General features: G+C 61.2%; 51 protein-coding genes, 1 tRNA gene and 3 pseudogenes (1 of these 55 running past the window's edge). 27 read left to right on the forward strand and 28 right to left on the reverse strand.

Features of this window, described 5'->3' with window-relative positions; all coding sequences use genetic code 11:
* Positions 1-241: 241 nt before the first annotated feature.
* Positions 242-1,033, reverse strand: coding sequence for a lysophospholipid acyltransferase family protein (locus tag ACI77I_RS16625; protein WP_406997987.1), 792 nt, complete (start codon positions 1,031-1,033; stop codon positions 242-244).
* A complete protein-coding gene (olsB, locus tag ACI77I_RS16630; protein ID WP_003172415.1) occupies positions 1,033-1,788 on the reverse strand; it encodes an L-ornithine N(alpha)-acyltransferase in 756 nt (251 codons plus the stop codon). The genes ACI77I_RS16625 and olsB overlap by 1 nt, the downstream gene beginning before the upstream one ends.
* A gap of 185 nt (positions 1,789-1,973) precedes the next feature.
* Here olsB and ACI77I_RS16635 point away from each other — a divergent pair, with 185 nt between their 5' ends.
* From ACI77I_RS16635 to ACI77I_RS16670, 8 genes are all read left to right on the forward strand, one after another.
* Entirely contained in the window at positions 1,974-3,056 is a 1,083-nt protein-coding gene (locus tag ACI77I_RS16635) for a serine hydrolase domain-containing protein (RefSeq protein WP_406997988.1), read from the forward strand.
* On the forward strand, positions 3,053-3,367 hold the full coding sequence (locus tag ACI77I_RS16640) for an amidase (protein ID WP_406997989.1): 315 nt from the start codon (positions 3,053-3,055) through the stop codon (positions 3,365-3,367). Before ACI77I_RS16635 ends, ACI77I_RS16640 begins: the two co-directional genes overlap by 4 nt.
* 1,306 nt (positions 3,368-4,673) lie before the next feature.
* Positions 4,674-5,849, forward strand: a complete 1,176-nt coding sequence (locus ACI77I_RS16645) for a M20 aminoacylase family protein (RefSeq protein WP_242154847.1) — start codon at positions 4,674-4,676, stop codon at positions 5,847-5,849.
* A gap of 59 nt (positions 5,850-5,908) precedes the next feature.
* Positions 5,909-7,219, forward strand: a complete 1,311-nt coding sequence (locus ACI77I_RS16650) for a citrate-proton symporter (RefSeq protein ID WP_406997990.1) — start codon at positions 5,909-5,911, stop codon at positions 7,217-7,219.
* A complete protein-coding gene (locus ACI77I_RS16655; protein ID WP_242154849.1) occupies positions 7,216-8,658 on the forward strand; it encodes an amidase in 1,443 nt (480 codons plus the stop codon). Before ACI77I_RS16650 ends, ACI77I_RS16655 begins: the two co-directional genes overlap by 4 nt.
* 64 nt (positions 8,659-8,722) lie before the next feature.
* Positions 8,723-9,481 (forward strand): IclR family transcriptional regulator, encoded by a 759-nt coding sequence (locus tag ACI77I_RS16660; protein ID WP_094953053.1) that lies wholly within the window; start codon positions 8,723-8,725, stop codon positions 9,479-9,481.
* A gap of 127 nt (positions 9,482-9,608) precedes the next feature.
* Complete coding sequence (locus tag ACI77I_RS16665; RefSeq protein WP_094953054.1) at positions 9,609-10,190, forward strand: YceI family protein; 582 nt, start codon at positions 9,609-9,611, stop codon at positions 10,188-10,190.
* 1 nt (position 10,191) lies between these two features.
* Positions 10,192-11,349 (forward strand): phosphatidylserine/phosphatidylglycerophosphate/cardiolipin synthase family protein, encoded by a 1,158-nt coding sequence (locus ACI77I_RS16670; protein ID WP_094953055.1) that lies wholly within the window; start codon positions 10,192-10,194, stop codon positions 11,347-11,349.
* A gap of 18 nt (positions 11,350-11,367) precedes the next feature.
* On the opposite strand, the gene ACI77I_RS16675 is transcribed toward ACI77I_RS16670, so the two are convergent.
* Positions 11,368-14,421, reverse strand: a complete 3,054-nt coding sequence (locus tag ACI77I_RS16675; RefSeq protein ID WP_406997991.1) for an autotransporter domain-containing protein — start codon at positions 14,419-14,421, stop codon at positions 11,368-11,370.
* A gap of 164 nt (positions 14,422-14,585) precedes the next feature.
* Positions 14,586-16,877: a beta-glucosidase BglX gene (gene bglX / locus ACI77I_RS16680; protein ID WP_406997992.1), complete on the reverse strand. Its 2,292-nt coding sequence runs from the start codon at positions 16,875-16,877 to the stop codon at positions 14,586-14,588.
* Positions 16,878-17,119: 242 nt separating this feature from the next.
* Between bglX and ACI77I_RS16685 the strand changes: the two genes are divergently transcribed.
* The 4 genes from ACI77I_RS16685 to ACI77I_RS16700 all read left to right on the forward strand — a co-directional run bounded on the left by ACI77I_RS16685 (position 17,120) and on the right by ACI77I_RS16700 (position 20,594).
* Positions 17,120-17,731 carry a LemA family protein gene (locus ACI77I_RS16685; protein WP_094953058.1) on the forward strand — a complete coding sequence of 204 codons (612 nt, stop codon included), beginning with the start codon at positions 17,120-17,122 and terminating at the stop codon, positions 17,729-17,731.
* Between the two features lie 18 nt (positions 17,732-17,749).
* Positions 17,750-18,481: a YgcG family protein gene (locus ACI77I_RS16690; protein ID WP_094953059.1), complete on the forward strand. Its 732-nt coding sequence runs from the start codon at positions 17,750-17,752 to the stop codon at positions 18,479-18,481.
* Between the two features lie 31 nt (positions 18,482-18,512).
* Positions 18,513-19,130, forward strand: coding sequence for a TPM domain-containing protein (locus tag ACI77I_RS16695; RefSeq protein WP_094953060.1), 618 nt, complete (start codon positions 18,513-18,515; stop codon positions 19,128-19,130).
* A 246-nt stretch (positions 19,131-19,376) separates the two neighbouring features.
* Positions 19,377-20,594, forward strand: coding sequence for an SAM-dependent methyltransferase (locus ACI77I_RS16700; protein WP_094953061.1), 1,218 nt, complete (start codon positions 19,377-19,379; stop codon positions 20,592-20,594).
* A 135-nt stretch (positions 20,595-20,729) separates the two neighbouring features.
* Here the strand turns inward: ACI77I_RS16700 and ACI77I_RS16705 are convergent, their stop codons facing one another.
* The 4 genes from ACI77I_RS16705 to ACI77I_RS16720 all read right to left on the reverse strand — a co-directional run bounded on the left by ACI77I_RS16705 (position 20,730) and on the right by ACI77I_RS16720 (position 27,171).
* A complete protein-coding gene (locus ACI77I_RS16705; protein WP_094953062.1) occupies positions 20,730-21,629 on the reverse strand; it encodes a DMT family transporter in 900 nt (299 codons plus the stop codon).
* Between the two features lie 1,350 nt (positions 21,630-22,979).
* Positions 22,980-25,538, reverse strand: a complete 2,559-nt coding sequence (locus ACI77I_RS16710; RefSeq protein ID WP_406997993.1) for a TonB-dependent hemoglobin/transferrin/lactoferrin family receptor — start codon at positions 25,536-25,538, stop codon at positions 22,980-22,982.
* Positions 25,539-25,666: 128 nt separating this feature from the next.
* Positions 25,667-26,635 (reverse strand): FecR domain-containing protein, encoded by a 969-nt coding sequence (locus ACI77I_RS16715; RefSeq protein ID WP_094951042.1) that lies wholly within the window; start codon positions 26,633-26,635, stop codon positions 25,667-25,669.
* A complete protein-coding gene (locus ACI77I_RS16720; RefSeq protein WP_094951041.1) occupies positions 26,632-27,171 on the reverse strand; it encodes an RNA polymerase sigma factor in 540 nt (179 codons plus the stop codon). Before ACI77I_RS16720 ends, ACI77I_RS16715 begins: the two co-directional genes overlap by 4 nt.
* A 164-nt stretch (positions 27,172-27,335) precedes the next feature.
* Between ACI77I_RS16720 and ACI77I_RS16725 the strand changes: the two genes are divergently transcribed.
* Entirely contained in the window at positions 27,336-27,668 is a 333-nt protein-coding gene (locus tag ACI77I_RS16725) for a YegP family protein (RefSeq protein ID WP_094951040.1), read from the forward strand.
* 120 nt (positions 27,669-27,788) lie between these two features.
* On the opposite strand, the pseudogene ACI77I_RS16730 reads toward ACI77I_RS16725, so the two are convergent.
* Positions 27,789-27,902 (reverse strand): annotated as a pseudogene (locus tag ACI77I_RS16730) (dihydrodipicolinate synthase family protein); the annotation flags it as partial.
* A 16-nt stretch (positions 27,903-27,918) separates the two neighbouring features.
* On the opposite strand from ACI77I_RS16730, the pseudogene ACI77I_RS16735 reads away from it, so the two are divergent.
* Positions 27,919-28,065: pseudogene (locus tag ACI77I_RS16735) on the forward strand (cupin domain-containing protein); the annotation flags it as partial.
* 80 nt (positions 28,066-28,145) lie between these two features.
* Here the strand turns inward: ACI77I_RS16735 and ACI77I_RS16740 are convergent.
* On the reverse strand, positions 28,146-29,162 hold the full coding sequence (locus ACI77I_RS16740) for a DUF4917 family protein (protein WP_094951039.1): 1,017 nt from the start codon (positions 29,160-29,162) through the stop codon (positions 28,146-28,148).
* 123 nt (positions 29,163-29,285) lie between these two features.
* Between ACI77I_RS16740 and yiaY the strand changes: the two genes are divergently transcribed.
* From yiaY to ACI77I_RS16770, 6 genes are all read left to right on the forward strand, one after another.
* Complete coding sequence (gene yiaY / locus ACI77I_RS16745) at positions 29,286-30,434, forward strand: L-threonine dehydrogenase (RefSeq protein WP_094951038.1); 1,149 nt, start codon at positions 29,286-29,288, stop codon at positions 30,432-30,434.
* A gap of 91 nt (positions 30,435-30,525) precedes the next feature.
* Positions 30,526-31,200: an NAD(P)H-binding protein gene (locus ACI77I_RS16750; RefSeq protein ID WP_094951037.1), complete on the forward strand. Its 675-nt coding sequence runs from the start codon at positions 30,526-30,528 to the stop codon at positions 31,198-31,200.
* Complete coding sequence (locus ACI77I_RS16755; RefSeq protein WP_242154867.1) at positions 31,200-32,111, forward strand: LysR family transcriptional regulator; 912 nt, start codon at positions 31,200-31,202, stop codon at positions 32,109-32,111. Before ACI77I_RS16750 ends, ACI77I_RS16755 begins: the two co-directional genes overlap by 1 nt.
* Positions 32,112-32,328: 217 nt before the next feature.
* On the forward strand, positions 32,329-33,522 hold the full coding sequence (locus tag ACI77I_RS16760) for a CaiB/BaiF CoA-transferase family protein (protein WP_094951035.1): 1,194 nt from the start codon (positions 32,329-32,331) through the stop codon (positions 33,520-33,522).
* Entirely contained in the window at positions 33,519-34,460 is a 942-nt protein-coding gene (locus tag ACI77I_RS16765) for a hydroxymethylglutaryl-CoA lyase (RefSeq protein WP_094951034.1), read from the forward strand. The genes ACI77I_RS16760 and ACI77I_RS16765 overlap by 4 nt, the downstream gene beginning before the upstream one ends.
* Before the next feature lie 59 nt (positions 34,461-34,519).
* Complete coding sequence (locus ACI77I_RS16770) at positions 34,520-35,851, forward strand: MFS transporter (RefSeq protein ID WP_242154871.1); 1,332 nt, start codon at positions 34,520-34,522, stop codon at positions 35,849-35,851.
* Here the strand turns inward: ACI77I_RS16770 and ACI77I_RS16775 are convergent, their stop codons facing one another.
* Positions 35,852-36,340 (reverse strand): DMT family transporter, encoded by a 489-nt coding sequence (locus ACI77I_RS16775; protein ID WP_406997994.1) that lies wholly within the window; start codon positions 36,338-36,340, stop codon positions 35,852-35,854.
* Between the two features lie 77 nt (positions 36,341-36,417).
* On the opposite strand from ACI77I_RS16775, the gene ACI77I_RS16780 reads away from it, so the two are divergent.
* The 4 genes from ACI77I_RS16780 (at position 36,418) to ACI77I_RS16795 (ending at position 39,102) form a co-directional block, all read left to right on the forward strand.
* Entirely contained in the window at positions 36,418-37,335 is a 918-nt protein-coding gene (locus tag ACI77I_RS16780; protein ID WP_242154873.1) for a LysR family transcriptional regulator, read from the forward strand.
* A gap of 13 nt (positions 37,336-37,348) precedes the next feature.
* Positions 37,349-37,759: a fosfomycin resistance glutathione transferase gene (gene fos / locus ACI77I_RS16785; protein ID WP_406997995.1), complete on the forward strand. Its 411-nt coding sequence runs from the start codon at positions 37,349-37,351 to the stop codon at positions 37,757-37,759.
* Between the two features lie 54 nt (positions 37,760-37,813).
* The gene (locus tag ACI77I_RS16790) at positions 37,814-38,455 is read left to right on the forward strand and encodes a LysE family translocator (RefSeq protein WP_094951029.1); all 642 of its coding nucleotides are present in this window, start codon (positions 37,814-37,816) and stop codon (positions 38,453-38,455) included.
* A gap of 119 nt (positions 38,456-38,574) precedes the next feature.
* Positions 38,575-39,102 (forward strand): DUF4142 domain-containing protein, encoded by a 528-nt coding sequence (locus tag ACI77I_RS16795; RefSeq protein WP_094951028.1) that lies wholly within the window; start codon positions 38,575-38,577, stop codon positions 39,100-39,102.
* 53 nt (positions 39,103-39,155) lie between these two features.
* On the opposite strand, the gene ACI77I_RS16800 is transcribed toward ACI77I_RS16795, so the two are convergent.
* Positions 39,156-39,581, reverse strand: a complete 426-nt coding sequence (locus ACI77I_RS16800) for a low affinity iron permease family protein (protein WP_094951027.1) — start codon at positions 39,579-39,581, stop codon at positions 39,156-39,158.
* Positions 39,582-39,758: 177 nt separating this feature from the next.
* Between ACI77I_RS16800 and ACI77I_RS16805 the strand changes: the two genes are divergently transcribed.
* Positions 39,759-40,541 (forward strand): GNAT family N-acetyltransferase, encoded by a 783-nt coding sequence (locus tag ACI77I_RS16805; RefSeq protein WP_242154877.1) that lies wholly within the window; start codon positions 39,759-39,761, stop codon positions 40,539-40,541.
* On the opposite strand, the gene ACI77I_RS16810 is transcribed toward ACI77I_RS16805, so the two are convergent.
* From ACI77I_RS16810 to ACI77I_RS16825, 4 genes are all read right to left on the reverse strand, one after another.
* Positions 40,542-41,042, reverse strand: coding sequence for a methylated-DNA--[protein]-cysteine S-methyltransferase (locus ACI77I_RS16810; protein WP_094951025.1), 501 nt, complete (start codon positions 41,040-41,042; stop codon positions 40,542-40,544).
* Between the two features lie 309 nt (positions 41,043-41,351).
* Positions 41,352-41,762, reverse strand: coding sequence for a type II toxin-antitoxin system HicB family antitoxin (locus tag ACI77I_RS16815; RefSeq protein WP_094951024.1), 411 nt, complete (start codon positions 41,760-41,762; stop codon positions 41,352-41,354).
* 22 nt (positions 41,763-41,784) lie between these two features.
* Positions 41,785-41,967 (reverse strand): type II toxin-antitoxin system HicA family toxin, encoded by a 183-nt coding sequence (locus tag ACI77I_RS16820; RefSeq protein WP_406997996.1) that lies wholly within the window; start codon positions 41,965-41,967, stop codon positions 41,785-41,787.
* Between the two features lie 168 nt (positions 41,968-42,135).
* Entirely contained in the window at positions 42,136-43,029 is an 894-nt protein-coding gene (locus ACI77I_RS16825) for a LysR family transcriptional regulator (RefSeq protein WP_094951022.1), read from the reverse strand.
* Between the two features lie 95 nt (positions 43,030-43,124).
* On the opposite strand from ACI77I_RS16825, the gene ACI77I_RS16830 reads away from it, so the two are divergent.
* A complete protein-coding gene (locus ACI77I_RS16830) occupies positions 43,125-44,288 on the forward strand; it encodes an MFS transporter (protein ID WP_406997997.1) in 1,164 nt (387 codons plus the stop codon).
* On the forward strand, positions 44,285-45,484 hold the full coding sequence (locus tag ACI77I_RS16835) for an MFS transporter (RefSeq protein ID WP_406997999.1): 1,200 nt from the start codon (positions 44,285-44,287) through the stop codon (positions 45,482-45,484). Before ACI77I_RS16830 ends, ACI77I_RS16835 begins: the two co-directional genes overlap by 4 nt.
* Here ACI77I_RS16835 and ACI77I_RS16840 read toward each other — a convergent pair.
* From ACI77I_RS16840 to ACI77I_RS16895, 12 genes and pseudogenes are all read right to left on the reverse strand, one after another.
* On the reverse strand, positions 45,469-45,777 hold the full coding sequence (locus tag ACI77I_RS16840) for an addiction module antidote protein (RefSeq protein WP_094951019.1): 309 nt from the start codon (positions 45,775-45,777) through the stop codon (positions 45,469-45,471). The genes ACI77I_RS16835 and ACI77I_RS16840 overlap by 16 nt on opposite strands.
* Before the next feature lie 2 nt (positions 45,778-45,779).
* A pseudogene (locus ACI77I_RS16845) lies at positions 45,780-46,072 on the reverse strand (type II toxin-antitoxin system RelE/ParE family toxin).
* A gap of 315 nt (positions 46,073-46,387) precedes the next feature.
* Positions 46,388-46,693 carry a DUF6482 family protein gene (locus ACI77I_RS16850; protein WP_094951018.1) on the reverse strand — a complete coding sequence of 102 codons (306 nt, stop codon included), beginning with the start codon at positions 46,691-46,693 and terminating at the stop codon, positions 46,388-46,390.
* Positions 46,694-46,716: 23 nt separating this feature from the next.
* On the reverse strand, positions 46,717-47,241 hold the full coding sequence (locus tag ACI77I_RS16855; RefSeq protein ID WP_094951017.1) for a DUF3833 domain-containing protein: 525 nt from the start codon (positions 47,239-47,241) through the stop codon (positions 46,717-46,719).
* A 198-nt stretch (positions 47,242-47,439) separates the two neighbouring features.
* Positions 47,440-47,513: transfer RNA gene (locus ACI77I_RS16860), tRNA-Gly, on the reverse strand.
* Between the two features lie 164 nt (positions 47,514-47,677).
* Entirely contained in the window at positions 47,678-48,562 is an 885-nt protein-coding gene (locus ACI77I_RS16865; protein WP_406998000.1) for an alpha/beta fold hydrolase, read from the reverse strand.
* 304 nt (positions 48,563-48,866) lie between these two features.
* The gene (locus tag ACI77I_RS16870) at positions 48,867-49,559 is read right to left on the reverse strand and encodes a 16S rRNA pseudouridine(516) synthase (RefSeq protein ID WP_406998001.1); all 693 of its coding nucleotides are present in this window, start codon (positions 49,557-49,559) and stop codon (positions 48,867-48,869) included.
* The gene (locus ACI77I_RS16875) at positions 49,559-49,771 is read right to left on the reverse strand and encodes a cysteine-rich CWC family protein (protein WP_094951014.1); all 213 of its coding nucleotides are present in this window, start codon (positions 49,769-49,771) and stop codon (positions 49,559-49,561) included. The genes ACI77I_RS16870 and ACI77I_RS16875 overlap by 1 nt, the downstream gene beginning before the upstream one ends.
* A 51-nt stretch (positions 49,772-49,822) precedes the next feature.
* A complete protein-coding gene (gene atzF, locus ACI77I_RS16880; protein ID WP_406998002.1) occupies positions 49,823-51,595 on the reverse strand; it encodes an allophanate hydrolase in 1,773 nt (590 codons plus the stop codon).
* Positions 51,596-51,623: 28 nt separating this feature from the next.
* On the reverse strand, positions 51,624-55,247 hold the full coding sequence (gene uca / locus ACI77I_RS16885; RefSeq protein ID WP_406998012.1) for an urea carboxylase: 3,624 nt from the start codon (positions 55,245-55,247) through the stop codon (positions 51,624-51,626).
* A gap of 259 nt (positions 55,248-55,506) precedes the next feature.
* Positions 55,507-56,136 carry an urea amidolyase associated protein UAAP2 gene (locus ACI77I_RS16890; RefSeq protein ID WP_094951012.1) on the reverse strand — a complete coding sequence of 210 codons (630 nt, stop codon included), beginning with the start codon at positions 56,134-56,136 and terminating at the stop codon, positions 55,507-55,509.
* Between the two features lie 9 nt (positions 56,137-56,145).
* Positions 56,146-56,315: the final stretch of an urea amidolyase associated protein UAAP1 gene (locus ACI77I_RS16895; RefSeq protein ID WP_094951011.1), read on the reverse strand. Its footprint extends 556 nt past the window's final position; the window shows 170 of its 726 coding nt (coding positions 557-726); the start codon falls outside the window, past its right edge; its stop codon occupies positions 56,146-56,148.

Consider the following 56,315-nt stretch of genomic DNA (forward strand, 5'->3'; position numbering starts at 1 on the left):
AGTGAGGGCATGCCGAGCCTAGGCGAGGCACCGAGTGGTGGGGCAAGAGCCCTTTTGGTTACTTTTGGGGCTCTTTTCCAAAAGTGACCCGCTGTAAGAGCGGAACCATAAGCAGCCGTTACCGCAGCAACGGATATGTACTCAATCTACCTAAACCATCACAGGCTAAAAGCAACACAAAAAGTTGCGTAGATACCCATGGCCATAGCAGGCAAGCCACCTCCCACATTTTAAAGTGTGTTCATGCTGCAAATGCAGGCCGAGCCGCCACTTGCTCCGTCTCCGGCAACGGCCCAAACAACGCCTTCTGCACCGCCTGCTGCGCCTGGAACGCCAGCGCCGCGCGTTCCTGCCCGGCACAGGCAATTGGCGTGAGCACATGGATTTCCACATCACCCTGGTCATTGGCAAACAGGCGCATCAGGTGCGAGAGCAAATCATCGTCGCCAATAAACGGCGCCAGCGGGTCCACTTGCCCATCGCGCAGATAACGAATCGCCACCGGTTGCAGCGACACATCGGCATCAATCGCACTGGCCAGTAAACGCCCGTGAAAGGTGCGCAGACTGCGCCCGTCGGTGGTGGTGCCTTCGGGGAACATCAGCAGCGGGTGCTGGTGTTCCAGGTGGCGAGTCATCTGCTTGCGGATGAGCTGGCTGTCGCCCGAACCCCGGCGGATAAACAGGCTACCAGCCTTCGCTGCCAACCAACCCGCCACCGGCCAGGTGCGCACTTCGGCCTTGGACAAAAATGACAGCGGCGTGACCATGCCCAGCAACGGGATGTCGGTCCAGGACACGTGATTGCTCACCCACAGCATCGGCGTTTGCGGCAACTCACCGTGCACCGTCACGCGAAAGGGCAGGGCGTGGGTCAGCCGCGCCATGAAAAACCGCGACCAACGCTGGCGCCGTACCATCGAGTTGGCCACGCCCAAACGCTCGAACACACCAAACACACTGGCCATGCTCAAGCCCAGCGCCACCACCAGCAGCACGCGGGCAATGCGCCCGTACACGCGCAGGCGGCTCATCACATGGCCGCCTTGAAGTGGCGGGCGTAACGCGGGCACAGCTCGTCGCGCTTGAGCAGGATAAATACGTCGGCTACTTGGAAATCTTCATCCCAGCACGGCTCGCCGCAGATCTTCGCGCCCAGGCGCATATACGCCTTGAGCAGCGGCGGCATTTCCGCGATCACGTTGGACGGCAGATCCAGCGCCGGCAGCGGCTTTTTCGGCTCGGCGCGCAGGTGTTCGTTGCACAGGTAGCGTTCGCGCAGGCGCTGCATGATCGCGTGGGCTTGGATGCCGCCGTCGTGCATCGGGATGCTCGCGCAGCCCATCAAGTAGCTGTAGCCGCCTTGATTCAACACTTCGGCCAACTCGCCCCACAACACGGCGATGGTGCCGCCGTTGCGGTAGGCCGGGTCGACGCACGTGCGGCCGATCTCCAGGATCGGGCCTTGCAGATGCAGCAGGCCGTGCAGGCTGAATTCTTCTTCGCTGTAGAACCGGCCCAAGGTGCTGGCCGCCTGGTGGTCGAGCAAACGGGTGGTGGCGACCAGTCGACCGCTGTTCAAATCCCGCACGCCAATGTGGCTGCAGTGAACATCATAGTCATCCATGTCCAGACCCAGTTCCGCGCCTTTCAGCTTGGCGTTGAACTCGCCGCTGAACACGTTGAACCGCAGGGCCTGAGCTTCCTGCAGCGCCTGTGCGCCAACCAGGCGTTCGGCTTGCAGACGGCGTTCATTGCCGGTGTCGCTGATGCGGGCGATCTGAGTCATGGCGAATCTCCGAGTGCCGGCCACGTTTCGGCCGGTCGACTTGTTTGTCCAAACTCAGGCTATGTAGGCTCGGTGTCAGCGCCATGAAGTTACGGTGACGCTTAGATGACAGCCCCCGATGTAGCAAATCTGTCATGCGCCTCGGCTAGGCTCGCGGGCTTGAATGCCCCCTTGAGTTTGCGTCCATGGTCCGAGGCTTGTTGTGCGTTGCCCTGCTGTTCTTCACCGTTGCCGCCCATGCCGAAACCTGGCCTGACAAGGACTGGGCCCAGGGCACAGCACTCTCAGGACCCGCTGTCGATGCTCTGAATGCCTATGCGTTCCCAACCCGTGACGACGCCACCCGCCAAGGCATTCGCACTGACGCGCTGCTGGTGATCCGCGACGGCGAAGTCATCTACGAACGCTACGCCGCGCCCACCACCGCCAGCACGCCGCACCTGACTTGGTCGGTGAGCAAAAGTCTGATGGCCACGGTGCTCGGCGTGGCCTATGGCGAAAGCCGCTTCAAACTCACCGACCCCGCCGCACGCTTCTACCCGCCGATGAAACAACACCCCAAAGTCACCCTGGCCGACTTGCTGCACTGGGCCTCGGGCCTCGACTGGCAAGAAGACTACGAATACGCCCCGCTGAAATCCTCCGTCGTGGCGATGCTCTACACCCGTGGGCGCGCCGACATGGCCGAGTTCGCCGCCGACACCGAGGCTGTCGCCGCACCGGGCCAGGCCTTCCGCTACTCCAGCGGCGACAGCAACATCCTGTCCGCCGCCCTCAAAGGCATGCTCGGCCACAAGGCCTATATGAGTTACCCGTGGGACGCACTGTTCAAGCCGCTGGGCATCCACAACGCCATCTGGGAAACCGATGCCGACGAAACCTTCGTCGCCTCCTCTTACGCCTACCTCACCGCCCGCGACCTGGCGCGCGTCGGCCTGCTGATGGCGCGTGACGGCCGTTGGGGCGATCAGCAATTGCTGCCCAAAGAGTGGGTCGCCTTCAACCGCAAGCCCTTCGACAACTACAAACCCGGCCAGGACGAAGCCGTGCCCGGCGGCCAATGGTGGCTAAACCTCGAAGTGCAAGGCGCACCCCGCCCGTGGCCCGCCGCCCCCGCTGACACCTTCGCCGCCCTCGGCCACTGGGGCCAGGCGCTGTTTGTGATACCCGACAAACACCTGGTGATCGTGCGCTACGGCGATGACCGCGACGGCAGCTACCGCCATAACGAACTGCTCAAACGCGTGCTTGCGGCGGTGCAACCATGATTCGTCGTCACCCGTTTATCAGCGTTTTTCTGCTGCTGTTACTCGCCTTGTTCGGCTGGGTGTGGCATGAGCGCGTCAACCTGCAAGCCTTCCCCGACATCATCGCGGCGTATACGGCCAAGGAGTACTGCTCGTGCCGGTATGTGGAGAACAATCCGGCGGAGTATTGCCTGGGGTATGTGAAGCAGTACGTGCCGACCAGTGCGTTTACCGATAAGCCGCAGCGCAGTGAAGTGACGGCGAGTGGGTTGGGGCGCACGCATACGGCGCGCTGGCTAGGTGATCGCCAAGGCTGCCGCCTGAATCCCTGACACACCCCAAATCCCCTGTGGGAGCTGGCTTGCCTGCGATGGGCATAGGTATCTACGCAACGCTTTGTGTGGTGCTGAGCTTGTGATGGGTTTAGGTAGATTGAGTACATATCCGTTGCTGCGGTAACGGCTTCGTATGGTTCCGCTCTTACAGCGGGTCACTTTTGGCAAACGCCCCAAAAGTAACCAAAAGGTCTTTGCCCCACCACTCGGTGCCTCGCTAAGGCTCGGCATGCCCGCACTCCGGCCCGGTTCCGCGGGTCGCCGCGATGGGCCATCCCTGGCCCAGCGCGGCTAAACCGGCATCCCTGCCGGTTTACCCGCTCCACCGTGCCTGCGTTCGGCCATCGTGGTTAACGGGGCCTGTCAGATCAAGATCAAAATCTACAGCACGGCGGCCTAGTAGCCGACCTGAGTGGTTGAAGCAAAAGCAGGGCAAAAACAGGGCAAAAACAGATCAGAAGCAGAGCTGCTTTTCTGTGGGAGCTGGCTTGCCTGCGATGCAGACACCTCGGTACATCAGTAAGACACAGCTGATGCCTTCGCAGGCAAGCCAGCTCCCACATTTGTCCGAGTACACACATCTACCTGATGTACTGAGCTCAAAATGTGGGAGCGGGCTTGCTCGCGAATGCGGTGGGCCATTCACCAGATACATCAACTGACACACCGCCATCGGGAGCAAGTCGAACCGTCGCACCGCCCCTCCCACAATTCAACCCAGTCCAGTTTCCAGGATCAGGTCGGCTGTCAGGCCGCCGTGCTGTAGATCTTGATCTTGATTTTGATCTTAGGCGCCCCGTTAAACCACGCTGGCCGAACGCAGGTATTACGGAGCGGGTAAACCGGCAGGACGCCGGTTTAGCCGCGACGGGGCAGGGACGGCCCGTCGCGGCGGCCCGCGGAGTAATGCCGGAGAGAGGGCACACCGAGCCGGAGGCGAGGTGCCGAGTGGTGGGGCAAGAGCCCTTTTGGTTACTTTTGGGGCTCTTTTCCAAAAGTGACCCGCCGTAAGGGCGGAACCCATTTCAGCCGTTACCCAAACAACGGATATGTACCCAGCGCCCCCCACGACAACCGCAGATGTGTAGATACCTATGCTGCGATGACAGCGGCACAAACAACAGTGATGTTGACTGACCTCCCGCTGTCGCAGGCAAGCCAGCTCCCACATTAGATGTGCGCTAACTGCCCTCAGGTTCCACCCAGTGGAACCACCTTTGATTGTCCTCCCGCCCACATCGCGGTTAGCTGGCGATGTGTCGCCAACAAGAACGGGAACACCCCGCCTGTGAGGAGAATCACCATGCGCCCACACCAGCACATTCTGGATTGGCTCAGCGACGTCGCCAGCGACTTGCACGCCGTGCGTCAGGACATCCACGCCCACCCCGAACTCGGCTTTGAAGAGAACCGTACCTCGGCGCTCGTCGCGCAAGCCTTGAAAGGCTGGGGTTATGAAGTACACACCGGCATCGGCAAAACCGGTGTAGTCGGCGTGCTGCGCAATGGCAGCAGCCCGCGCACCCTCGGCATTCGTGCCGATATGGACGCCTTGCCCATCATCGAAAATACCGGCGCGGCCTACACCAGCCAGCACGCCGGCTGCATGCACGCCTGCGGCCACGACGGCCACACCACCATGCTGCTCGGTGCCGCGCGTTACTTGGCGGCGACGCGGCAATTCGACGGCACCGTGAACCTGATTTTCCAACCCGCTGAAGAAGGCCAGGGCGGCGCCGAGGCTATGTTGGCGGACGGTTTGCTGGAGCGTTTCCCGTGCGATGGCCTGTTCGGCATGCACAATATGCCGGGCTTGCCGGCCGGGCATCTAGGCTTGCGAGTCGGGCCGATGATGGCCTCCCAGGACTTGCTCACCGTGACGCTGGAAGGCGTCGGCGGCCACGGCTCCATGCCGCATTTGAGCGTGGACCCGTTGGTCGCGGCCGCGAGTATGGTCATGGCGTTGCAGACGGTGGTGGCGCGCAATATCGACACCCAGGAAGCCGCCGTGGTCACGGTCGGCGCGCTGCAAGCGGGCCAGGCGGCCAACGTGATTCCTCAGCAAGCCCTGTTGCGCTTGAGCCTGCGCGCGCTCAACCCCAAGGTGCGCGAACAGATGCTGGAACGGGTCAACGCGATTATCCAGACCCAGGCCGCGAGCTTCGGCTGCACGGTGCAGATCGAACACCGCCCGGCCTACCCGGTGCTGGTCAACCACGCCGAAGAAACCGAATTCGCCCGGCAAGTCGGCGTCGCCTTGCTCGGCGCCGATGCGGTGGACGGCAACACCCGCACGCTGATGGGCAGCGAAGACTTCGCCTGGATGCTGCAACGCTGCCCCGGCAGCTACCTGTTTATCGGCAACGGCGTGTCGCGGCCGATGGTGCATAACCCCGCCTATGACTTTAACGACGACATCCTGCTGACCGGCGCCGCCTATTGGGGCGCGCTGGCCGAGAGCTGGCTCAAGCCTGCCTGACGACCTCACCTTTTCTGCCGCTGGCCCCTTTCCCTTATTGGTTGAATGGAGTGTTCCTCATGCAGATTTCAAAACCCGGTGTTTCCCGCACCCAACAGGTGGTGGCGGCCGTGATCGGCAATGCGCTGGAATGGTATGACTTCATCGTTTACGGCTTTCTGGCCAGCATCATCGCTCGGCAGTTTTTCCCGTCGCAGGATGAGTACGCTTCGCTGTTGATGGCCTTGGCCACCTTTGGCGTGGGCTTTTTCATGCGTCCGGTGGGCGGCGTCCTGTTGGGGATTTACGCCGACCGCAAAGGCCGCAAGGCAGCGATGCAACTGATTATCCGGCTGATGACCGTGTCCATCGCGCTGATCGCCTTCGCGCCTAATTACGCCGCTATCGGAATGGGCGCGCCGCTGCTGATCGTGGTGGCGCGCATGCTTCAGGGCTTTGCCACCGGCGGTGAATACGCGAGTGCCACGGCGTTTTTGGTGGAAAGTGCTCCGGCCCATCGCAAGGGCTTGTATGGCTCGTGGCAGTTGGTGGGGCAGTGCCTAGCGGTGTTTGGCGGCGCGGCGATGGTGGCGTTGGTCACGCATTTCTTTTCCCCCGAAACCCTCGACCTGTGGGGCTGGCGCGTGCCGTTCGTGTTGGGTTTGCTGATCGGCCCGGTGGGGTTGTGGATTCGCCGGCACATGGAGGACCCCGAGGAATTCATCGAAGCGCGCAAGCAGGCGACCGGCCCGGCGCCGAGCTTGATGGACGTGATTCGCGAGCATCGGCGCAGCATCCTCGTCTCCATGGGTTTGGCCTGCGGGGCGACGGTGTCGTTTTACGTGGTGCTGGTGAACATGCCGACCTTCGCCCACAAGAGCCTCGGCTTGCCGCTGGACCAAGTGTTGATGGTGCAGATGTTTGCAGTGGCGTTGATGACCGTGGTGATTCCGCTGTCCGGCCTGCTTTCGGATCGCCTGGGACGGCGGCCGGTGTTGATGGCCTTCACCCTGGCGTTCTTCGTGATGGTCTACCCGTTGTATGCGTGGGTGGCCGCGGCGCCGTCCATCGAACGCTTGCTGGTGATGCAAGTGATGCTGTGCACGGCCATCGGCGGCTTCTTCGGCCCGGCGCCGACGGCATTGGCCGAGCAGTTTCCCATCGAGGTACGCTCGACCGGCGTCTCGGTCGCCTATAACGTGGCCGTCATGGTGTTTGGCGGCTTTGCGCCGTTGATCGTGACCTGGCTGACCAAAGTGCTCGGTACGCCGGTTGCGCCAGCGTTTTACGTGTTGTTCGCTTGCGTGCTGACGCTGCTGGGCACTTACTGCATGCATGAGGCCCCGCGGGCGAAAAAACCGCTGCCGTTTTCAAGTGAGGTGAAGCCTTGAGCATTGTTGATTGGGATGCCACGCAGCTGTCGCGAGCGATCCATGCGCGGCAGGTGTCGTGTGAAGAGGTGATGCAGGCGTACCTGGCGCAGGTCCAGCGTTTCAACCCAAGCGTCAATGCGCTGGTGTCGTTGCGCGATGCCGATGACGTGCTGGCTGAGGCCCGCGCCTGTGATCGCGAGCTGGACCAGGGCCAGTCGCGCGGCTGGATGCACGGCATGCCCCAGGCGATCAAGGACCTGGCGGCCACCCAGGGCTTGCGCACCACCTTGGGCTCGCCGTTGTTTGCCGAGCATGTGCCGACCGAGGACGCCATCAGCGTGGCACGCGTGCGGGCCAGTGGCGCGATCATCATCGGCAAGACTAACGTGCCGGAGTTTGGCCTCGGCTCGCACACCTACAACACCTTGTTCGGCACCACCGGCAATGCGTATGACCCACGCCTGGCCGCCGGCGGCAGCAGTGGTGGGGCGGCAGTGGCGCTGGCGCTGCGTATGCTGCCGGTGGCTGATGGCAGCGACATGATGGGCTCGCTGCGCAACCCGGCGGCCTTCAACAACGTGTTTGGCCTGCGCCCATCACAAGGGCGCGTGCCCCATGGGCCGATGCCGGAACTGTTTGTACAGCAACTCGGCACCGAAGGCCCGATGGGCCGTAGCGTGACGGATGTGGCGCGGTTGCTGAGCATCCAGGCCGGTTACGACCCTCGGGTGCCGTTGTCCTCCAAGGACGACCCAAAGGTACTGGGCCAACCCTTGCAGCGCGACTTCAAGGGCGCGCGCCTCGGCTGGCTGGGGGATTACAACGGCTACCTGGCGATGGACGACGGCGTGCTGAGCCTGTGTGAATCTGCCCTCGCTGATTTCGCCACACTGGGCTGCGAAGTGGAAAGCTGCCAGCCGGACTTTTCCATGGCGCGCCTATGGCGCAGTTGGTTGGTGCATCGCCATTGGCTGGTGCACGGCAACCTCGGCGCGGCCTACGCCAACCCGCAAAAGCGCGCATTGCTCAAACCTGAGGCGCAATGGGAAGTGGAGGGAGGCCTGGGCTTGAGCGCCCAGCAGGTGTATCAGGCGTCGGTGGACCGCAGCGAGTGGTACCGCGCCTTGGCCAAGCTGTTCCAGCGTTACGATTTCCTGTTGCTGCCCACCGCCCAAGTGTTCCCTTTCGATGCACAACAACCCTGGCCGCGCCTCGTGGGCGGGCGTGAAATGGACACCTATCACCGTTGGATGGAAGTGGTGATCGGCCCCACGCTCGCCGGTCTGCCGAGCATGAGCATCCCCGTGGGCTTCAACCCGCAGGGTCTGCCCATGGGCTTGCAAATCATCGGCCCGGCCCAGGCCGACCGGGCGGTGCTGCAATTGGCTTACGCCCATGAACAGCTGACGCAGTGGGTGCAGCGCCAGCCGCCGGCGTGTCTTGAATCGACGCGTTGAGCGGCAATCGGGCCTGTATTTTGCTGCGAACAATGATCATCCACCGGCAACAGGGAGATCGAACATGGAGACAGGCACCGTCAGGTCGGTTGAGCGCGCACTCGCCATCGTCGAGCTGCTCGGCGAACACCAGGCCTTGGGGCTGGAGGAGTTGCATTACCTGACGCGCCTGCCCAAGGCCACGGTGTCGCGCATGTTGTTGACCTTGCAGGACCAAGGCTGGGTCTATCGCGGCCTCAGCGATCGCCGTTACCGACTGCGCGCCCAGCGCTTGTTCGGTGACACCCAGCAACGCTTCAAGCGCCAGGTGGTGGAAAGCGCCGCGCCCTGGCTGTTGGAGCTCAGCGAGCGCACCGGGTTGGTGGTGGATTTATCCTGCTTCGATGGCGAGCGCCTGGAAGTCATGGAGAGCGCGATTCCCAACGTGTTGCGCAAGCTGTACCCAAACAATTGCCAGATCGTCGGCCAGCACGCCAGCCTGTTTCACTCGGCAATGGGCAAGGCGTGCCTGACGCAATTGCCCCCGGAGGAGGTGCAACGCCTCGCAGGCCGTGATCATGTAGCGGCCGATGAGCAGGTGCATACCTGCGAGCAAACCCAGCATCAAGGGTTCGGCCAGCGCACCGAAGGCTATTGGGAATACACGGTGCGCCTGCCGTTCCTGATTCGCGCGGTGGCCTTGCCGGTGCAGGCCAATGGGCGGCTGGTGGGCAGCATGGCGTTGCACTGGCCGATGCATCAGGCGCCGGTGGAGCGCGTATTGAACCTGCACATGGCCAGTCTGGAAGCGACAGTGCGCGATGTGCAGCGGGCGTTGATCTGATAATCGCCGCCGAACCAATGTGGGCGCAGGCAAGCCAGCGCCCACCCTGATCGGCTTTGTCAGTTGCATTGCGCCCGGCACCCGGCACAGTTAAGGTTCATCCAGGTTTTTTGCCCCATGAGTTTCTATGTTCAATGTCAAACCCCTGGCCTTCACACTGCTGACTTGTGCCGCACTGCCCGCCCACGCCAACTGGTACCTGGATAACGAATCCTCACGCCTGTCGTTCGTCACCACCAAAAACACCGAGATCGCCGAAGTGCATCGTTTCCTGGTGTTGCACGGCAAGGTCGACAGTCAGGGCGCGGCGCAACTGCAAGTGGAGCTGGAGTCGATCAACAGCGGCATCCCGCTGCGCGATGAGCGCATGCGCAATGATCTGTTTCAGATCAAGACTTTCCCCGAAGCGCTGATCAGCGCGCAGATCAATCTGCAGCCCATCAACGACCTGGCCCCCGGCGCGCAGTTGGAGTTGCGCCTGCCATTGAGCGTCACCCTGCACGGCAAGACCCAAACCTACAGCGCGGAGCTGTTGGCCACGCGCCTGGATGACCGGCGCTTTCAGGTGGTGACCCTGGAGCCGGTGGTGTTGCATGCCGAGGATTTCGAGCTGGCGCCGGGCGTGGCGATGCTGCGCAAGGCCGCGGGGCTCAAGTCGATCAGTTTGTCGGTGCCGGTGGGTGCGGTACTGATCTTTACGGCGCGCTGACGTGGGCGGCGCAGTGTTCCCGTGGCGCAGCGCCAACCGTTTCGAGTTGTTGATCGACGGGCCGAGCTTTTTCCCGCAGATGCTGGTGGGCATTGCCCGCGCTGAGCAGCAAGTCGATTTGGAGTTGTACCTGGTGGAAGCCGGAGCCTGTGCCGATGCCATGGTTCAGGCGTTGGTGCTGGCGGCCGAGCGCGGTGTGCGGGTGAGCTGTTTGTTTGATGATTACGGCAGCCTGGCCTTTACCTTGGGCTTGCGTAAGCGCCTGACCGACGCGGGCGTGCAGCTGCGTTTCTACAATCGCCTGAGCTGGCGGCGTTGGATGCGCAATCTGTACCGCGACCATCGCAAGCTGTTGCTGATTGACCAGAGCATCGCCGTGGTGGGCGGAACCGGCGTGACCGATGAATTCTGGACACCGGGGCAAGACACCGCCGAGTGGCATGAAGTGATGGTGCAAATCAGCGGGCCGCTGGTGCTCGACTGGCAGGCGCTGTTCGACCGCCAATGGCATGCCAATGCGGCGCGGCGGGAGTGGAAGCCCGCCACCCATTTCGGTTTGTCGCGCTTGCCCAAGGTGCCGGCGACCGGGCCGGGCCTGGGGCGCGTCGCGTATGCCGATGCCCGTCAGCACCGCGATATTTTGCAGTCGCTGATCCGCGCGTTGAACAGCAGCCAGCAGCGTATCTGGCTGGCCACGCCGTATTTTCTGCCGACCTGGAGCGTACGGCGTGCCTTGCGCCGCGCGGCTGGTCGTGGGGTCGATGTGCGTTTGCTGCTCACCGGCCCGCGCACCGATCACCCCTCCGTGCGTTACGCCGGGCACCGTTACTACCCGCGTTTGCTGCGGGCGGGCGTGCAGATTTTTGAGTACCAGCCGTGTTTCCTGCACCTGAAAATGGTGTTGGTGGATGACTGGGTGAGCATCGGCTCGTGCAATTTCGACCACTGGAATTTGCGCTTCAACCTGGAAGCCAACCTGGAAGCGTTGGACCCAGCGTTAACGCTGGCCGTGGCCGGTAGTTTCGAGCGCGATTTTACCCAGAGCCAGGCGGTGAGCCTGCAGGCGTGGAAGTCGCGGCCGTTGTGGCGGCGGGTGAAGCAGCGGGTGTGGGGATGGATTGATCGGTTGGTGGTAAATCTGTTGGATCGGCGGGGGTAGGGCACCCCCGCCTTTTGTTCAAAACTGCAGCGAATACTGCGCCGTGATGCTTTGGTCCCGCGTGCGTTCACCGCGTTGTTGGCTGAAACCGAAGTCCAACGTGCTGTCGCGTGTCAGGCGTGCGGTGGCGCCCAGTTCCAGTCGGGTGCTGAGGCGATCCAACGGTGCGCCGCTGACACTCATCACCCGCCCGCCGTCCCAAGCTGCCTGAGTGGTGGGTTGCAGGTCGCCGCTGGCATGGGTGTAGGCCAGGCCGCCGCGCAGGCTCAGCCATGACGGGCCGATCTGCGCCTTGCCCAGGTCTATGTTGACGCGCACGCCACCGGTGGTCAGGTTGACGTTTTCTTTCGAGCGTTTGCCCTTCAGTGCGGCCATGCCACCGCGTTCTTTGAAGCCTTCGCTGCGCTGTTGCACATTGGCCAGTTGCAGGTACGGCTGCCAGTCCCAGAAGTCATGGCTGAACGTGTAGTTGGCCTCGGCAAATGTCTGCACGGTGCGGCTGGCGTACTTGGCGCTCAGGCGGTTCTCTACGCCAGGGAAGCTGACGCGGCGTTTTGTCTCGATTTCATGTTGTGCATACGCGATGCCGCCGTAGAGACCAAAAGCGTCCCAGTTGTGGCCCGCGTGCAGGCCCAGTTGATAGGTGTCGACACTCGCCTTGCCACGCGCTCCGGTCTTCACCTCGGTTTGACTGCTGGCGGCAACTACACCCAGGCGTGTGCCTTGTTCCAGTGTGTGATCGAACCCAAGCAGCAGGCCCGTGCTGTTGTGGGAAGTGCGTGCGGTGTTGCTGTCGCCTGCGAGCTGGCCGGACTGGCGCGGCAGTTGCACCCAGACACCTTGGTTCAGCGTCTTGGGCTGATTGCCGCGATTGCCTTGCGCGCTAAGTTGGCGGTCGAATGCCGCCTGACGCAACACGCGGCTGTTCTCGATCAGCACCGCCTGGGTGCTGGCATGCAATTCGCCGCTCAGTTGGTCGAGTGCCGAAGGTGCCTGCTCGGGAAACAGCGCGGTCAGGCGTTGCAGCAACGGCGAAGGCTGAGCCTCAGTATCCGCAGCATTGGCGACGGCGCGCTGGTTGGCGGTTTCCGCCGCCGATGCCAGTGACCGACCACGCCCGAATTCCACCAGCAAGGCGTTGCCTTGTTTGACCTGGGAAACGCTGAGGAAGGGCGAGAACTCGCGGCGGTCAATCGAAGTGAATTCGCCAGTCAACGCACCTTGGGCCTGGAGGATGCTGTAACGCTGGCCCAGGTAATAGTTGTTGGGTTGTGCGCTCAGGTACAGCGAGCCGCCATTGATAGATGCCTGGTTTTGCACCTGCAATTTGGCCGGCGCTGCCGGGCTGGCCAGCCCGGTCATCAGGGTTGAACCGGCGGCTTGTGTGTAGTCGCCCGCGACGGCCAGCGCACCGTTCAGGCGTAGGACGCCGCCGTCGATGTTGACGTCGCCCTTGAGCTGGTTGGTGCCGTCCAGCTCCAGAATACCTTCCTTGAGTGTGGCCCCGGCGAAGCTGTTATTGCCACTCAGGCGCAGCCAGCCGATGCCGGTTTTTTCCAGGCGGCCGGGGCCGCTGATGTCGTTGCGCCAATCGTCCCAGGCACCGCCTTGCCAGACGATGGCGCCGCCGGCAGGGCGGTCCATGTTGACGCTGGTATCGACCCGTAACTGGCCGGGGCCGTCGATGGCTTTTTTCAGGTTCATCAAGCCCCAGCCGTAGACGTCGTCCACGCCCGGTTCGCCGAGGTCGGTGGCGGTGGTCAGCAACACGTCGCGGATTTGCGGGTTGTCGAGGTAGGGGAAGCGTTGCATCAGCAGGGCCAACCCGCCGGTGACGTGGGGAGCGGCCATGGAACTGCCGGAACTTAGCATATAGCCTAACTCGGGTTTATCACCGGTCACTGCGAAACCATTGACACCATCGTCCTGGTCAAGGTGGTTTTCGGTTTGTATGGAACCTGCAACCCAGGATGAGTTGATATCCGTTCCGGGCGCGGCCAGGCACCAGTCTTTGCTGAAGCCGCAGCGCTTGGAATAGTCGCCCAAGGTCAGCTCTTTACTTAAGTTGACGACGGTCAACCAATAGGGCTCCAGCTCTGCAATGGCACGTGGCAGGCTGGGATGAAGCCCGGCGTTTGGCGCTGTTTGAGGGGATTCGTTGGCTGTGGTTACGTTGCCCGCTGACCATACTTGCAGCATCCCATACTTGATAGCGTTGTCTGCTATGGCCTTGAGTTCTGAATAAACGGAGGTTTCGGTTTCGCTTAATGCCAGGTCAAGCTCTGTTTCATTCGCAGGCGAAAATGCGCTCCCCCAACTGTTATTGACGACACGCACATTCTGACTGTGCAATTGGGCATAGGCGGTGTTTACCGCTGCATCTGTCGGAAGGGGCGCGCGCGAAATTGCTGTTATGGCAAGGGGGCCTCCCAGGTAGGTATTACCGTACTTGCGCACTGCACTCAAGTTAGCCGCGTAAGCCACACCGTGGACTCCGTAGCCATCACGATTGGCCAGTGCTGTGCCGGCAACGTGCGTGCCATGCGCGTCGTATGCAGTACCTACCACTCTGAGATATTCATCAAGTTGCTCACGGGTAAGGATGCCATCGGTAATAACTTCTTCAAGGGCGGCCAATGCTTCAGGTGGCAATGAGTCGATAACGGTTACCGCCGCGCGATCACCTTCGGTGTAGAAGCAGCCGTTCTCCAGCACGGTCCCACTCATGCAGCCGGTATCAGCCATAAGCACGCCGATGGCTGGCTTTCCGGCGAACTCACTATGGCGCAGGTCTGTTCCAGAATCGTAAACCCCTAATCGTATCCCGGCGCCACTCAACCCCCGTGCATACGCGTAATCAGCACCGACTGCGCCAAGGCCCCAGTTACTCTTGAACTCGTCACTGCGCCAACTGGCCGCATCGTGCAATCGGCCTTGTTCAACATAACTCGCGGCTTCAACAGGCATGCCCGACAGGCAGCCGAGCACAAAAAGGGCGATAGCATTTCGTTTGAACGATGATTGAGCGGGTGCCTTCTTGGCTGCCGCTTGGGCGTTTTTCGTGGGCGACATAGTCCACACACACCTGCAAAAAAATTGGGCTGATAGGGTGTGCGAGTGAGCAGGGGGAGTGATGTAGGATTAGGCTTGTATCGAGGAGTGAAAGTTAACTTTTACTGGCTACGGTGGGCCAGCGCGCAAGCCCCCTCTTTAAAAAAAGAGGGGGGCTGCAGGTATTACAGCAACTCGAACGTCTGCTGCTGCACATCCTGGGAGTCGAGCCCGATCTGTACATTGAACTCGCCCGGTTCTGCGGCGAACTTGAGTTGGGTGTTGTAGAACTTCAAGTCTTCCTCGGTGATGGTGAAGTGCAGCGTGCGCTCCTCACCGGCCTTGAGCATGACCTTCTGGAAGTTCTTCAGCTCTTTGATCGGGCGGATCATCGAGCCGGCCACGTCCTGGATATACAACTGCACCACGGTTTCGCCCTCGACCTTGCCGGTGTTTTTCAGCGTGACGCTGGCGTCGAGCTTGCCGGTCTTGTTCAGGGTGGTGGACGACAGCGCCATGTCCGACAGGCTGAACGTGGTGTAGCTCAGGCCATAACCGAACGGGAACAGCGGCCCGGTGGTGTCATCGAAGTATTGCGAGGTGTAGTTACCCGGCTTGCCTTGGGTGAACGGCCGGCCGATGGTCAGGTGGTTGTAGTAGGTCGGAATCTGCCCTACCGAACGTGGGAAGGTGATCGGCAGCTTGCCCGACGGGTTGTAGTCACCAAACAGCACGTCGGCGATGGCGTTGCCACCTTCGGTGCCGGCGAACCAGGTTTCCAGGATCGCGTCGGCCTGTTGGTTCTCTTCAAGAATCGACAGCGGGCGGCCGTTCATCAGTACCAGCACCAGCGGTTTGCCGGTGGCTTTCAAGGCTTTGATCAGGTCGCGCTGGCTCTGCGGGATGTTCAGGTCGGTGCGGCTGGAGGACTCGTGGGACATGCCACGGGACTCGCCCACAGCCGCCACCACCACGTCGGCATCCTTGGCGGCCTTCACCGCTTCGTCGATCAGCACCTGCGGGGAGCGGGTGTCATCCACCACTTCCGGGGCATCGAAGTTGAGGAAGTTGAGGTAGTCGACCACGGCCTTGTCGTTGGTGATGTTGGCGCCACGCGCGTAGATCACTTTGCCTTTTTCGCCGATCACCGCGTTGAGACCATCGAGCAGGGTCACCGATTGTGCCGGTTTGCCGGCGGCGGCCCAACTGCCCATCATGTCGATCGGCGCCTTGGCCAGCGGGCCGACCAGTGCGATGGTCGCGGATTTTTTCAGCGGCAGGGTGTTGTTCTGGTTTTTCAGCAGGACCAGGCTGCGGCGCGCGACATCCCGTGCGTCGGCACGGTGCAGGCGGCTCTCGGCATAGGTGTCGGCCGGGTCATCCTCGGCCTTGCCGATACGCAGGTACGGGTCTTTGAACAGGCCCATGTCGTACTTGGCGCCGAGCACTTCGCGTACGGCGTTGTCGATGTCGCTTTGCTCGATCTCGCCGGACTTGAGCAGCCCGGGCAATTCCTTGCCGTACAGCGAGTCGTTCATGCTCATGTCGATGCCGGCCTTGATCGCAAGCTTAGCGGCTTCACGCCCGTCCTTGGCCACGCCGTGCTTGATCAGCTCGAAGATCGCGCCGTGGTCACTCACGGCCAGGCCTTTAAAGCCCCAGTCTTTGCGCAACAGGTCGTTCATCAGCCAAGTGTTGGCGGTGGCGGGCACGCCGTTGATCGAGTTCAACGCCACCATCACGCCGCCGGCACCGGCCTTGATCGCCGCGTGGTAGGGCGGCAGGTAGTCCTGGTACATCTTGACCGGGCTCATGTCGACCACGTTGTAGTCGCGACCGCCTTCCACCGCGCCGTACAGGGCAAAGTGCTTGACGCTGGCCATGATGCTGTCGGCATTGGCCGCGCTTGTGCCCTGGAAGGCCTTGACCATCACTTCGGCAATGCGCGACGTCAGGTAGGTGTCTTCGCCGAAACCTTCGGAAGTACGCCCCCAGCGCGGGTCGCGGGAGATGTCGACCATCGGCGCAAAGGTGATGTCGAGGCTGTCGGCGGCGGCTTCCTGGGCGGCGATGCGCCCGGAGCGGCCGATGGCGTCCATGTCCCAGCTAGAGGCCAGGGCCAGGCTGATCGGGAAGATCGTACGGTGGCCGTGGATCACGTCGTAGGCGAAAAACATCGGGATCTTCAACCGGCTGCGCATGGCCGCGTCCTGCATCGGACGGTTTTCCGGGCGAGTGATCGAGTTGAAGGTGCCGCCGATACGGCCGGCGGCGATTTCCTTGCGGATCAGCTCGCGGGGCATTTCGGGGCCGATGCTGATCAGGCGCAATTGGCCGATCTTTTCATCCAGGGTCATCTGCTTGAGCAGGTCGCTGACGAAGGCGTCCTTGTCTTTAAGCGCAGCAGGCTTTGTTTCTGCCCAGACGGGGTGGGTGGCCAGAGTGGCAACAAGGCCGAGCAAACACAGCTTTTTCATGAATATCCTTTTTCGGCTCACTGCACAGCATCAAGAGAATGCCATCGGCCAAAATGTGGGGAGCGTCTATTGTTGTTCGGGTGTTGTTCAGATAAATGCAGCACACTCTGAACTCTTTTTCGCGCTGGGCATCTTTGTAGCTGATTGGCTCGACGCAATCCAGTGGTGGCGGATTATGCCCCAAGTGCGCGGTTTATAGGGTTAGTCGTCACATTCCATCTAGTTTGGGCAGGAGAAACACCATGCAAGCAGCACAAGGTTACCGCTGGGGCTTGAAAGCCGCGGCTTTGCTACTGATCAGCAGCGTGCTGAGCGGTTGCGGCATCAACACCATTCCCACCCTGGATGAACAGGCCAAGGCGGCCTGGGGCCAGGTGCAGAACCAGTACCAACGGCGTGCCGACCTGATCCCCAACCTGGTGGAAGTGGTCAAGGGCTACGCGGCCCATGAGCAAGACACCCTCACCGCCGTGATTGAGGCGCGGGCCAAGGCCACCTCGATCCAAGTAGATGCCAGCACCCTCGACAACCCCGAGAAACTCAAGCAGTTCCAGCAAGCCCAGGACGGTTTGAGCGGCGCCCTCAGCCGCTTGATGGTGGTGTCTGAGCGTTATCCGGACCTGAAAGCCAACCAGAACTTCCTGGCCCTGCAATCGCAACTTGAAGGCACGGAAAACCGTATTGCCGTGGCCCGTCGCGATTTCATCCAGGCCGTGCAGGCGTACAACACTGAAATCCGCACCTTCCCTGGCCGCCTGTGGCACAGCGTGATGTACAGCGACTTGCCGATCCGCGCCACGTTTGAAGCCACCAGCGCTGATGCCGATAAAGCGCCGCAAGTGAAGTTCAAATAACGCTGCGTTGAGGTGTCGATGCGTTTATTACGGATAGGCCTGGCGCTGTGGTTGCTGGCGTGCGTCGGTGCGGCCCAGGCGGCGCTGACGTTCCCGGCCCTGACTGGGCGGGTGGTGGACAGCGCCCAGATGCTCGACCCGGCAACGCGGGCGCAAATAACCCAGCAGTTGCAGGCGTTGGAGCAAACGTCCGGCGACCAGCTCGTGGTGGTCACCGTGCCCGACCTGCAAGGCGTGCCGATTGAGGACTACGGTTACCAATTGGGCCGCCAGTGGGGCATCGGCCAGAAGGGCAAGGACAACGGCGCGCTGTTGATCGTCGCCCGTGATGAGCGCAAATTGCGCATCGAAGTCGGCTATGGCCTGGAAGGCGTGCTGACCGATGCGCAGTCCTGGGTGATCATCAATCAGGTGATCGCGCCTAAGTTCAAGGCTGGCAATTACAGCCAGGGCATCAGCGACGGCGTCACGGCGATGGTGCAGGTGGTGGGCGGCGAGCCGCTGGCGGTGCCCGCGCATGTGGCGGATGCGAATTTCGCCAAGGACAACCCAGGGTTGTCCATCGGCTTGTTCATCCTGCTGATCGGCGTGTTGTGGCTGTGCAATCGCCTGGGCCTGCCGGTTGGCGCTATCCTCTTGGCAATCCTCAGCAGCAGTGGGCGCGGCGGCGGTGGCGGGGGAGGCGGCGGTGGTGGCTTCAGAGGCGGCGGCGGTGGTTTTGGCGGTGGCGGGGCCTCAGGTGGCTGGTAATGACAATAACTAGAACAGAGCATCGACAACCATGGCATTACTGAGTGAACACGAGCAGCGCCAAGTCGCCGAAGCGATTGCCCGGGTCGAGAAAACCACCGACGCCGAACTGGTCACGGTGCTGGCGGCCCGCGCTGACGATTACGCTTACATCCCGCTGCTGTGGGCCAGCCTGATCGCCTTGGTGGTGCCCGGCGTGGTGCATTACTTGTCGGGCTACTTGACCATGTACACCTTGCTGTTGGCGCAGTGGGCGACGTTTATCGTGTTGTGCCTGGTGTTTCGTTTGCCCAAGGTCACCACCCGCTTGATCCCGCGTTCGGTGCGTCATTGGCGGGCGTCCAACCTGGCGCGCCGGCAGTTCCTGGAGCAGAACCTGCACCACACGGTGGGCGGGACGGGTGTGCTGATTTTTGTCAGCGAGGCGGAACGGTATGTGGAGATCCTGGTGGACGAGGGTATTTCCAAACGGCTGGATGACGAGAGCTGGGATGGCATCGTCAAGGCGTTTACCCAGCAGGTGAAACAGGGGCAGACGTTGGCGGGGTTTATTGCGTGTATCGAGGCCTGCGGCGAGTTGCTCAAGGTGCATGTGCCGGTGACGCAGGCGCGTAATGAGTTGCCCAACCGCCTGATCGTGCTGGAATAGCCCACACCCCTCAGAACCCATGCGGGAACTGCTTTTCTGTGGGAGTCGGGCTTGCCTGCAATGGCATCAACTCGGTTGGCCTGATGGACCGAGGTGCCAGCATCACAGGCAAGCCACCTCCCACAGAAAAGCAGCTCCCGCATTTGATTTGCGGCGGCTGAGCGACCGTTGATCAAATAACCCCGTGCCCTGAAGCACTATCCCCCCTAAAATGCCCGGCATTCCCAGCCCGAGGCGTTTTTGTTCATGTCCGTCACCGCTCAACCTGCCCGCCCTGCGCCGGATCATCACGCCCAGTTCATCGAACTGCTGAGCGCAAGCCTGGCGCAGCATGCGTTTATCAAGCTGGTGCTGGCCAAGTACGTCGGCGAGGAAGCCGAGCTGCAACGGCTGATCATCAAGCCGGTAACGGTCAAGGAGCAGGCGTGCCTGTCGTTCGTCTACCGCTACAAGACCCGCGACATCACCAAGAACTTGCCCCTGGCCGACGGCGTTGCGGCGATTGCCGAGCTGCTGCCCGCGTCGTTCAAGAACGCGCACTTGCTGTCGCTGACCGACGAAGCACAGCTGGAATACAGCAAGAAGAACAAAAGCTCGTTGTTCAAAAGCAAGCCGCAGCAACTGCGTGAGGCGCCTTCCGCCGAGCACAACCGTGAGAAAAATCGCTTCCTCGACCTGAGCCGGCCGTTCCTCGCCGACCTAGGCGTGACCGACGCCAAGCAGGCGCTGATCCCGTCGATGTCGCGCAAGTGGAAGCAGATCAACAAGTTCATCGAAGTGTTCAGCCATGCGCTGACCTCGTCACCCTTGAAACTGGACCAACCCGTGCGGGTCGCCGATTTCGGTTCGGGCAAGGGCTACCTGACCTTCGCCATTCACGATTACCTGCGCAACACCCTCAAGGCTGAGGGCGAAGTGACCGGCGTGGAGCTGCGCGAAGACATGGTGACCCTGTGCAACACCGCCGCCGCGCGCCTGGAACACCCGGGGCTGGTGTTCAAGTGCGGTGATGTGCGCAGCGTGGCGCCGAGCGAGTTGGACGTGATGATCGCGCTGCATGCCTGCGACATCGCCACCGACTACGCGATCCACACCGGCATCCGTTCCGGCGCGTCGATCATCATGTGCTCGCCGTGCTGCCACAAACAGATTCGCCTGCAGATCCAGAGCCCGGTGCTGCTCAAACCGATGCTGCAATACGGCCTGCACCTGGGCCAACAGGCGGAAATGGTCACCGACAGCCTGCGTGCGTTGTTCCTTGAGGCCTGCGGTTATGAGACCAAGGTGTTCGAGTTCATCTCGTTGGAACATACCAACAAGAACAAGATGATCCTCGCGGTCAAACGCAACGAGCCGGTGGACAACGCGCAACTGCTGGAGAAAATCCAAGCGCTGAAGGCGTTCTACCACATCACCGAGCACTGCCTGGAAACCTTGCTGCGCGCGGATGGTTATTTGAGCTGAGCACAGCACCAAAAATGTGGGAGCTGGCTTGGGTGGGAGCTGGCTTGCCTGCGATGCAGGCAACTCGGTCTTTCAGGTAAACCGAGGTGATGCGATCGCGGGCAAGCCCAGCTCCCACACACGCCAGCTTTCACATTAGATAGTGCTTGGCTTGGGAGCCGGCGCAGGCTGCACCGCCGTCTTGCGCCCCAGCATCACCGTCACGATCACCCCACAGGCAAACACCCACGTAATCGGCTCGATATGTTCACCAAAGAACAACGCCGAAAACGCGATGGTGAAGAAAATCTGCAGCAGTTGAATCTGGCTGACCCGCGCAATTCCGCCCATGGCCAACCCGGCGTACCAGGCAAAGAACCCCAGGAACTGCGAGAACAGCGACACATACCCAAACGCCCACCAGGTGCGCATCGAAATCGCGCCTTGGTGCTGCGCCGCCAGGTACCACACCGGGCCGATCAGCACCGGTGTCGACAGCACCAGCGCCCAGCAGATCACTTGCCAGCCACCCATCTCCTTCGCCAACCGGCCACCTTCGGCATAGCCCAGGCCGCCCACGGCAATTGCGCCGAGCATCAGCAAATCACCCGCCTGAATACTGCCCGCGCCGGTGATCAAGGCATAGCTCAACACCAACGCACTGCCCAGCGCCGCGCAGGCCCAGAAGGCTTTTGACGGCCGCTCGTGGGACAGCCACGCCGCATACAGCGCCACGCACAGCGGTTGCAAGCCGTTGACCAGCGCGCCATGGGAGGCCGGCAAGGTCTGCATGGCCCAGGCCGACAGCACCGGGAAACCGAGGATTACACCGGCGATGACCAGGCACAAACCGCGCACCTGGTGCCAGGTCGGCCAGCGCTCACGGCGCCACAGCAACAGCGCCGCCGCCGGAATCGCCGCGAACAAGGCGCGACCCAGGCCGTTGAGCAATGGGTGGATTTCCTGCACCACGATGCGGGTGAAGGGCAGGGTCAGGCTGAAGATGATGACACCTAGCAGGCCGAGGGCCATGCCGGTGTTTTCGCGCGAGCTCATGATGGGGACCGAAACGAGAGGGTTTCAAGGGAAGCCCATCTAGCCACAACCCCCGCCGATTGCGGGCCTACAGCTGGGTACGGATTTATCCGTACAGTTGAGGTCGTGTGGGAGCTGGCTTGCCTGCGATAGCCATGGGTATCTACCCAACTTTTTGTGTTGCGCTAAGCTTTTGGCGGGGTTTTTAGGTAGATATGAGTACATATCCGTTGCTGCGGTAACGGCTGCTTATGGTTCCGCTCTTACAGCCAGCCCTTTCAAGGTCTTTGCCTAAATCGCGTCCTACGCCAATTCCAGGCTGAAATTAAGAAAAAAACGAGTTGAATTTGGTTCAGTCAGCCTCTCTCTTGGTCAAAAAATGATCATTTTTTGAGGCTTTTTCCAAAGACCTTGAAAGGGCTGGCTCTTACAGCGGGTCACTTTTGGAAAAGAGCCCGGAATGCCGGCCCAGCCAAAAGTAACCAAAAGGGCTCTTGCCCCACCACTCGGTGCCTCGCCTAGGCTCGGCATGCCCTCACTCCGGCTTGAATCCGTGGGCCGCCGCCATGGGCCATCCTTGGCCCATCGCGGCTAACCCGGCGTCCTGCCGGGTTACCCACGGATTCAAGCCTGCGTTCGGCCATCGTGGTTAACGGGGCGCCTAAGATCAAAAGCAAGAGCACGGCGGCCTAGTAGCCGACCTGAGTGGTAGAAGCAAAAGCACAGCAGAAGCAGATCTGCTTTTCTGTGGGAGCTGGCTTGTCGGATCGCCGCACCGCTGCGATGCAGACACCTGGGTCCATCAGGTACACCGAGTTGATGCCATCGCAGGCAAGCCAGCTCCCACATTAGATTGAGTTCAGTTTCAGAGATCAGGTCGGCTGTCAGGCCGCCTTGGCTTCGCTTTTGATCTAACCACTCAGGTCGGCTACTAGGCCGCCGTGCTCTTGCTTTTGATCTTGATCTTGATCTTGATCTTAGGCGCCCCGTTAAACCACGCTGGCCGAACGCAGGCTTTGGAGCGTGGGTAAACCGGCAGGACGCCGGTTTAGCCGCGATGGGCCAAGGATGGCCCATGGCGGCGGCCCACGGTCCAAAGCCTGCGTGAGGGCACACCGAGCCGGAGGCGAGGTGCCGAGTGGTGGGGCAAGAGCGTTTTGGTTACTTTTGCGCTCTTTCAAAAGTGACCCGCTGTAAGAGCGGAACCCATAGCAGCCGTTACCCAAATAACGGATATGTACCCAGCGCCCCCGCGACAACCAAAGAATTCAACCCATAAAAAGATGTGTAGATACCTATGCTGCGATAGCATCACCTCGAGATGCCTGATACACCGAGTCGCCTGTATCGCAGGCAAGCCAGCTCCCACAATCAGAAGAACCGCGTAACGCTGATCTTCGCATCACGGCCTTTGGTATAGGCGCGATCGCCGCTCAAGGCTGGGCGGAAGTTATTGTTGAACAGGTTGTCCACGGTGAAGTTCACTTCGGTGCCTTTCAGGTAGGCCTGTTGCGGCTTCCATTTGGCGAACAGGCCTTGGGTGTTGTAGGCCTTGTTGCCGTACTGGTCATAGAACAGATCGCCTAAGCTGCTGCCCGGGCCGCCGGAATATTTGTCGCTGGGCAAGCGGTCGGTGGCGCCAATGAACTGGCCCGTCCAGCCCACTTGGGCATCCCAGGCGGGAATGTTGGTGCCCAGTACCAGCACCCATTTGGTCGGTGGAATGTCGCGTGCTGCCACGTTCGGGCCCCAGGGGTTGGTGTAGGCGCCTTCGTGGTCACCTTTGGCGTAGGCGAACGACACCGAGCCAAACAGGTAGGTGGAGTTGTAGAACGATTCCAGCTCAACGCCCTTGATGGTCAGGCCGCCGATGTTGCGGTAGTTGGGCATCGCACCCGGTGGGCAAGCATTGGCAATCGTGCCGCCGTTGATGGCCTGGTTCTGGCAGCCGACGCCGGTGGCCTTGAAGATTTCGTCTTCGACTTTGTTATGGAACAACGTGGTGCGTATTTGCAGGTTGTCGTCCTCGGCGATCAGGTTGTCGAAGCTGGTCACGCTGCCGACGCTGATCGAGGTGATGCGCTCGGGGTCGAGGTCGACGCTGGTGGCGGTACGGCTGCCCAGGCCTTGCACTTCATATTGTTCATCAATGACCGGCGCGCGCCAGGTCTTGCTCCAGTTGGCGAACAGCCCCAGGTGCGGGGTGACGTTCCAGAACAGCGCCAGGCGCGGTGACCAACCGGTGTAGGTGCGGTCGCTGTAATCGTGGCCGACGGCCGGGTTCGGGTTGCTGTAGTAAGGCGCATCGTTGGCTTCGCCGCGGTTGCGCACATGGTCGTAGCGCAGGGACGGGGTGATGGTTACATCGCCCACGGTGACCGCATCCTGGACAAAGAAGCTATTGGTGTCGACTTTGCCGTGGGGCATGAAGCCCGGCTGGAAATGCCCGTAGTTGTAGCGCGCGGTGTCGTAGGTTTTACCGGGTATCCACATCTCGGTTTCTCGCGCGTGTTTGCGGATCTGCCCGCCGACGGTGACTGCATGCTGCAAGGGGCCGGTGTCAAACAGGCTGACGTTGCGGATGTCGAGGTTCTTGTCGGTATAGGACGTGTCCATCTTGCGCCCGCCGGTGGCCAGTTGGAAAAACGCGCTGGCGTTGCGCTCGTCGGTCTGGTCGGTGTTGGACTGCGAATACTTGACGGTCAGGTCTACCAGCGGGTTGTCCAGCGGCTGGTATTCATACTTGCCCGACCAGGTGGTGTCGACGGTGTCGCGGTGGGCTAAAAAACGCGTCAACGCGCCTTCGTAGCCGTAGCGGTCGATCTGGGCCTGGGTCGGCGGCGCCGGGTAGCTGGCGGCGGAAAACGGTGTCCAGCGGTTGCTGTGGGAGCGCGAGTAGGACAGCCCGACACTGTGCTCATCGGTCAGGTGCGCGTTGACCTTGAACAATTTGCCGTCCACATCCTGGGCGCTGTTGGGCAGGCGCTGGGGGTTGATCGGGAACAGGTTGTCCTCGTTGGGCAGCTTAGCGGCCACCTTCATGTCGCCGCCGTCGCGTTGGGTCAGGTAGGCCAGCGCGTCAAAACGGCCGTCGTCGGTGCGGCCATACACGGCGCCGCTGTAGACCTGTTCGTGGTCGTTGCTGGAGTAACCGTACTTGAGCATCGCGCCGCTGTTGCGGCCGTCTTTGAGCAGATCCGGGGCGTCCTTGGTGGTCATGTTCACCGTGCCGCCGAAGCCGCCGTTGCCGGTGAACGGGGAGGTCGGGCCTTTTTCCACTTCGATGCTTTTGATCAGCTCGGGCTCGATAAACACGGTGCCTTGCTGGTAGCGCTCAAAGCCGCTTTTGGTGGCGCCGTCGACGGTCAGCGGCACGTCTTCGGCATCGCCGAAACCACGGATGTTAATGGTCTGGCCGCCAGGTTTCAGCGAACCGCCCTGGCTCACGCCGGGCAAGGTCTGTAGCAAACTGGGGATGTTATTGGACTGGTACCGATCGATGTCGGCCTGGCTCAGGGTGGAGCGGTTGACGGTGGCGGAGTCGACCTCGTTACCGGTGCCGATCACGCTGAGGGCGTCCAATTGGATGGCGCCGCTGTGGGTGGTCTTGCCCTCGTCGGGGCGCACCACGTAGGTGGTGCCGACCTTGATCAGGGTGAACGCGCCGTTTTTCAGCAGGCTGCGAATCGCCACTTCCGGGGTGAACTCACCGTTGAGCGCCGGCGCCTGTACGTTCTTGAGCAGTGTTTCATCGAATAGCAGCTGGATTTTCGCCTGCTGCGCCACCTGGCTCAGGGACGTGGCCAGTGACTGGGCAGGCAGTTGCAGCTTGAGTGATTCAGCCTGGGCACTGAGGCTGAACGCCAGGCAGGTGGCAATCAGCGTCGGTCGACGAAACAGGTGCGAAGCGTGGCAAGGCGCGCGAAACATGGAATCCCCCGGGGTGGCTAAATAGCCAAAAAGGTGTGCAGATCAAACACAGTCCGGAGGAAGACGGGGCAGGTTGAAAAAACCACACATGCGAATGCAAAATATTCTCAAATGAGGGTTCGCGGGCCTTACTTGCTCGGTTCGATTCTCATCACACCATCGGCCGAGGCCACGGTTTTCACCGGCAGCAGGGCCGGCAGGGCGTTGAGCAGGGCGTCCGGGTCATTTACATCCAGGTTGCCCGAGACCTTCAGTTGCGCCACTGATTTGCTGACGTGCAAGGGGGCCTGGGGCCGGTAGAGGCTCAGCTCGTCGATCAGGCTGGCCAGGTCGCGGTTGCGAAACGACAGGTGCCCGCTGCGCCAATCCGCCACTTCTCCAGCGCTAAGGGTTTGTTGCTGCACAGTGCCCTTGGCGTAGTTATAGGCGGCGCGCTGTTGGGCGCCGAGCAAGGTCACCGGGCTTTTGGCGTCCGGCGCGAAGGCCACCTGGCCATGGGCGACGCTGACCACCAGTTGCTGCTGGCTGCGCCGCACGTCGAAACCGGTGCCGACCACCCGCACATTCGCCTCGCCAGCTTGCACGTACAGCGGCCGTTCCTTGTCGGCGGCGACTTCGATGTACAGCTGGCCCTTGTCCAAATGAAGGATGCGCTGGTGGGCGCTGAAATCCACGCGCAGGCGCGTGTTGGCATTCACAAACAGGGTGCTGCCGTCGGGCAGGTTCAAGGTGCGCATGCCTTTGGCGTGCGCGGCAATTTGGCTGTGATACAGCTCGCGCGGTGCGCCGATGTGCGTGGCCAGCACAGCACAGACCACGGCGGCAGCCACGGCCAGGGCCGGGCGCCAGAGAGAGGGTTTGCGTTTGGGCAGCGGCACGGGTTTGCTCAGTTGCTGCAACTGGGCGAGGTCGGCCCACAGTTGCTCGAATTCGGCATAGGCGCGGGCATGGGCGGGCACGGCCAGCCAGGCGGCAAAGGCCTTGCGCTCGGTTCGCCCCGCATCGTTGCGGTTGCGGGCAAACCAGCTGGCGGCTTGGGCATCGATGGAGTCGCTCGCTTCGATATCCAGGGCGTCGATGTCGCTCAGGCGGTTCATTCTGGCTGCTCCGTGCCGGGTTCTTGTTGAAGGCGTCGCTTGCAATGCAGCAGGGCAAAAGCGATGTGCTTTTCCACCATGCTGGTCGAAATGCCCATGCGCTCGGCGATCTGCGCCTGGTTCAGGCCTTCGAAGCGATGCAGCATAAGGGCTTCTCGCCTGCGGGGCGAGAGTTCGGCGAGGACTTCTTTCAACTGTTCCAGGCGCTGCAAACGCTGCGCGGCGGCCATGGGGTCGTTTTGCTCATCGGTGACCGGCTCGGCGTCCCTTTCGGTCGGGTCAGAGTGGACGGTCTGCCGTACCTTCTGCTTACGCCAGTGATCGCGCAGCAGGTTGCGCGCCATCTGGAACAGAAACGCCCGTGGCTGCTCGACCTTGGCCCGGTCGCGGTAGCCCAGCCATTGGGTGAAGACATCCTGGGTCATGTCTGCCGCGTCGCTGGCGTTGTCCGTGCGTTTGCGCAGGAAATACAGAATGTCTGCATAAAACCCGCGAAAGGTATCGGCCGACAACGGGTCGGGCTTGGGACGAGGCATGGATATCCTTCTTGACGAAGCACGACGTAGAGAAGTCGCGAATGATATCGAGAATTATTGTCATTTGTCTTGTGGTAAATGCTGATGCCTGGCTGGCAATACGCTGGGCATAGCCTTTAATCCTACGGGCTAGTGAATAAAGTCCTACTCAAAAGGAGAGCGGCATGGCTGGATGGTATGAGTTGAGTAACAGCAACAACGGGCAGTTTCGTTTTGTGCTGAAGGCGGCGAACGCTGAGACTATTTTGACCAGCGAGCTTTACACCACCCGCAGCGCAGCTGAAAGCGGCATTGTTTCCGTGCAGACCAACAGCCCGCATGACGAGCGCTATGAGAAAAAGGTGGCCAGCAATGGCCAGTCGTACTTCAACCTCAAGGCTGCCAATCATCAAGTGATCGGCACCAGCGAGCAGTATTCTTCGACAGCGGCGCGAGACAATGGCATTGCCAGTGTCAAGACCAATGGCCCGAGCACCACCATCAAAGACAAGACATGACAGTGGTGTAAAAACCAATGCCCCGGCGCGCAAGTGCCGGGGCATTTTTTATTCAGACGGCTGCCAACAGCGTCTTCAGCGGATCGCGTGCGCTGTCGCCTAACGGGAATACCGGAAGACGGGGTCGCCGGCTTCCAACCCGCTCATGCGCAACCCGGCCTTGATCGTCGCCGGCAAACCACCCTTGAGGATGAATTCCAGCAGCGGCAACTGGCGGTAGAACAGTTCCCGCGCCAGTCAGCCTGGTGCGCAAGTGGATTTCATGAACGAGCGGGTGATCCTGGAGCGGGGCGATGCGCTGCACTTCAATGCACAGAAGCCCCACCGGATTCGTTCGGTCGGGGAAGTACAGGCGCAGTTGTTGGTGGTGGTGGTGGTGCACAGTTCGGAAGAATGACGGTGACCGTTATTTGAAATGCAATCAATGTGGGAGCTGGCAAGCCTGCTCCCACATGTTGATCTGCTTTGTTCGGGGGCTCAGCGTTCGACCGGCACTGACAACGCCGAATGACCCAACGGGTGCGTACGCGCCGCAAAAAACTTCAACGCCACACCGCTGCCCTCAAACAACGCCGAGTACCGACGCTTCTGCTGGCGAATAAACCCGTCGCTGCGGCCCGATACCGAAATCGCCAGTGTGGTCAGTTTGGCCTGGCGAAGCGCATCCACCAGGTGTCTATCCTGCGGGCCCAGGTCGTGGCCGAAGAGGCACAGCGCACCCTCATGGGTCAGCAGTTGCTCATAACAGAACGACAAATAGTCCGAACTGCGGATGGTCTTGAGCTTCTCTTCCACCTTGCCTTCGCTGACAAACAGCGGCACGTCGTCCAACGTCTTGATCGTGTTGTTGATCGCAAAACTGCTGAGCAGAGTGCTGTCGGTGGACGGCAATTTACGCGCCGTACCGTCGAGGTTGCGCACCAGGTGCAGGCCGCCGTGCAGGTAGAGGATGCGCGTGGCCTCGGTGCGGGTGTTGCGCAGGTCGAAGCTGGCATCGGCGCTGCGGAACAAGTCGTCGATGCCTGGCGTGTGCAGGATCGCCCAGTAGTTAAGCAGGTCGTAATTGCTGGTGAATACCGTGGGGTAGCGAGCCAGTTCCGCGTTGATCGTCGCCAGCGTCGACGGCTGCACCAGACGCCACGGAATGTGCACGGCGTGGATGGTATTGATCAGCGCTTCCTTGATCGCGTAGTAGCGATTGCGCGGCGCCGCCGAGCTGACCGCCAGGGCCTTGTTGACCCGGCTGGTGGTCTTCAACGCGCCCAGCGCCTGTTCGAAACTGCGGGTTTGCAGGGCGTCGAACACACTCAGCTCGGATTGGCTGAGGGGTTTTTCTTCGACGGTACGGGCGTTTTCGAACAGCGAATCGTAGGCAAAGTCTTCCCAAATCACACGGCTCGCGCCGTTGCCGATCAGAATCCCACTGAAATCGACGGCGCTGCGCAGCGCGCTCCAGTCTTCAAGGTGGGCGTCAATATCCTGGAAATCCTTCATTGCGGCGGGTCTACTCAAAATCGGCTGGGTGATGACTTTATCACGAGCGGGCGTTGATCCTGATCAAGATGGCGCAGGCAAGTCAGGTTGATCCTGTAGGCATAACGCCTCTGAGGATTGACCATGAGCAGCACCTTCTTTATTCCCGCCGTCAACATCATGGGCACCGACTGCCTCGACGAAGCCATGACGGCCATCCGCAATTACGGCTTTCGCAGGGCGCTGATCGTCACCGACGTGGGCCTGGCCAAAGCGGGCGTGGCCAGCATGATCGCCGAGAAGCTGGCGATGCAGGACATCGACTCGGTGATCTACGACGGCGCCAAGCCCAACCCCAATGTGGAAAACGTCGAGAAAGGCCTGGTGATGTTGGAGGCCAATGCTTGCGATTTTGTGGTGTCGCTGGGCGGCGGCTCGCCCCATGACTGCGCCAAGGGCATCGCGCTGTGCGCCACCAATGGTGGGCATATCGGCGACTACGAAGGCGTCGATCAGTCCAGCAAGCCGCAGCTGCCACTGGTGGCCATCAACACCACCGCCGGCACCGCCAGCGAGATGACCCGCTTCTGCATCATCACCGACGAAACCCGTCACGTGAAAATGGCCATCGTCGACCGCAACGTCACGCCGCTGCTGTCGGTCAACGACCCGACGCTGATGGTCGGCATGCCCAAGGGCCTGACCGCCGCGACCGGCATGGACGCGCTGACGCACGCCATCGAAGCCTATGTGTCCACTGCCGCCACGCCGATCACCGACGCCTGCGCGATCAAGGCCATCGAACTGATCAGCGCCAACCTGCGCCTGGCCGTGCGCGACGGTACCGACAAGGCCGCGCGGGAAAACATGGCGTATGCGCAGTTTCTCGCCGGGATGGCCTTTAACAATGCGTCCCTGGGCTTTGTACATGCGATGGCCCACCAACTCGGCGGCCTGTACGACTTGCCCCACGGCGTGTGCAACGCGGTGTTACTGCCGCATGTGCAAAGCTTCAACGCGAGTGTCTGCGCCAAGCGCTTGAGCGACGTGGCGCGCGCGTTGGGCGCTGATATCAAGGGCATCACCCCGGAAGAGGGCGCCCAGGCTGCCATCACCGCCATTCGCACGTTGGCCCTCGACGTTGAGATTCCCGCCGGCTTGCGTGAACTGGGCGCCAAGTTGCAGGACATTCCGCTGCTGGCCACTAATGCGTTGAAGGATGCCTGTGGCCTGACCAACCCGCGGCGGGCCGATCAGCGTCAGATTGAGGAGATCTTTCGCAGCGCTTTCTAAAGGGGCAGCCGCACGCTGCAAGCGGTAAGCTACAAGCCGAACTGCATTTAACTTGAGCATGAAGCTTGCGGCTTGCCGCTGAGGTCCACCCATGAGAGTTCTGTTATTCGGCGCCACCGGCATGGTCGGTCAAGGCGTGCTGCGCGAGTGCCTGTTGGCCGCTGACGTGCAGGAAGTTGTCGCGGTCGGCCGCACGCCCTTGACCCAGGAGCACGGCAAGCTGCATCAGGTGCTGCACAGCGACATGCTGGATTTCCATCCCCTGGAAAACCTGCTGCAAGGTTTTGATGCCTGTTTCTTCTGCCTCGGCGTTTCGTCGGCGGGCATGAATGAAACCCAGTACACCCACCTCACCTATGACCTGACGCTGGTTGCGGCCAGCACCTTGGCGCGACTTAATCCGCAGATGACCTTTATCTACGTGTCTGGCGCCGGCACCGACAGCTCCGAGGCGGGCAAGTCGATGTGGGCGCGGATCAAGGGCAAGACTGAAAACGCGTTGCTGCGCCTACCGTTCAAGGCGGTGTACCTGTTTCGGCCTGGGGTGATTCAGCCGCTGCATGGCGTGCGTTCGAAAACGCCGCTGTACCAATCCTTCTATTCCGTACTCGGGCCGGCGCTCTCTTTCGTACGTCGGGTCAAGCCGGGCTGGGTCGTGAGCACCGAGACCGTCGGCCAGGCAATGTTGGCGGCGGTACGCCATGGCGCGCCGAACGCGGTGGTGGAGCAGGCCGAGATCAATCGCCTGGCCTCTGAGCGTCGCTGATGCTGCACAAGAGCCTGGTGCGTCGCCTGGACCTGATCACTTTGCAACTGTTCGTTGCGGTGTTTGAGGAAGGCACGCTGACCCGCGCTGCGGCCCGTGAAGCCATTGCGGTGTCGGCGGCGAGCAAGCGCCTGATGGAACTGGAACAGGTGCTGGGCGTCAGCCTGTTCGTGCGCCGGGCCAAGGGCATGGACCTGACGGCGGCGGGCGAAACCCTGTTGCACCATGCGCGGCAGATGCTGTTCAACGTCGAAAAAATGGGCCTGGAATTGGGCGAACACAGCCATGGCGTGCGCGGTTATGTGCGCATGCTGGCCAATCTGTCGGCGATCATTCAGTTCTTACCGGAAGACCTGCGGGATTTTTCCGCGCTGCATCCTGAGGTGAAAACTGATCTGGAGGAACGCCCCAGCAATGGCGTGGTGCAGGGTGTGCTGGATGGCGTGGCCGATTTGGGCATTTGCTCCAGCGATACGGACACTAAAGGCCTGCCGAGCGTGACCTATCGGCACGACAAACTGGTGGTGCTGATGCCGGCAGATCATCCGTTGGCTACCCGCCAGTCCTTGGCCTTTGCCGAAACGTTAGGCAGTGATTACGTGGGTTTGCATGCCGCCAGCTCGATCAATATGCGCACCCATGCGGCTGCGCGCGAGGCGGGCAAGATGCTGCGCCTGCGCATCCATGTGCCGGGGTTTGATGCGATGTGCCGGATGGTTCAGGCGAACATGGGCATTGGCATCCTGCCGCAAAAAGCCTATGAACTGTTTGGCCGCGCGTTGGGGTTGCACGCGGTGCCGCTGACGGATGCTTGGTCGGATCGCAGCTTGATCGTAGTGGTGCGCGATGAGGCGCAGTTGTCGCCGGTCAGTCGATTGTTGTTTGACTATCTGCGCAGGACGCTAGAGTAATTCAAACACGGACGGCCTCATCGCGGGCAAGCCCGGTTCCCACCCATGAATGCGATCACTGGTGGGAGCGGGCTTGCCCGCGATGGCGATCGAGTCAACGCCGTGATTGTATTGTTGTTCGTGTTTCGCGAACGCTCCTTGCCAACTGACGGTTGGATTTCTCCTACGCCTATCCTCTAGCCTTGCCCTCACATTCCAAGAATAAGAGGCTCACCCCATGACGGCTCCATTGACCGGTATCAAGGTGATTGAGATCGGCACCCTGATTGCCGCGCCGTTCGCCGCCCGGCTGATGGCCGAGTTCGGCGCCGAGGTGATCAAGATCGAAGCCATGGGCCAGGGCGACCCGCTTCGTAAATGGCGAAAACTGCACGAAGGCACCTCATTGTGGTGGTACCTGCAATCGCGCAACAAAAAGTCGCTGGCGTTGGACCTCAAGTCCCCGGAAGGCCTGGGCGTGATCAAGCAACTGCTCGGCGACGCCGACGTGCTGATCGAAAACCTGCGCCCCGGCGGCCTGGAAAAACTCGGCCTGGGCTGGGATGTGTTGCACGCCCTCAACCCCAAGCTGACCCTGGTACGCATCTCCGGCTACGGCCAGACCGGCCCTTACCGTGACCGCCCAGGCTTCGGTGCCATCGGCGAGGCCATGGGCGGCATCCGCTACACCACCGGCAACCCGGACTCGCCACCGGCGCGAGTGGGTGTGAGCCTGGGCGACTCCCTCGCTTCCCTGCATGGCGTGATCGGCGCGCTGATGTCGCTGCTGCGGGTCAAGACCGGGCAGGGCGACGGGCAGGTTGTCGATGTGTCCCTGGCCGAAAGCGTGTTCAACCTGATGGAAAGCCTGGTGCCCGAATACGACATGCTCGGCCATGTGCGCGAACGCAGCGGCGGCGCCTTGCCCGGCATCGCGCCCTCCAACACCTACCTGACCGCCGATGGCGCTTACGTGGTGATCGCTGGTAACAGCGACCCGATCTATAAGCGTCTGATGACCACCATCGGCCGCGCCGACTTGGCCGAAGCGCCGGAGTTTGCCCATAACGATGGCCGTGCGGCGAAAAGCGGTTTGCTCGACGCCGCGATCACCCACTGGACCAGTAGCCTGCCCATCGACCAAGTGCTCAGCGCTCTGGAAGCGGCAGAAGTGCCGGCCGGGCGCATCTACTCGGTGGCCGATATCGTCAGCGACCCGCACTACCAGGCGCGTGACATGCTGCTCAATGCCGAACTGCCCGGCGGCGTGTCGGTAAAAATGCCCGGCATTGTGCCCAAACTTTCCGAAACCCCAGGCGCGGTGAACTGGCAAGGCCCGACACTGGGCCAGCACACCGACGACATCCTCGCCGGCCTGGGCCTGACCGGGGCCGATATCCAACGCTTGAGAACCTTGGGAGTGGTGCAATGATCACCGATTATTCCGACCCGCTGATCGTGCAGGAAGTGTCCCCGCGCGATGGTCTGCAAATTGAACCCACCTGGGTCGAAACCGCCGACAAGATCACGCTGATTAATGAGCTGGCCTTGGCCGGGTTTTCGCGGATCGAAGCCGGCTCGTTCGTCTCCCCCAAGGCCATCCCCGCGTTGCGCGATGGCGAGCAGGTGTTCCAGGGCATCCAGCGTAAACCCGGTGTGATCTATGTGGCGCTGATCCCCAACCTCAAAGGCGCCCAGCGCGCCATCGAGTCCCGCGCCGATGAGCTGAACCTGGTGATGTCCGCCAGCCAGACCCACAACCTGGCCAACATGCGCATGCGTTGCGAAGCGTCATTGGCCGCGTTTGGCGCTATCGTCAGCTTCGCCGCCGACTACTCGGTGCGCCTCAACGGCAGCATTGCCACCACCTTCGGTTGCCCGTTCGAAGGCAAGATTGCTGAAGACCGTGTGCTGCAAATTGTCGATGCCTACCGCGAGTTGGGCATCCAGGGCATCACCCTGGCCGACACCACCGGCATGGCCAACCCGCGCCAGGTGCAGCGTCTGGTCACGCGCGTGTTGGAGCGCGTTCCGGCCAGCGACCTGACCCTGCATTTTCACAACACGCGCGGCCTGGGGTTGTGCAATGTGCTGGCGGCTTATGAAGCTGGCGCACGGCGTTTTGATGCGGCGTTAGGTGGCCTGGGTGGCTGCCCATTCGCGCCGGGGGCGTCGGGCAATATCTGCACCGAAGATTTGGTCAACCTGTGTGACGAAGTCGGTATTCACACCGGCATCGACCTGCCGCACCTGCTGCACATGTCCCGCCGCCTGCCGGCTCTGCTCGGCCATGCGCTGCCCGGCCAAGTGGCCAAGGCCGGGCGCAATGGCGACCTGCACCCACCACCGGCTTATATCGCCACGCTGTAACGCCGCACCAGACAACAAAAACAATCGGGCGCCTTTGAGCAGCCCGCTGGAGAAAATGCATGAGCACTAATACGTTAGAGGCAGGCCTGCGCCCGGCTGCTGAGATCGATGCCGAAAAAGCCCTGGTCAGCAAGGTCGCCTGGCGCCTGATGCCGCTGATCATGGTGTGCTACCTGTTCGCGTTTTTCGACCGCATCAACATCAGCTTTGCCAAGTTCCAACTGCAAACCGACCTGAGCCTGAGCGACACCGCTTACGGCCTGGGCGCCGGGCTTTTCGTGGTCGGCTATGTGATCTTCGAAGTGCCCAGCAACATGATGCTGTACAAGGTCGGCGCGCGGCGCTGGATCGCGCGGATCATGATGTCGTGGGGCCTGGCCACGGCGGCCATGGTGTTTGTCACCGCCGAGTGGCAGTTCTACGGCCTGCGTTTCATCATCGGTGCGATGGAGGCAGGGTTTGCGCCGGGCGTGTTGTATTACCTGACCTTGTGGTTCCCGCAGCACTTTCGTGGGCGCATCACCTCGCTGCTGTTTCTGGCTTCGGCCTTCGCAGGCTTGGTCGGCGCGCCGTTCTCGGGGCTGGTGTTGGAGCATCTCGACGGCGTGCTGCAGATGCGCGGCTGGCACTGGCTATTCCTGCTCGGCGGCTTGCCCTGCATCGGCCTGGGCTTTCTGGTGCTGACGTTGCTCAAGGACCGCATTGAAGACGCGCAGTGGCTCACGCCGGCGGAAAAGACCTTGCTGTCGAGCCGCATCGCCAAGCACGAGCCGAACCAGCACGGTGGCTCGCTGCTGTCGGCGATCCGCATTCCAGGCTTCCTGATGCTCGGGTTTATCTACTTCCTGATCCAGGTCGCGTCCTACGGCCTCAACTTCTGGGCGCCCCAATTGATCCGCAGCGCCGGCACCCAGAGCCCGGTGATGATCGGCCTGCTCACTGCGATTCCGTATGTGTGCGGTGCGATCAGCATGCTGGTGATCGGGCGGTTGTCGGACGCCACCGGCGAGCGGCGCAAGTTTGTCTGCGGCCTGGTGGTGTTAGGTGCGGTGGGTTTCTTCAGTGCCGGGATCTTTGCCGACCACACCACCTTCCTGATCATCGCCTTGGGCCTGCTGGGCGCCGGCATCATCGCCGCAATCCCGACCTTCTGGACCTTGCCGCCCAAACTGCTGGCCGGCGCCGGTGCCGGTGCCGCCGGTGGCATTGCGGTGATCAATACCCTTGGCCAGTTCGGCGGCATTGTGAGCCCGGTGATGGTGGGGCGGATCAAGGACCTTACCGGCAGCACCACCCCGGCGCTGTACGTGATCGGTGTGTGCGCGCTGTTGGCGGCGGCGCTATTGCTGTGGGGCTTGCCGCAAAAACTGCGCACGCTGGACAAGGCCTGATCAGCCCGCCGTTGCCAACGCACGGGCGGGCGTGCTGCTGAACTGAATCAACGCCACCCCACCGATCAACAGCAACGCCCCCAGCACCCGGGGCGTTGTCAGTTGGCGTTCCACCAGGCCGAACAGGCCAAAGTGATCAAGCAGTAGCGAAGCGAGAATCTGCCCGGCCATGGCCAAGGCGATAAACCCCGACGCACCGAGCTTGGGCAGCAGCACCAACGCCAGGGAAATAAAGCACACGCCAAATGCACCGCCGGCCCACATCCACAGCGGCGCTTTAGTGATAAACGCCAGGCTCGGCAGTGGTAAACGCAATGCCAGAATCACCGGCAATAGCACAATAATGCTCACCAACAGTGACGCCAGCGTGGCCCACAACGGTTGGCCGAGCCCGCGCCCGAGGTTGGCATTGATCGCGCTTTGAAACGGTACTACTGCGCCGGCGATCACCGCCAGCGCCAACAAACCCAACCAATGCAACGTCGTCATTGCGAATCTCCCAGAGGTTTTGCTGGACTCTAGGCTATTCGTCGCGCAAATTTAAATTCCAATTTCTTATGCCGAGCATGCAGCTGATGAATGATCTGCGCCGCATCGACCTCAACCTGCTGGTGGTCCTGGATGCCTTGCTCAGCGAGCAACATGTCACCCGTGCCGCTGAGCGTCTGCACCTTAGCCAGCCAGCGGTCAGCCATGCGTTGGCGCGCCTGCGGGATGTGTTGAATGACCCGTTGCTGGTGCGCCAGGGCGGCACGTTGGTGCCGACGGCGCGCGCGCTGGAGTTGGCGACGCCGCTGGCTGAAGCCTTGGCTCAGGTGCAGGCGCTGCTGGCGCCGAACCGATTTGACCCGGCGTCGGCCAAGCGTAGGTTTCGCGTGGCAATGTCGGACTACAGTGCGGCGATTTTGCTACCCGGTTTGGTTCGCGTTCTGCGTCATGAGGCGCCCGGTATCGACCTGCAAATCATCCAGGCCAGCCGCGAAGGCATGGTGGACGGCGTGCTCAATGGCGACATTGACTTGGCCGCTGGGGTATTCCCCGACATGCCCGCTGAACTGCGCACCACGCCGTTGTTCGAGGAGCATTACACCTGCCTGGTGGACCGCGACAGCCTGCCGGCAAACGGCACGCTCGACCTGCCCACCTACCTGTCGCGCCCCCATGTGCTGCTGGAAATGCGCGGCAGCGGCACGCCGGAAATCGAGCGAGCGTTGACGGCGATTCGTGAGCGGCGGCATGTGGCGATCAGCCTGCCGCATTGGGGCGTGGCGCCGCAGTTGATCCAGGGCACCGACCTGATTTTGACGGTGTCATCCAGAGGCGTGCCCAACATTGATCAGCAGCATTTGCTGGCCGTACCGCCGCCGTTTCATATTCCCTCGTTTGCCTTTGAGCTGGCGTGGCATGCACGGCGGGGTGGGGATTCGGGATTGCAGTGGTTGATTGGGCAGGTGCAGGGTGTATTGTCCGAAAGCCACCGATAACAGGAAGCCCACCATGCTCTCAGGCCTCAACCACCTGACCCTTGCCGTCACCGATTTGAACCGCAGCGTCAACTTCTACCATCAGCTGCTGCACCTTCAGCTTGATGCGACCTGGGACAACGGCGCCTACCTCTCATTGCCCGGTTTGTGGCTGTGTTTGTCGCTCGATCCGTCGCGTCCTTCAGAACCCGCAGCGGAGTACACCCACTACGCGTTCACCGCCGCTGCCAGTGATTTCCCCGCGCTGGTGTCGCGCCTGCGCGCGGCAAAGGTCCAGGAGTGGCGCGACAACCGCAGCGAAGGCGCTTCGTTCTACTTTCTCGACCCCGATGGCCACAAACTCGAACTGCATGTGGGCGATTTAGCCTCGCGTCTGCACGCCTGTCGCGCCAAGCCTTATGCAGGAATGAAGTTTTACCCATAGCCCCAGAACGTGCAGAATCCTTGCACCTCTCAACCGTCTGTCAGAGTCGCGCCCATGACCCCATCCTTGCTGCTCGCCGTCCTCGCTTCGGGCTTTATCTACGGGATTACCCCAGGCCCGGGCGTCCTGGCCGTGTTCGGCATTGGCGCTGCGCGTGGCCGCCGCGCCGGTGCGGGTTTTCTGTGCGGGCATTTGCTGGGGGACGTGGTGTGGTGCAGTACTGCGCTGATCGCCATTGTTGGTGCGCGGGAAGTCGGCAGCAGTGCCTTTGATGTACTCGGTGTGCTCAGCGGCTTGTATTTGTTCTGGCTCGGCTGGCGCGCCATTCGCACCCAGCGTCGCAGCAGTGATGCACCTCAGGGCGCGGCGCGGCATCCGTTCTGGCACGGCATTCTGTTCGGCCTGACCAACCCCAAGGCCTACCCGGTGGCGGTGGCGACATTTACCGCGCTGCTGTCCAGCCGTGCCGAGCTGCTGACCTGGGCGATGCTGCCGTCGTTGATCTTCCTGAGCTTCATCGGTGGCCTGCTGGCCTACGCGATTCTGATCGGCGTGGTGGGCGCCCAGCGCGTGCGCACGGTGTATCAGCGCCATGAAATCCTGATCACCAAACTGTGCGGTGTGATGTTCATCGGCTTCGCCATCAATGCGCTGGCGCACGCATTGCCAGGCCTGTTCGGCAGCAAACCGGCCTGATGTGACGGCGACCGTTCGTCGCACTGGGAAGTTTTTTCTAAACCTTTGCCGCCCTGAAAATTCGAATTCAGGGCGGGGTGTATTTCCCCGCACCTATTTTTGCCCTGGAGGAACCCATCATGAGCCGCATGGCTATCCGGTTACGCACCGCCAGTTTCGCGATGCTGCTGGGCCTCGGCGCCAGCAATGCTTTCGCCCAGTCGCCTGCTGAATTCATCGAGCAGGCTTCGGCCAAAGGTATGGCCGATATCGAAACCAGTCGCATGGCCCACGCCAAAACTTCGTCCCAGGAAATCAAGGACTACACCATCGAGGTGATCAACGAGCGCACCCTCGCCAATCAGCATCTGGCGGCGATCGCCAAGAAGCTCGACTTGCCGGTGGCCCCGCGCGAGAAGATCGTCGACAAAGCCGAAACCTTGATGCCCGAACTCAAGGATGGCGACTCCTTTGACGCCGCTTACACCGCGCAGCAGGTCAAGGAAAACGAAGACGCCATCGCCTTGTTCAAGAAAGAAGGCGCGGCCTCGGATGTGCCCGAGATAAAAGCGCTGGTGGACGAGACGCTGCCTAAGCTGCAAGAGCGTTTGCAAAAAGCCCGTGCCCTGGCGTCGACCTACGGTAAAGGTCATCAAGGCGACGGTTGAATCCGTCACATGAAATGAAAAACGGCGGTTGGATGATTTCCAATCGCCGGTTTTTATGCCTGGTTCAGGTCGGTTTTACTCGGCAGCGCATCGTCCACCACTTCACCGCAATTGCTGTTGAGGCTGACGCTGCCGGTGTCGCCGATGCTGCGATATTGCCCGCGCAGGTGCTCCAACTCTTTGCGGTCTAGCCCATCCAGGCTCAACACAGCGTTCTGCGCATCCTTGGACACGCGCAGCAGCTCATCAATCTTGATATGCAGGATGTCATTGTCGCGGTTTTGCGTGTTTTGGATCAGGAACACCATCAGGAAGGTAATAATGGTGGTCGAGGTGTTGATGATCAGTTGCCAGGTGTCGTTGTAGTGAAAGTACGGCCCGCTCAGGCTCCACAGAAAAATCAACGCGACGGCCGCATAAAACGTCCGGGCACTGCCTGCCCAGCGGGACAGAGATTGGGAGACTGCGGAGAATTTCATGACCGTTTTCCTAATAGGTGGGTGATGAAAATAGTGACCGCAGCTACACGGTGAAATTTCTTTTTACAATTGGGATAGTTGAACAAAGTTGTGCGTTTTCTTCCCGGATTTTAGGAATGGGCCTACGGCGCCTTTTAGCCGCGGGCGCAAGACTGCGTTTTTATCCGGATAATCCCCATGCATGCTAACGCCGGCTGCGACTTGGTCGCGCTCTGCCATCAGACCGAAGAGCATTTTTTCGCCGCAATCTGCCAAGCGCATCGCCGATACGGCGCCTGTCTCAACGCCTATTTCACCGACGAACATTTCGACCCGTTTAGCCTGTTGTTTATCCGAGTCGGCAGCACTTCGTCGGATGAGCTACCGACTGCGTTGCTGGACCTGATCCGGCGTACTGTGCAGGAAATACGCATCGTAATTCACGAGGAAAAGGTCAAGGGGTTAAGCGCGGTGCTCACGGCGCTCGGCTTTCAGCCTGCCGAAAAGAGCACCGCGATGGCCTTCGAACTGTCAAACCTCGCTCCTTGGGTAAACGATAGCGATGTGCAGATCAATCTGACTCGCACCATGAACGATTGGACTGAATCCTTTGCCAGTGCGTTCTTGAAACCGGCCGAGATTGTTGCGTGTTATCAGGCCCGGCACCAGCGTGCTCTTGAAGCGGGTCAAGGGCTTTACCACTTCACCTTGGCCGACGAGGGGCAGGTGAGGTGCTCGCTGACGCTGTCTCTATGCGATGGCGAGGCCAGGCTAAACGATGTCGGCACGCTCATGGGCTTTCGTGGCAGAGGTTATGCCACTCGATTGATCCATGCCGCCTTGCTTTTCGCGTCGAGTCTGGGGGCCAAACGATGCTTTCTTGAGGCGTCGGTGGAGGGCTTCTCGGTGTATCAAAAATTGGGTTTCGAGTGTTTGTTCGACTACCAGTCCTTTACCCGTGGACTGCTTGCAGTCGCGTAATCACAAGGCAAGTTTCACTTGACCGCGATCCTCGAGCGCCAACAGATACTGCTTGGCCTCAAGCCCTCCGGCAAACCCGGTCAACCCGCCTGAAGCGCCGATGACGCGGTGGCAAGGCGCAATGATCGAGATCGGGTTGCGCCCGTTGGCAGCGCCCACCGCACGCACCGCTTTGGGGTTGCCGATCTGCTGGGCGATCTGGCTGTAGCTGCGGGTTTCGCCAAAGGGGATGGTTAACAGCGCCTGCCAGACTTGTTTCTGAAACGCTGTACCGGTGAAATCCAGTGCCAGTTCGAACTGGTTGCGGGTGCCGGCGAAATACTCTCGCAACTGGCGCTCGGCTTCCAACAGCACCGGGCTGTCGTTGGCCTCCTGCAACTCACCCAAACGCACGCGGTTGGCGCGCTCTTTTTCCCACAGGATGGCGTTGAGTTTGCCGTCGCGCGCGACCAGGGTGAGCTGACCAACGGGGGAGGGCATGAGCTTGTATTCGTAGGACATGAGCTGATTCCTCGAAAGGCATTTATAGGCACAGCGCTACTGTAGTTTTACCCGTCGGACTGGAAACTACGTTTCTTGCGATCAAATTCTCCCGGAGCTTAGAGGTTCCAGTAAACCCAATCGGCGTAGTGCGGGTACCTGTAGGGCCTGGAGGCTCTATGAAGCCCCATGAGTGGTGAAATTTCACCAATGGCCACCCACAAAATCACATCGGGCAGCGTGACGACTAAAGCGAAGCACTGAGTGCTGACGAACGGGCCTGATTACGCTGCTCGTTCGTCGCCACCGTCAGACGATGCTGAATGGCAACTATCCCTCTTTTTGCAGCACCTTCAGCGCTGCCGACGCCAGAAAACCCGAGCGGCTTTTTTCTTCGGGGTGATGCAGCACGTATTCATCGATACGGTTCAACAGATAGCCGGGCAGGGTGATGTTGAGTTTCTGCGCCTTGCCCAGGTACTTAGTGACATCAATGTCCACCACGGCCCAAGTGCAGCCGGCGTACTGTGGGTTGGCCGCATGCACGGTAACTTTTTGCGCGCGGGGAATTGGCGCGCCATCTTCCGCAAGGATCTCGAAGTGCCCTTCGATCGCCTCACGGGCCATGGCCATGGCGTCGTCCAAATCATCGCCGGCAGAGTAGCAGCCAGGAATATCCGGGACTTCCACGCCCCAGGCATGGTTCTCGTCACCGGTTGAAATTGCGATGGGGTAAAGCATGTCTATTGCCCTCCGGGGACGGTCAACTGAGCAGAGCCTGTTTCAAAATGCGCTTGGCGGTTTTATCCAACAGGTCCTTCTTGGGATGAGGAATCGCCACAAACCCCGGTTTTGTCGGGTGTTTGAAGTGGTGATGACTGCCCCGTGTGCGCACCAGGTACCAGCCGTGCGCAACAATGTGACCTATCAAATATCGGCTATCCACATCACCTCCTTGTGCTGTGTGTTGGTGGCGACTATAACCACTTAAAATGAATTATCAACACTCTACCTACCGACGGTCGATGACCGGCGTTTCAGTAAGCGTTGAATGAAGTGTATGACCGCGCAGGAATGGCGCCGGAGAGAGGTATTGCGGGGTTTTTCGAAGGCGTTACCGAGTGTGTAAAACCTCTGCCAGCACACTGAGAAATGCCTCAGCCAATCTATTTTTTCTTATCGCCGGGGTCAGCGCCAGCAACTGCGCACACGCGTCCGCCTCCACCAACGGGCGATACGTCACGCCTTTGTTCATCAAACTTTGCGTGCATTCGGGTACCAGCGCCACGCCTTGCCCGGCGGCTACCAGCGCAATGATCGAAGTGATCTGCCGCCCGGTCGGCCCGGCGCGCAAGGGCTGGCCGTGGTGGCGGTAAAGTTGCTCGATGGACTGGTTCAACCCCGACCCGTAATCTGCCGGGAACAGTATCAACGGAAAAGCACCGAGCTGCGCCACGCTGACGGCAGCCTGCCTGGCCAACGGGCTGTCACTGGACACCGCTGCCACCAACCGCTCTTCGCCCAGCGACAGCGCGTGGACTTCCCCTGTTTGCGGCAACAGGCGGCTCAGCCCGATATCCAGCCGCCCATCCGCCACTTGCGCGCCCAAGCTGCCGGAGGCGCACTCCACCAAGGTCAACTGCACATCGGGAAAGCGCTGGGCGAAGGCCTGGATCGCCTGGCTGAACAGGTCCGACAGCGCGATTGAACTCACATACCCGAGTGCCAATTGGCCTGCGGTGCCCGCTGCCAATTTGCTGGCGATGACCTGCGCCAACTCAACCTGCTCCAACACGCCACGCGCGTAAGGCAAGAACGAACGGCCTTGAGCGGTGAGGGACACCGTGCGGCTGGTGCGATCAAACAGCTTGAACCCCAACTCCGCTTCCAGCGCCGAGATCTGCCGCGTCAGTGGCGGCTGGGCCAGGTGCAGGCGAAGTGCTGCGCGGCCGAAGTGCAATTCTTCGGCGACCGTCAGAAAGTAACGCAGCTTGCGTAGGTCGAGCATCCTGATCCTTGGGTATTGATCGGTTCAAAATCGGTATTGGTTTAAGACCCGTCGGCCATTCTATAAAGACCTCACAAAATAAAACGAGAGGTTTCATGAAGCCGCGCCTGCATTGTGCCCGCCTTGCCCTGTTCCTGTGTGGCTGCGCGGCGTTTCTTAATCTCTATGCGACCCAGAGCATCCTCGCGACCTTCGCCGCGCAGTTTCATATCAGCGCCAAGGACGCGGGCTGGAGTATCACGGTCACCACTTTGGCTGTGGCGATTACTGCGCCCTTTGTCAGCCGGCTGACCGGCCGCTTCCCACAGCGCACGGTGATCGCCGTGGCCGCGCTGCTGTTGGCGGTGCCCGCGCTGATGACCGCCTATGCCGGCAGTTTTGGCGAAGTGTTGGTGTGGCGGTTTGTGCAAGGCATGTTGATACCTGTGGTGTTTGCCACCAGCGTCGCCTACATCGGCGACCGTTGGAGTGGCGGGACGGTGACTGAAGTCACCAGCCTGTATGTGGCGGGCACCGTGTTGGGCGGGTTCGCCGGGCGCTTCGTCACCGGAGTGATGACGCAATACGTCGGCTGGCGGGAAGCCTTCGAGTTGCTGGCGGTATTGAGCCTGATGGTCGGTGGGTTTATCCAGTTTCTGTTGCCTGCCAACCGGCCTCGAACCGAGCGGCTTAAAGCCGCTTCCTCTGGTGTTTTGCGTAAACCCTTGTTGGCTGCTTACGCCGTAGGTTTTTGCGTGCTGTTCTGCCAAGTCGCGGCATTTACTTACGCGGGTTTGTACCTTGGCCTGCCGCCGTTCAACCTGGGGCCAGCGGCCTTGGGGACGCTTTACATGGTGTTTCTGCTGGCCTTGATCGTGATTCCCATCGCCGGGCGCCTCAGCAAAGCCAGGCCTCACGCCGAGCTGCTGGCGGTCGCCGCCGCGCTTGGCGTCAGCGGTTCGGCGCTGACCCTGGCGCCGTCGTTGTGGTGCATTGTGGTGGGCCTGGCGCTGAGTTCCACCGGCGTCTTTCTCGCCCAGGCCGCCGCCAATGCCTTCATCAGCGCCACAGCCGGTAACCACAAGTCGGGCGCCGTGGGGGTTTACCTGACCTGTTATTACCTGGGCGGCAGTTGCGGTGCCATCGTTCCTGCGTTGATCTGGGAACGTTGGGGCTGGGCCGGCTGCGTGGCGCTGATTATCGGCTTTCAATTGCTGACCCTGCTGATCGCCCTGACCGGTTGGAAGCCGCTTAAACCTGAGCTGATCCAGGCACCATGAACGACTCCGTCGCCGTGGCCGCCCGCGAAACATCCACTCGCCGCCGTTCGCTGATTGCCGGTTGCAGCGCCCATGCCGTACACGATGGGCTCACCGACGTTATCTATGTGCTGCTGCCAATCTGGCAAGCGCAGTTCGCCTTGTCCTACGCCCAGATCGGCCTGTTGCGTGGCGCCTACCCCGGGATGATGGCGGTGTTCCAACTCATGGCCAGCCGCGCCGCCACACGCTGGGGCCGCGTGCCGCTGCTGGTGGGTGGCACCGCGCTTGCGGGTCTGGCTTACTTATTGGTGGGACAAGCCACCGGGCTGTGCCTGTTGCTGCTGGCGTTGCTATTGGGTGGGCTGGGAGCGAGCACCCAGCACCCGCTGGCGTCCTCGATGATCACCGACGCTTATGAGGCCGGTGGTGGCGTCAAGCAGGCGCTGTCCCAGTACAACTTTTCCGGCGACATCGGCAAAACCCTGATTCCTGGGTTGGTTGGCCTGCTACTGACCGTCATCAGCTGGCGCGTCAGTGCGACACTCCTTGGGTTGCTCGGTCTGGTGGCAGCAGGGCTGCTGTGGTGGTGGGTGCCTGCTCCCGTTTCCGAATCCGCCGCTGCAAAAAAAGCCAAGCCGCTCAGTGGGACGGGCTCCGTCACAGGTCTGCGTGCATTGATTCTCACCGGCACCCTTGATAGCGCCGTGCGCATGGGGTTTCTCACGTTCCTGCCATTCCTGTTGCAGGCCAAAGGTGCTGGCACAGCGGGCATCGGCCTGGCCCTGACTATGCTGTTCATCGGCGGTGCATTCGGCAAATTGCTCTGCGGCTACCTGGGTGCCTGCGTCGGCATGATGAAAACCGTCTGGCTGACGGAAACCAGCACAACGCTGCTGATCGTCGCAGCCGTGTACCTGCCGCTGAGTGGCTTGATGGTGATGTTGCCGGTGTTGGGCCTGGCGTTGAACGGCACGTCTTCGGTGCTCTACGGCGCAGTGCCGGACCTGGCGGGGGCCGGCAAACGCGAGCAGGCGTTTGCAGTGTTTTACACCGGCACGATTGGCGGCGGAGCGCTGGCGCCGGTGGTATTTGGCGCAGTGGGCGATGCGTTGGGTGTGCCGGTGGCGGTGGTGGTGCTGGCGGGGATGTTGTTGGTGACGTTGCCGTTGGCGTGGGTGGTGCAGCGCGGTTGCGCGCCTCAAATAGTCGAGTGATTGCTGGAGTGTCCAGACCGGGCCAGTAGATCAATGCCAAGTGAGTGAAGCACCTTAAGGACTGTTTCAAAACGAGGTTTAGCGCCAGGGGCAAATGCTTTGTACAGACTCTCGCGACCCACGCCTGCATCGGTAGCAATCTTCGTCATTCCACGGGCTTTGGCCACGTAGCCTATTGCACGGAGGAACTCTTCGTTGTCGCCGTCAGCCAGAACCTGAGAAAGGTATTCGCTAATGGCCTCATCACTGTCGAGCAGCTCGGCCATATCAAATGTCGTCAGTGTTTGAGCCATGATCAAACCTCCTTTGCTAATTTTTTTGCTCGCCAGATATCGGTATCTTGTGAAGACTTGTCGCCACCTGCCAGCAATATGATGATTTCTCTGCCTCGCAGGGTGAATAAACGCGATAACCCACACCAACGTCTATCCGCATCTCTGAAATGCCGCCGCCCAGCGTCTTGAAATCACCCAGATTTCCCATACTGGCTCTCTTGATGCGTCGCGCAATTGCGATTTTTGCTCGCAGGTCGCGCATTGCGGAGCGCCAGGTAGTGAAGGTTTGGGTTTGCTGGATCAAATAGCTCACGGAGCCCCACAGGTTTTGACTGTATCCACTTGGATACTGCTTGGCAATAAGAATGTTTTTGTCGAAGGCGGGGGAGAGTGATGCGAGGGCGTGCTGGTTTCAAACCTTCTTCAAGGTTTTCCTATTGCCAAAATTTGCAGTCTGAAGGCGAACGCTAGAACGGCTATGAATTTTGCGGCATTGCCTACACAACGATCAGAATCGTCTGAGTTAGGTGTCTCGGTCGACGTCTTTAAGGTTTGTCTGCCGCTGCCTATCAGCGGTCGAGGCCTGTAGCTCGATCTGGGGCCGGGGAGTCAAAAACCGCAAAGCGCCTTAAAGAGACGAAGCCAACGTAAACGGAATACGCAACGCGCCGATTGCCCCTTCCCGTACACCGCACATTTCATCGTGCACGCAGTGTTGCACCAGCACACAGGGAAACGGCGGAACGCGTTGCAACAGGTCGCGCAAATGCGTGGTGGAGCCGATGCGCATCGGCTTGGCGTCCTCGCCCAAAAGCGTCATCTGGACATGATCCAACCTGACGCGCGCGATGTAGAAACCACCCTCCAGCGACAGCAGTTCCAACTCACGAACTTCTCCTTTTTGCGCCAATTCGGTCAGCATTTGCAGATTCATGATTCGCCCTCACTTCGGGTCGCTCACTGGCGACGAAAGAACAACGTGACCTGGCCCCATTCGACGCCGAACTTGGTCATGCTGGAACGGTTGATCAAGGTGTCTTCGTCCATCAAGTACATCCAGTCATCAAAGCTCACTTCGTAGATTGAGCCATCCACCGGCAGGTTGAGTCGGTAACGCCAACGCAGTGCGTTGCCCGCCACTTCGCCAATCGCCTCGCCGACCACATCACCTGCCCGACCGCGCCAGCGCCCCGGGCCATCCGGTGTCAGCGTCCACACCCGCTGTTGGCGCGTGCCATCGCTGTACAGGAAACGCTCGTCGAGAATCAAGGCGTTGCCCTCGCGCCGGCTGGCGATATTGACCTCAAAGCGCTTGGCCACTTCGCCCGAACGCTTCTGGAAAATCCCCCAGGCCTTGACGGGCTTGCTGAAGAAACGCTCCAGGTCCAACTGCGGTTGCTGGTCTGCGTAGTGGGCCACTTCGACGTTGCCGCAACTGCTCAAACTCAGCGCCAACAACAATGAAACCAGTAGACGTGTCATTGCCCGGCTCCGTGATCATGCGCGGCGAAGCGCCAACGCTTAGCACTGATACTTGTACAGAAATATTGATTTGTACAGGTTTGTGCGAAAAGAATAACTGAGACCTCAAATCACGCCCATAAAAAAACCGGCCACTGAGGACCGGTTTCTTTATGCATCTCCCGTCAGAACCCTCCTGACGCAAGCGCAAAATCTGAGTGGAGCGGGTAGAGGGAATCGAACCCTCGTCGGAAGCTTGGGAAGCTACTGTTCTACCATTAAACTATACCCGCTCAGAGCGGCTGACTTTGTACCAGATGTTCGCCGGGATTTGAAGTTTTTCTTCGAAAAATGTGTGAGTTGCGTTCATCAAGCGGGTGTGGGAGCTGGCTCGTCGGATCGCCGCACCACGACGCCTGCATCGCGGGCAAGCCCGGCTCCCACATCAGCGGTTAGTTCAAATCGCAAAGGCATGCTGCGTCTGGCCCTGGTGATAGCGCAACCGGCTGACCTGCCGCTCGGGTTTCAAAAAGCCGACCACCGCGTCCCGGCTGTCCCGGCACGCCGCCTTGTGCTCCATATCCAGAAAGTGCCCGGTGGCCTGGATGGTGCTGAAGCTGCTCTTGGCCACATGCTGGCCAAACAGCTTGGCATCTTCGGCGCTGGTGTATTCGTCCCATTCGCCATTTAAAAACAGCACCGGAATGTCGATTTGCCGGGCTGCTTTGAGGTAGCACAGCCGGTCGCTGTTGAGTACGTGGCTGATGTGAAAGTGCATCTGCCCGTATTCGTGCTCGGCCAGGTTGCTGACGTGTTTGTAGTTGAAACGTTTGAACAGCGACGGCAGGTGTTTGCCGATGGTGCTGTTGACCAAGTGGCCGACGCGGTCGCGGTCGAGGTTGCCGAGGTAGTCGACGCCGCGTTCAAGGTAGTCGCGCATCGGTGCGTTGACCACCGGAGAGAACGAGCTGATCACCGCCTTTTCCACGCGGCGCGGGCGCTCTGCGAGGGCTACCAGAGTGGCAGCGCCGCCCCAGGAGAACGACAGCACGTGTTCGGCGGCGAAGCGGTCGATGAGTTCCAGCAGAATCTGGCCTTCGACTTCCTTCGTCAGCATCTGCTCGTGGCGGTTATGGATTTTGGAGCGGCCAGCGTAGGGCTGGTCGTACAAAACCACATTGAATTGCGGGTACAGGCTTTTCACGGTTTGGGCGAAAGAGGCCGTGGTGGCCATGGAGCCGTTGACCAGGATGATGGTCTTTGCCGCAGCATCCGCGCGATAGAACTCCGTGTAAACCCGATACTGACCCTGTATATCCAACACAGCGATTTCTGGCCTCATGTCGTAAGACTCCTGGCAAGCGGGTAGGGCGCGCAGATCAGTCTGCACACGCTTTATGACAGGTAGGCATACGCCTGGAAGATGAGCGCCCATGTCGGCCCGATGACGGCTGGCCGACGGCTGTTGTTAGGGCGGGCTGTTTGCCGCAAAGGCCCGTAGATCAAGCGCGGGCGGGGCAAGGTGTTTCTTGGAGGTTATAGGCGACTCGCCAGTCATATTTTGGCTGGCGTCTTGATTCAAGCAGCACAGACGCCAGGTCGCAAGGCGCCGAACTGGTTTTTTGCCATCACCGGCCGAACGGTCATCAGACCCTTCGGATTTCGTTGTCAGTCAGTGCCCGATATTCGCCCGGCGCAAGCGCATCATCCAGCACCAACGGCCCCATTCGCTCACGGTGCAGGCCGATCACCTTGTTATTAAAGTGCCCGAACATGCGCTTCACCTGGTGATAGCGGCCTTCGATGATGCTCAGCCGCGCGGTCCTTGGGCCCAGTAGCTCAAGTTCGGCGGGTTGGGTGGTGAGGTCTTCAAACGCAAAATACAGGCCCGCAGCAAACGTCACCGCGTACTCAGGGGTGATGTCTTGTTCGGTTTGCACGAGGTAAACCTTGGGCAGTTTGGTCTGCGGTTGGGTCAAGCGGCGCGACCACTGGCCGTCGTTGGTGATCAGCATCAGCCCGGTGGTATTGAAATCCAGACGACCGGCGATGTGCAGTTCGTCCTTGTCCGGCACATCCAGTAAGTCGAGGACCGTGGGGTGTTGCGGGTCGCACGTGGCGCTCACACAGCCTTGGGGTTTGTGCAGCATGAAATAGCGCGTTGGTTTGCCGACTTGCAGCACTTCATCGTCAACACACACGCAACTGAACTCACGCACTTCGTGGTGTGGATCGCTGACCGCCACGCCATCGACCGTCACCCGTCGCTCAACCAGCAGTAAGCGCACTTGCTGGCGATTGAAACGCGGCAGGTTGCTGAGGAAACGATCAACGCGCATTACTTAGGCGCAACCCCACGCAATTGCGCATCCACCTGGGCACACCGTGGGCATAGGCAGGCGGTGTTGCGCAGTTCATCCGGCAGCGCTTGGAGCACCGCTGGGTCGATGGTGACGCTGTAGCACCAGCAGGCTTGGTCGGCGGTGCGCGGGTCGGCCAGGGTGCAGTCGTTGCGAGCACCGCAGGCGGGGCAGAGGGTTGGCGTGGTCATGTCGGTTCGGGCTGTATCGCGCAGTTTCCAGCACGATACAGCGCCGCCCCGCTATTGCAAGCTGTGCAGGTAGGCGCGCCAGCCGCCGAAGTGGCTGATGTCCACCGCGCCCGCCAGGCCGTAGGGTTCGCAGATGAAGCCGGTTTCCCAGCGCCCGTCCGCCAGTTGCACCTTGCCAAGGCCCAGTGGCGCGGGGATGCCGGTGAGGAATGAGCCGAGTTCGCGGCTCGGCACTTCCCACACCTCAACCTCGACGGCCACGCCGCCTTCGCTCACCCGCAGCATGCCGGGGCGATAAGGCGGCCCGCCAGCCAGGGCGAACAGTTGATAGTCCGCCGAGCTGTGGGTGCGCTCCAACAAGCGTGCACCACGGCGCACTAATTGGCCGTTCAGCGCCAGCCCTTGCAGGTGTGCGCCACACACCACCAGCCGCGTCATGTCATGGCTGGCGTTGCCTGTTGGCGCGCCGAGCGATGCATCCTGCTGGCGCTGCAGCGCATCGGCCACGCCCAGCAGGTATTGATCGGTAAATGCGCGACCAAACAGCGTCACGCCCCAAGGCAACCCGTTGTGCATAAAGCCGCTGGGCACGGCGACGGCCGCGTAATCCAGCAGGTTCATGAAGTTGGTGTAATAGCCCAGTTCGGCGTTGCGCAACACCGGTTCGGCACGCAGTTCTTCCAAGGTGACTGGGCGGGCGATGGTCGGCGTCAGCACGCAATCGAGCCCTTCCAATAACACATCACATTGGGCTTTCAAGGCTTGCAGACGGTACTGCGCACGGAAGGTGTCGACACCCGTCACCGCCGGCGCCTTGGCCAACACGGCACGGATCACTGGCAGCACCGCTTCGGGCTCACGCTCCATCAGTTCACCGGCCACGCTGTAGCGCTCGGCCACCCATGGCCCTTCATAGAGCAGGCGCGCGGCTTCGAGGAAGGGTGACAGGTCGAGCGTGACCGGTTCGCCGCCGAGGGCAATCACGCGGGCGATGGCCTGCTGGAACAGGGGTGGGCCTTGCTCGCAGCCGAAGAATTCCAGGTCCTGAGTGCGCGGCACACCAAAACGAAACGGCCTCGGTGCACCGAACGCGCAGGCGTCATTCCACGCCGGGTTCTGGCGGCTGTAGGCGTCCAGCGGGTCGAGCTTGGCGGTCAGCGCCAGCAACTGGCTGGCCTCGCGCGCGGTGCGGGTAAAGGTGGTGACGCAATCCAGCGTACGGCACGCCGGCACCACGCCCGCCGTGGAGATCAGGCCTTTGCTCGCCTTGAGCCCCACCAGGTTATTCAACGCCGCCGGCACCCGGCCGGAACCGGCGGTGTCGGTGCCCAGGGCAAAACTCGCCACACCCAGGGCGACGGCCAACGACGACCCCGCACTGGAACCGCCCGCTGGATATTCCGGCAATACACTGTTGGGGCAGGCGCCATACGGCGAGCGGCTACCATTGAGCCCGGTGGCGAACTGATCCAGGTTGGTCTTGCCCAGCGGCACCGCGCCCAGGGCGATCAGTTGCTCGACAATCGTCGCACTGCGCGTCGGTACATAAGCAAACGCCGGGCAGGCCGCCGTGGTCGGAATGCCTACCAGGTCCATGTTGTCCTTGATCGCAAACGGCACGCCGAACAACGGCAATCCGGACGGCTCGCGAGCGTCCAGTGCCGCCAGGTACGGCTCCAGTTCCGCCACGCTGAGCAGATGAATAAACAGGTGATAGTCAGGGTTCAGTTGCGCGGCTTTTTCGCGCAACTGCAAGAGTAATTCGCGCGGCGTGGTATCGCCGCTGAGGTAGGCATTGCGCAGGTTGTCCAGTTGCAGATTCATGGCTTGTCCGCCTGTTGAAAAAGAAAAGTCAGTCACGTTCCAGCACCACCACCCGTTGCCCGGCGCCAATGCCGCTGCCGGGTTGCACCGGGATCTCGCGCACGGTGCCGGCGAAGGGCGCCACCACCGGGATTTCCATCTTCATGGACTCAAGAATCACCAGCACCTCGCCGGCTGAGACCCGATTCCCGGTAGCCACCTGAACCTGCCAGAGGTTGCCGGCGATAGGGCTGTCGACGCTGACCTCGTTGGCCAGCAGCGGGGTGTCTTCACCGATGGGCGCAGCCAGCTCTTCACTGTCGTAATGCGCCTGGCCGCTGGCGATCCAACGCTCGCGCTCGGCATTAAAAGCCTGCTGCTGATGCTCGCGAAAGGCGCCGATGCTCGACGCTTCCCGCGCCAGAAAAGCCTGGTAATCCGCGAGGTTCAACTGGCTGTGCTCGATGCTCAGCGCAAAGCGCCCCAGCGGGAAATCGCGGCGGATCTGCACCAGCTCATCAGCACTCACCGGGTAGAAACGGATCTGGTCAAAGAAGCGCAACAACCATGGCTTGCCATCGAACGCCGCGACTTCCCGGTAGCGGTTCCACATCTGCAGCGTGCGCCCCACAAACTGATAACCGCCCGGGCCTTCCATGCCATAGACGCATAGGTAAGCACCGCCGATGCCCACCGAGTTTTCGGCGGTCCAGGTGCGGGCCGGGTTGTATTTCGTGGTCACCAGGCGATGACGCGGGTCCAGTGGCGTGGCGACCGGCGCGCCGAGGTACACGTCGCCCAGGCCCATCACCAAGTAGCTGGCGTCGAATACGGTGTGGCGCACTTCGTCGAGGTTCGCCAGGTCGTTGATACGGCGGATGAACTCCAGGTTGCTCGGGCACCACGGCGCGTCTTTGCGCACGGTGGTCATGTATTTTTCGATGGCCAGTTGGCAGGCCGGGTCGTCCCACGACAACGGCAAATGCACGATGCGCGACGGCACTTGCAGGTTTTGCGTGGCGCACACGGCGGCCCATTCGGTGGTGATCAGCGGCAGCAGCTCGGCCAGCGGCAGTTGTTCGGGCTGGTAGTGGATTTGCAGGGAGCGAATGCCCGGGGTCAGGTCGATCACGCCGTGCAGGGCGCGGGTTTGCAGGGCCTGCATCAGTGCGTGTGCGCGAAAGCGCAGCACCAGGTCGAGTTCGGCGGCGCCGATTTCCAGCAGCAGGTGGGTGTCACCGGCGAGGCGAGCGACGAGGCGGGTGTTGTCGTGGCCGGTGTCCAACACCACTGGCGACTCGATCAAATGTGGGCGCGGGCTTGCTCGCGAATGCATCACCTCGGTTTGACTGACAGACCGAGCCGTCTGCATCGCGGGCAAGCCCGGCGCCCACATTTGATCCCAGTTCAGGGCGAGATCGCGGGCGGTTTTGAGGTCGACCGGTTCGAAGCGAATTTTGTCACCCGCCTTGAGTTGCCCCAGCTGCCACAGGTCCGCCTCAATCACCGTCACCGGGCACACAAACCCACCCAGGCTCGGCCCATCCGGCCCGAGGATCACCGGCATATCCCCAGTAAAATCCACCGCCCCAATCGCATAAGGATTGTCATGAATGTTCGACGGATGCAGCCCGGCTTCGCCGCCGTCCGTGCGCGCCCATTCAGGCTTTGGCCCGATCAGCCGCACGCCGGTACGGCTGGAGTTGAAATGCACTTCCCACTGGGTGGCGAAGAAGGTGTCGATGTACTCAGGCAGGAAATATTCAGGCGCACCGTGCGGGCCATAAATGACCCGCAGTGTGCGCACCTCAGCCAATGGTTCAGCCATCAACTGCTGCCCGGCGTTGACGTCTGCCAATGGCAACACGTGCAACACATCACCGGCCCGCAAAGCACGCCCGCCATGCCCGCCAAACTGACCGAGCGTGAAGGTGCTTTTGCTGCCCAGATAGTCGGGCACTTGCAGCCCGCCGCGCAGGCACAGATAGCTGCGTGCACCGGCGCCTGCGAGGGTGCCAAGGCTCAACATCGACCCGGCCTCGATCAATAGCGCGGTATTCATCGGCGCTGTCTGGTCATTCAACAGCAGCGGGATTTCTGCACCGGTGACGGCGATGACCGCCGCGCAATTGAAGCGCAGCAGTGGCCCACTCATGGTGATTTCCAAGGCTGCTGCGCCGTCGCTGTTGCCCAGCAAACGATTGCCCAAACGCAGCGCGCGACTGTCCATCGGCCCTGACGGCGGCACGCCCACGGCCCAGTAGCCGAGGCGGCCAGGATAATCCTGCACACTGGTTTGCGTGCCGGCGCTGAGCACTTCAACGGTGTCGGCGGTGTAGACCAGATCTTCCAGGCAGCGCGTCCATGGGCGGCCGCTGGCGAAGGGCGCGGCGAGCAGGATCTGGCGCAGGTAATCGCGGTTGGTTTCCACGCCATAGAGCTGGCTGTCGCTCAACGCCTGATGCAGGTCCATACGTGCCTGTTCGCGGCTCGGCGCCCAACTGATGAGCTTGGCGATCATCGGGTCGAAGTACGCTGGGATCTCGCAGCCAGCTTCCACCCAAGTGTCGATCCGTAGGCCTGCGGCAACCGGGAAGTCCACGCGAGTCAACAGCCCCGGGCTCGGCTGGAAGTCCTTGCCTGGGTCTTCCGCATACAGCCGTGCCTGAATCGCATGGCCATGGGGGTTCAAAGCCAATGTATGCAAAGGCGGCATTTCACCGGCTGCCAGCAGCACCATCCAGCGCACCAGGTCCACGCCCCAGACTTGCTCGGTCACGCCGTGTTCCACTTGCAACCGGGTGTTCACTTCGAGGAAGTAAAAGCGGCCATCGGCGCTATCAAAGATAAATTCCACGGTGCCGGCGCTGCGGTAATTTACGGCCTTGGCCAGGGTAATGGCGGCCGCGCACAAGGCCTCGGCCATGCCGTCGGGCAGGTTCGGCGCCGGGGTTTCTTCGAGGACTTTCTGGTTGCGCCGCTGCACGGAACAGTCGCGCACGCCGAGGGCGATCACTTCACCTGCGCCGTCGCCGAACACCTGCACTTCCAGGTGGCGGGCGTGCTGGATGTACTTCTCGATGAAGACACCGGCGTCGCTGAAATTGTTCTGCCCCAGGCGTTTGACCGCCTCGAACGAGTCGCCCAACTCGGCCGCGCTGCGGCACACGCGCATGCCGATGCCGCCACCGCCGGCGGTGCTTTTGAGCATTATCGGGTAGCCCACCATATCGGCCGCCAACAACGCAGCGTCGAGGCTGTCGAGCAGTTCGGTGCCTTCCAGCAAGGGGATCTGATGTTGCTTGGCCAGAGTGCGCGCGGTGTGTTTGAGGCCGAACACGCGCAACTGTTCAGGCGTCGGCCCAACGAAGGCAATACCGGCGCTTTCGCAGGCTTGCGCGAAGGCGGCGTTTTCCGAAAGGAAGCCGTAGCCGGGGTGGATGGCCTTGGCGCCACAGGCCTTGGCGGTGGCGAGGATTTTTTCCACCGCCAGATAGGTGCCGGCCGCCGCGCCTTCACCGAGGCTGTAGGCCTCGTCGGCTTGCTGGATATGCAGGCTGGCTGCGTCAGCTTCGGCGTACACGGCGACGCCTTTGACCTGGAGCTCGCGCAAGGTGCGCAGGATGCGACAGGCGATGGCGCCACGGTTGGCGATCAACAGTTTTTCGAACATGGCAAAACCCTGCGGGCCGTCCCGCATGTGGGGGTACGCGCCAGGGTCGTCCATGGCGCCAATCTTTGGAGTTGATGGTGATCAACTGTGGGGGCCGGGCTTGCCCGCGATGGCGGTGGGTCTGTCACCTTATTTATTGGCTGATTAACCGCCATCGCAGGCAAGCCAGCGCCCACAGGGAAGCTTCATTGTTTTTGCATGCACTGCCCCGCTCGGGCCTGGCACAGGGCGAACAACCATTTACGCAACCGCTTCATTTTCAGTTCCATACCAGTAACTCCGCAGGGGTCGGGTTGTAGGCGTTGCAGGGGTTGTTCAATTGCGGGCAGTTGGAAATCAGCACGATCACGTCCATCTCCGCGCGTAAATCGACGTACTTGCCGGGCGCGGAAATACCGTCTTCAAAGGTCAGCCCACCGTCGGCTGTGACCGGCACATTCATGAAGAAATTGATGTTCGGCCCGATGTCGCTTTTACCCAGGCGGCCATCGTGGGCGCAGGCGCGCAGGTAGTTGTCTCGGCAGCTGTGCATGTAGCGTTTTTCCAGGGCGTAGCGCACGGTGTTGCTCTCTTGCGCGCAGGCGCCGCCGAGGGTGTCGTGGCGCCCGCAGGTGTCTTCGACGAGGGTCAGCATCGGCTGGCCGAGGTTGGAATACAGCACGCTGCCGGTGCTCAGGTACACGTTGTTTTGCCGACGCAGGGTGCGTTGCACGTCGTAGCGTTCCTTGGGGTTTTTGAGGCTGTAGAACAGCGTGTCGACGGCCTGGTTACCCTCAAGGTCAAGGATGCGCAGGGTCTGGCCGGCCTTGACCTCCATCAGCCACGGCTCGCCGGCGGGAATGGTTGCGCGGTACACCGCCGCATCGGGTTGTTTCAGTGCGATAGACATGGCAGCTCCTCAAGCGAACAGGCGGTCAGTGTTGATAAAGCCGCGCGTGTTTTCCGGGCGCGACGTGCGGCAGTGTTCGGCGACGCTGGGGGCCGCGTTCATCCAGCTCAGCTTCAGCGGTTGCGGTGCGTAATCGGGGTTGGGGTCCATCGGGTGTTGCAGGGCGGTGAGCACCACCA

The sequence above is a fragment of the Pseudomonas sp. D47 genome (genome assembly GCF_045447305.1).
GTDB lineage: Bacteria > Pseudomonadota > Gammaproteobacteria > Pseudomonadales > Pseudomonadaceae > Aquipseudomonas.

Excerpts from the sequence above, each read along its gene's own strand:
- ACI77I_RS16625 (WP_406997987.1), bottom strand. The coding sequence starts at position 1,033 with ATGAGCCGCCTGCGCGTGTACGGGCGCATTGCCCGCGTGCTGCTGGTG.
- olsB (WP_003172415.1), bottom strand. The coding sequence starts at position 1,788 with ATGACTCAGATCGCCCGCATCAGCGACACCGGCAATGAACGCCGTCTG.
- ACI77I_RS16635 (WP_406997988.1), top strand. The coding sequence starts at position 1,974 with ATGGTCCGAGGCTTGTTGTGCGTTGCCCTGCTGTTCTTCACCGTTGCC.
- ACI77I_RS16640 (WP_406997989.1), top strand. The coding sequence starts at position 3,053 with ATGATTCGTCGTCACCCGTTTATCAGCGTTTTTCTGCTGCTGTTACTC.
- ACI77I_RS16645 (WP_242154847.1), top strand. The coding sequence starts at position 4,674 with ATGCGCCCACACCAGCACATTCTGGATTGGCTCAGCGACGTCGCCAGC.
- ACI77I_RS16650 (WP_406997990.1), top strand. The coding sequence starts at position 5,909 with ATGCAGATTTCAAAACCCGGTGTTTCCCGCACCCAACAGGTGGTGGCG.
- ACI77I_RS16660 (WP_094953053.1), top strand. The coding sequence starts at position 8,723 with ATGGAGACAGGCACCGTCAGGTCGGTTGAGCGCGCACTCGCCATCGTC.
- ACI77I_RS16665 (WP_094953054.1), top strand. The coding sequence starts at position 9,609 with ATGTTCAATGTCAAACCCCTGGCCTTCACACTGCTGACTTGTGCCGCA.
- ACI77I_RS16675 (WP_406997991.1), bottom strand. The coding sequence starts at position 14,421 with ATGTCGCCCACGAAAAACGCCCAAGCGGCAGCCAAGAAGGCACCCGCT.
- bglX (WP_406997992.1), bottom strand. The coding sequence starts at position 16,877 with ATGAAAAAGCTGTGTTTGCTCGGCCTTGTTGCCACTCTGGCCACCCAC.
- ACI77I_RS16685 (WP_094953058.1), top strand. The coding sequence starts at position 17,120 with ATGCAAGCAGCACAAGGTTACCGCTGGGGCTTGAAAGCCGCGGCTTTG.
- ACI77I_RS16690 (WP_094953059.1), top strand. The coding sequence starts at position 17,750 with ATGCGTTTATTACGGATAGGCCTGGCGCTGTGGTTGCTGGCGTGCGTC.
- ACI77I_RS16695 (WP_094953060.1), top strand. The coding sequence starts at position 18,513 with ATGGCATTACTGAGTGAACACGAGCAGCGCCAAGTCGCCGAAGCGATT.
- ACI77I_RS16700 (WP_094953061.1), top strand. The coding sequence starts at position 19,377 with ATGTCCGTCACCGCTCAACCTGCCCGCCCTGCGCCGGATCATCACGCC.
- ACI77I_RS16705 (WP_094953062.1), bottom strand. The coding sequence starts at position 21,629 with ATGAGCTCGCGCGAAAACACCGGCATGGCCCTCGGCCTGCTAGGTGTC.
- ACI77I_RS16710 (WP_406997993.1), bottom strand. The coding sequence starts at position 25,538 with ATGTTTCGCGCGCCTTGCCACGCTTCGCACCTGTTTCGTCGACCGACG.
- ACI77I_RS16715 (WP_094951042.1), bottom strand. The coding sequence starts at position 26,635 with ATGAACCGCCTGAGCGACATCGACGCCCTGGATATCGAAGCGAGCGAC.
- ACI77I_RS16720 (WP_094951041.1), bottom strand. The coding sequence starts at position 27,171 with ATGCCTCGTCCCAAGCCCGACCCGTTGTCGGCCGATACCTTTCGCGGG.
- ACI77I_RS16725 (WP_094951040.1), top strand. The coding sequence starts at position 27,336 with ATGGCTGGATGGTATGAGTTGAGTAACAGCAACAACGGGCAGTTTCGT.
- ACI77I_RS16740 (WP_094951039.1), bottom strand. The coding sequence starts at position 29,162 with ATGAAGGATTTCCAGGATATTGACGCCCACCTTGAAGACTGGAGCGCG.
- yiaY (WP_094951038.1), top strand. The coding sequence starts at position 29,286 with ATGAGCAGCACCTTCTTTATTCCCGCCGTCAACATCATGGGCACCGAC.
- ACI77I_RS16750 (WP_094951037.1), top strand. The coding sequence starts at position 30,526 with ATGAGAGTTCTGTTATTCGGCGCCACCGGCATGGTCGGTCAAGGCGTG.
- ACI77I_RS16755 (WP_242154867.1), top strand. The coding sequence starts at position 31,200 with ATGCTGCACAAGAGCCTGGTGCGTCGCCTGGACCTGATCACTTTGCAA.
- ACI77I_RS16760 (WP_094951035.1), top strand. The coding sequence starts at position 32,329 with ATGACGGCTCCATTGACCGGTATCAAGGTGATTGAGATCGGCACCCTG.
- ACI77I_RS16765 (WP_094951034.1), top strand. The coding sequence starts at position 33,519 with ATGATCACCGATTATTCCGACCCGCTGATCGTGCAGGAAGTGTCCCCG.
- ACI77I_RS16770 (WP_242154871.1), top strand. The coding sequence starts at position 34,520 with ATGAGCACTAATACGTTAGAGGCAGGCCTGCGCCCGGCTGCTGAGATC.
- ACI77I_RS16775 (WP_406997994.1), bottom strand. The coding sequence starts at position 36,340 with ATGACGACGTTGCATTGGTTGGGTTTGTTGGCGCTGGCGGTGATCGCC.
- ACI77I_RS16780 (WP_242154873.1), top strand. The coding sequence starts at position 36,418 with ATGCAGCTGATGAATGATCTGCGCCGCATCGACCTCAACCTGCTGGTG.
- fos (WP_406997995.1), top strand. The coding sequence starts at position 37,349 with ATGCTCTCAGGCCTCAACCACCTGACCCTTGCCGTCACCGATTTGAAC.
- ACI77I_RS16790 (WP_094951029.1), top strand. The coding sequence starts at position 37,814 with ATGACCCCATCCTTGCTGCTCGCCGTCCTCGCTTCGGGCTTTATCTAC.
- ACI77I_RS16795 (WP_094951028.1), top strand. The coding sequence starts at position 38,575 with ATGAGCCGCATGGCTATCCGGTTACGCACCGCCAGTTTCGCGATGCTG.
- ACI77I_RS16800 (WP_094951027.1), bottom strand. The coding sequence starts at position 39,581 with ATGAAATTCTCCGCAGTCTCCCAATCTCTGTCCCGCTGGGCAGGCAGT.
- ACI77I_RS16805 (WP_242154877.1), top strand. The coding sequence starts at position 39,759 with ATGCATGCTAACGCCGGCTGCGACTTGGTCGCGCTCTGCCATCAGACC.
- ACI77I_RS16810 (WP_094951025.1), bottom strand. The coding sequence starts at position 41,042 with ATGTCCTACGAATACAAGCTCATGCCCTCCCCCGTTGGTCAGCTCACC.
- ACI77I_RS16815 (WP_094951024.1), bottom strand. The coding sequence starts at position 41,762 with ATGCTTTACCCCATCGCAATTTCAACCGGTGACGAGAACCATGCCTGG.
- ACI77I_RS16825 (WP_094951022.1), bottom strand. The coding sequence starts at position 43,029 with ATGCTCGACCTACGCAAGCTGCGTTACTTTCTGACGGTCGCCGAAGAA.
- ACI77I_RS16830 (WP_406997997.1), top strand. The coding sequence starts at position 43,125 with ATGAAGCCGCGCCTGCATTGTGCCCGCCTTGCCCTGTTCCTGTGTGGC.
- ACI77I_RS16835 (WP_406997999.1), top strand. The coding sequence starts at position 44,285 with ATGAACGACTCCGTCGCCGTGGCCGCCCGCGAAACATCCACTCGCCGC.
- ACI77I_RS16840 (WP_094951019.1), bottom strand. The coding sequence starts at position 45,777 with ATGGCTCAAACACTGACGACATTTGATATGGCCGAGCTGCTCGACAGT.
- ACI77I_RS16850 (WP_094951018.1), bottom strand. The coding sequence starts at position 46,693 with ATGAATCTGCAAATGCTGACCGAATTGGCGCAAAAAGGAGAAGTTCGT.
- ACI77I_RS16855 (WP_094951017.1), bottom strand. The coding sequence starts at position 47,241 with ATGACACGTCTACTGGTTTCATTGTTGTTGGCGCTGAGTTTGAGCAGT.
- ACI77I_RS16865 (WP_406998000.1), bottom strand. The coding sequence starts at position 48,562 with ATGAGGCCAGAAATCGCTGTGTTGGATATACAGGGTCAGTATCGGGTT.
- ACI77I_RS16870 (WP_406998001.1), bottom strand. The coding sequence starts at position 49,559 with ATGCGCGTTGATCGTTTCCTCAGCAACCTGCCGCGTTTCAATCGCCAG.
- ACI77I_RS16875 (WP_094951014.1), bottom strand. The coding sequence starts at position 49,771 with ATGACCACGCCAACCCTCTGCCCCGCCTGCGGTGCTCGCAACGACTGC.
- atzF (WP_406998002.1), bottom strand. The coding sequence starts at position 51,595 with ATGAATCTGCAACTGGACAACCTGCGCAATGCCTACCTCAGCGGCGAT.
- uca (WP_406998012.1), bottom strand. The coding sequence starts at position 55,247 with ATGTTCGAAAAACTGTTGATCGCCAACCGTGGCGCCATCGCCTGTCGC.
- ACI77I_RS16890 (WP_094951012.1), bottom strand. The coding sequence starts at position 56,136 with ATGTCTATCGCACTGAAACAACCCGATGCGGCGGTGTACCGCGCAACC.